General features: G+C 63.7%; 57 protein-coding genes (2 of these 57 only partly in view). 42 read left to right on the top strand and 15 right to left on the bottom strand.

Annotation, left to right across the window (positions count from 1 at the left end):
- Together AC5STI_RS07370 and AC5STI_RS07365 are read left to right on the top strand one after the other, a co-directional pair.
- Positions 1-576: the 3' portion of a DUF1236 domain-containing protein gene (locus tag AC5STI_RS07370; protein ID WP_495446206.1), read on the top strand. 78 nt of this gene lie to the left of the window's left edge; only the last 576 of its 654 coding nucleotides appear in the window; its start codon lies off the left edge, out of view; its stop codon occupies positions 574-576.
- Between the two features lie 156 nt (positions 577-732).
- A complete protein-coding gene (locus AC5STI_RS07365) occupies positions 733-1,893 on the top strand; it encodes an isovaleryl-CoA dehydrogenase (protein WP_495446205.1) in 1,161 nt (386 codons plus the stop codon).
- A 95-nt stretch (positions 1,894-1,988) separates the two neighbouring features.
- Here AC5STI_RS07365 and AC5STI_RS07360 read toward each other — a convergent pair whose 3' ends face one another.
- Positions 1,989-2,591, bottom strand: coding sequence for an OmpW/AlkL family protein (locus AC5STI_RS07360; protein ID WP_495446204.1), 603 nt, complete (start codon positions 2,589-2,591; stop codon positions 1,989-1,991).
- Positions 2,592-2,740: 149 nt separating this feature from the next.
- Between AC5STI_RS07360 and AC5STI_RS07355 the strand changes: the two genes are divergently transcribed.
- The 28 genes from AC5STI_RS07355 (at position 2,741) to AC5STI_RS07220 (ending at position 30,501) form a co-directional block, all read left to right on the top strand.
- Positions 2,741-4,267, top strand: coding sequence for an AMP-binding protein (locus AC5STI_RS07355; protein ID WP_495446203.1), 1,527 nt, complete (start codon positions 2,741-2,743; stop codon positions 4,265-4,267).
- Positions 4,268-4,343: 76 nt separating this feature from the next.
- Entirely contained in the window at positions 4,344-5,948 is a 1,605-nt protein-coding gene (locus AC5STI_RS07350) for a carboxyl transferase domain-containing protein (RefSeq protein ID WP_495446202.1), read from the top strand.
- Between the two features lie 88 nt (positions 5,949-6,036).
- A complete protein-coding gene (locus AC5STI_RS07345; RefSeq protein ID WP_495446201.1) occupies positions 6,037-7,974 on the top strand; it encodes an ATP-binding protein in 1,938 nt (645 codons plus the stop codon).
- A 79-nt stretch (positions 7,975-8,053) separates the two neighbouring features.
- Positions 8,054-8,911: a hydroxymethylglutaryl-CoA lyase gene (locus AC5STI_RS07340; protein WP_475052947.1), complete on the top strand. Its 858-nt coding sequence runs from the start codon at positions 8,054-8,056 to the stop codon at positions 8,909-8,911.
- Positions 8,912-8,931: 20 nt separating this feature from the next.
- A complete protein-coding gene (locus AC5STI_RS07335; protein ID WP_495446200.1) occupies positions 8,932-9,714 on the top strand; it encodes a crotonase/enoyl-CoA hydratase family protein in 783 nt (260 codons plus the stop codon).
- Between the two features lie 235 nt (positions 9,715-9,949).
- Positions 9,950-10,315: an NADH-quinone oxidoreductase subunit A gene (locus AC5STI_RS07330; protein WP_024090668.1), complete on the top strand. Its 366-nt coding sequence runs from the start codon at positions 9,950-9,952 to the stop codon at positions 10,313-10,315.
- On the top strand, positions 10,306-10,839 hold the full coding sequence (locus AC5STI_RS07325; RefSeq protein ID WP_421053476.1) for a NuoB/complex I 20 kDa subunit family protein: 534 nt from the start codon (positions 10,306-10,308) through the stop codon (positions 10,837-10,839). Before AC5STI_RS07330 ends, AC5STI_RS07325 begins: the two co-directional genes overlap by 10 nt.
- Before the next feature lie 17 nt (positions 10,840-10,856).
- The gene (locus AC5STI_RS07320) at positions 10,857-11,462 is read left to right on the top strand and encodes an NADH-quinone oxidoreductase subunit C (protein WP_495446199.1); all 606 of its coding nucleotides are present in this window, start codon (positions 10,857-10,859) and stop codon (positions 11,460-11,462) included.
- Entirely contained in the window at positions 11,462-12,697 is a 1,236-nt protein-coding gene (locus AC5STI_RS07315; RefSeq protein WP_490399308.1) for an NADH-quinone oxidoreductase subunit D, read from the top strand. The genes AC5STI_RS07320 and AC5STI_RS07315 overlap by 1 nt, the downstream gene beginning before the upstream one ends.
- Positions 12,697-13,866 carry an NADH-quinone oxidoreductase subunit E gene (locus tag AC5STI_RS07310; protein WP_495446198.1) on the top strand — a complete coding sequence of 390 codons (1,170 nt, stop codon included), beginning with the start codon at positions 12,697-12,699 and terminating at the stop codon, positions 13,864-13,866. The genes AC5STI_RS07315 and AC5STI_RS07310 overlap by 1 nt, the downstream gene beginning before the upstream one ends.
- Positions 13,867-13,911: 45 nt before the next feature.
- The gene (locus AC5STI_RS07305; protein ID WP_260027742.1) at positions 13,912-14,139 is read left to right on the top strand and encodes a DUF5337 domain-containing protein; all 228 of its coding nucleotides are present in this window, start codon (positions 13,912-13,914) and stop codon (positions 14,137-14,139) included.
- 6 nt (positions 14,140-14,145) lie between these two features.
- Complete coding sequence (nuoF, locus tag AC5STI_RS07300) at positions 14,146-15,444, top strand: NADH-quinone oxidoreductase subunit NuoF (protein WP_495446197.1); 1,299 nt, start codon at positions 14,146-14,148, stop codon at positions 15,442-15,444.
- A 6-nt stretch (positions 15,445-15,450) separates the two neighbouring features.
- Positions 15,451-15,867, top strand: coding sequence for an MAPEG family protein (locus AC5STI_RS07295; protein WP_495446196.1), 417 nt, complete (start codon positions 15,451-15,453; stop codon positions 15,865-15,867).
- A complete protein-coding gene (locus tag AC5STI_RS07290) occupies positions 15,864-16,226 on the top strand; it encodes a hypothetical protein (protein ID WP_495446195.1) in 363 nt (120 codons plus the stop codon). The genes AC5STI_RS07295 and AC5STI_RS07290 overlap by 4 nt, the downstream gene beginning before the upstream one ends.
- Positions 16,227-16,327: 101 nt before the next feature.
- Entirely contained in the window at positions 16,328-16,732 is a 405-nt protein-coding gene (locus tag AC5STI_RS07285; protein ID WP_495446194.1) for a DUF5333 domain-containing protein, read from the top strand.
- 3 nt (positions 16,733-16,735) lie between these two features.
- Complete coding sequence (gene nuoG, locus AC5STI_RS07280; RefSeq protein ID WP_495446193.1) at positions 16,736-18,754, top strand: NADH-quinone oxidoreductase subunit NuoG; 2,019 nt, start codon at positions 16,736-16,738, stop codon at positions 18,752-18,754.
- Positions 18,751-19,137 carry a YNQ4 family lipoprotein gene (locus AC5STI_RS07275; RefSeq protein ID WP_495446192.1) on the top strand — a complete coding sequence of 129 codons (387 nt, stop codon included), beginning with the start codon at positions 18,751-18,753 and terminating at the stop codon, positions 19,135-19,137. Before nuoG ends, AC5STI_RS07275 begins: the two co-directional genes overlap by 4 nt.
- A 6-nt stretch (positions 19,138-19,143) precedes the next feature.
- Positions 19,144-20,181 (top strand): NADH-quinone oxidoreductase subunit NuoH, encoded by a 1,038-nt coding sequence (nuoH, locus tag AC5STI_RS07270; protein WP_039145417.1) that lies wholly within the window; start codon positions 19,144-19,146, stop codon positions 20,179-20,181.
- A 3-nt stretch (positions 20,182-20,184) separates the two neighbouring features.
- Entirely contained in the window at positions 20,185-20,679 is a 495-nt protein-coding gene (gene nuoI, locus AC5STI_RS07265) for an NADH-quinone oxidoreductase subunit NuoI (protein ID WP_027237101.1), read from the top strand.
- 73 nt (positions 20,680-20,752) lie between these two features.
- The gene (locus AC5STI_RS07260) at positions 20,753-21,187 is read left to right on the top strand and encodes a carboxymuconolactone decarboxylase family protein (protein ID WP_475052928.1); all 435 of its coding nucleotides are present in this window, start codon (positions 20,753-20,755) and stop codon (positions 21,185-21,187) included.
- Positions 21,184-21,786, top strand: a complete 603-nt coding sequence (locus tag AC5STI_RS07255) for an NADH-quinone oxidoreductase subunit J (protein WP_421053488.1) — start codon at positions 21,184-21,186, stop codon at positions 21,784-21,786. The genes AC5STI_RS07260 and AC5STI_RS07255 overlap by 4 nt, the downstream gene beginning before the upstream one ends.
- 4 nt (positions 21,787-21,790) lie before the next feature.
- Positions 21,791-22,096 (top strand): NADH-quinone oxidoreductase subunit NuoK, encoded by a 306-nt coding sequence (gene nuoK, locus AC5STI_RS07250; RefSeq protein ID WP_222502136.1) that lies wholly within the window; start codon positions 21,791-21,793, stop codon positions 22,094-22,096.
- Positions 22,097-22,102: 6 nt separating this feature from the next.
- Complete coding sequence (nuoL, locus tag AC5STI_RS07245; protein ID WP_495446191.1) at positions 22,103-24,223, top strand: NADH-quinone oxidoreductase subunit L; 2,121 nt, start codon at positions 22,103-22,105, stop codon at positions 24,221-24,223.
- A complete protein-coding gene (locus tag AC5STI_RS07240) occupies positions 24,223-25,770 on the top strand; it encodes an NADH-quinone oxidoreductase subunit M (protein WP_490399261.1) in 1,548 nt (515 codons plus the stop codon). The genes nuoL and AC5STI_RS07240 overlap by 1 nt, the downstream gene beginning before the upstream one ends.
- Positions 25,771-25,785: 15 nt before the next feature.
- Positions 25,786-27,225 (top strand): NADH-quinone oxidoreductase subunit NuoN, encoded by a 1,440-nt coding sequence (gene nuoN / locus AC5STI_RS07235; protein ID WP_495446190.1) that lies wholly within the window; start codon positions 25,786-25,788, stop codon positions 27,223-27,225.
- Between the two features lie 70 nt (positions 27,226-27,295).
- Positions 27,296-28,042, top strand: a complete 747-nt coding sequence (locus AC5STI_RS07230; RefSeq protein ID WP_495446189.1) for a biotin--[acetyl-CoA-carboxylase] ligase — start codon at positions 27,296-27,298, stop codon at positions 28,040-28,042.
- Positions 28,043-28,054: 12 nt separating this feature from the next.
- Positions 28,055-28,837 (top strand): type III pantothenate kinase, encoded by a 783-nt coding sequence (locus AC5STI_RS07225; RefSeq protein ID WP_475052917.1) that lies wholly within the window; start codon positions 28,055-28,057, stop codon positions 28,835-28,837.
- Positions 28,834-30,501, top strand: coding sequence for a ribonuclease J (locus AC5STI_RS07220; protein WP_495446188.1), 1,668 nt, complete (start codon positions 28,834-28,836; stop codon positions 30,499-30,501). Before AC5STI_RS07225 ends, AC5STI_RS07220 begins: the two co-directional genes overlap by 4 nt.
- Positions 30,502-30,718: 217 nt before the next feature.
- Here AC5STI_RS07220 and AC5STI_RS07215 read toward each other — a convergent pair whose 3' ends face one another.
- The 3 genes from AC5STI_RS07215 to AC5STI_RS07205 all read right to left on the bottom strand — a co-directional run bounded on the left by AC5STI_RS07215 (position 30,719) and on the right by AC5STI_RS07205 (position 34,408).
- Positions 30,719-30,898, bottom strand: a complete 180-nt coding sequence (locus tag AC5STI_RS07215) for an RSP_7527 family protein (RefSeq protein WP_475052912.1) — start codon at positions 30,896-30,898, stop codon at positions 30,719-30,721.
- A gap of 214 nt (positions 30,899-31,112) precedes the next feature.
- Positions 31,113-32,501, bottom strand: a complete 1,389-nt coding sequence (locus tag AC5STI_RS07210) for a DEAD/DEAH box helicase (protein WP_495446187.1) — start codon at positions 32,499-32,501, stop codon at positions 31,113-31,115.
- Positions 32,502-32,800: 299 nt separating this feature from the next.
- A complete protein-coding gene (locus AC5STI_RS07205; protein WP_495446186.1) occupies positions 32,801-34,408 on the bottom strand; it encodes a peptide chain release factor 3 in 1,608 nt (535 codons plus the stop codon).
- Between the two features lie 183 nt (positions 34,409-34,591).
- On the opposite strand from AC5STI_RS07205, the gene AC5STI_RS07200 reads away from it, so the two are divergent.
- A complete protein-coding gene (locus AC5STI_RS07200; RefSeq protein ID WP_495446185.1) occupies positions 34,592-36,238 on the top strand; it encodes an ATP-binding protein in 1,647 nt (548 codons plus the stop codon).
- 58 nt (positions 36,239-36,296) lie between these two features.
- Here the strand turns inward: AC5STI_RS07200 and AC5STI_RS07195 are convergent, their stop codons facing one another.
- Entirely contained in the window at positions 36,297-37,322 is a 1,026-nt protein-coding gene (locus AC5STI_RS07195; RefSeq protein WP_495446184.1) for a Hint domain-containing protein, read from the bottom strand.
- Between the two features lie 205 nt (positions 37,323-37,527).
- Here AC5STI_RS07195 and AC5STI_RS07190 point away from each other — a divergent pair, with 205 nt between their 5' ends.
- The 5 genes from AC5STI_RS07190 to AC5STI_RS07170 all read left to right on the top strand — a co-directional run bounded on the left by AC5STI_RS07190 (position 37,528) and on the right by AC5STI_RS07170 (position 42,913).
- Entirely contained in the window at positions 37,528-38,307 is a 780-nt protein-coding gene (locus tag AC5STI_RS07190; RefSeq protein WP_495446183.1) for an SDR family oxidoreductase, read from the top strand.
- Between the two features lie 10 nt (positions 38,308-38,317).
- Positions 38,318-39,439, top strand: coding sequence for a YhaZ family DNA alkylation repair protein (locus tag AC5STI_RS07185; RefSeq protein ID WP_495446182.1), 1,122 nt, complete (start codon positions 38,318-38,320; stop codon positions 39,437-39,439).
- Positions 39,440-39,632: 193 nt separating this feature from the next.
- Positions 39,633-40,682 (top strand): methyltransferase domain-containing protein, encoded by a 1,050-nt coding sequence (locus AC5STI_RS07180; RefSeq protein ID WP_495446181.1) that lies wholly within the window; start codon positions 39,633-39,635, stop codon positions 40,680-40,682.
- Positions 40,683-40,912: 230 nt separating this feature from the next.
- Positions 40,913-42,019 (top strand): ABC transporter ATP-binding protein, encoded by a 1,107-nt coding sequence (locus AC5STI_RS07175; protein ID WP_495446180.1) that lies wholly within the window; start codon positions 40,913-40,915, stop codon positions 42,017-42,019.
- A gap of 42 nt (positions 42,020-42,061) precedes the next feature.
- Positions 42,062-42,913, top strand: coding sequence for a GNAT family N-acetyltransferase (locus AC5STI_RS07170; protein ID WP_495446179.1), 852 nt, complete (start codon positions 42,062-42,064; stop codon positions 42,911-42,913).
- Positions 42,914-43,063: 150 nt separating this feature from the next.
- Here the strand turns inward: AC5STI_RS07170 and AC5STI_RS07165 are convergent, their stop codons facing one another.
- From AC5STI_RS07165 to AC5STI_RS07155, 3 genes are all read right to left on the bottom strand, one after another.
- Positions 43,064-43,699, bottom strand: coding sequence for a DUF998 domain-containing protein (locus tag AC5STI_RS07165; protein WP_495446178.1), 636 nt, complete (start codon positions 43,697-43,699; stop codon positions 43,064-43,066).
- A 205-nt stretch (positions 43,700-43,904) separates the two neighbouring features.
- Positions 43,905-44,579: a helix-turn-helix transcriptional regulator gene (locus AC5STI_RS07160; protein ID WP_495446177.1), complete on the bottom strand. Its 675-nt coding sequence runs from the start codon at positions 44,577-44,579 to the stop codon at positions 43,905-43,907.
- Between the two features lie 80 nt (positions 44,580-44,659).
- Positions 44,660-44,968 carry a hypothetical protein gene (locus AC5STI_RS07155; RefSeq protein ID WP_421053507.1) on the bottom strand — a complete coding sequence of 103 codons (309 nt, stop codon included), beginning with the start codon at positions 44,966-44,968 and terminating at the stop codon, positions 44,660-44,662.
- Positions 44,969-45,193: 225 nt separating this feature from the next.
- Here AC5STI_RS07155 and AC5STI_RS07150 point away from each other — a divergent pair, with 225 nt between their 5' ends.
- From AC5STI_RS07150 to AC5STI_RS07125, 6 genes are all read left to right on the top strand, one after another.
- On the top strand, positions 45,194-45,409 hold the full coding sequence (locus AC5STI_RS07150; RefSeq protein ID WP_174144998.1) for a twin-arginine translocase TatA/TatE family subunit: 216 nt from the start codon (positions 45,194-45,196) through the stop codon (positions 45,407-45,409).
- Between the two features lie 6 nt (positions 45,410-45,415).
- Positions 45,416-45,880 carry a Sec-independent protein translocase protein TatB gene (gene tatB / locus AC5STI_RS07145; RefSeq protein WP_475052889.1) on the top strand — a complete coding sequence of 155 codons (465 nt, stop codon included), beginning with the start codon at positions 45,416-45,418 and terminating at the stop codon, positions 45,878-45,880.
- Positions 45,877-46,779, top strand: a complete 903-nt coding sequence (gene tatC, locus AC5STI_RS07140; RefSeq protein ID WP_495446176.1) for a twin-arginine translocase subunit TatC — start codon at positions 45,877-45,879, stop codon at positions 46,777-46,779. Before tatB ends, tatC begins: the two co-directional genes overlap by 4 nt.
- 195 nt (positions 46,780-46,974) lie before the next feature.
- Positions 46,975-48,096 carry an adenylate/guanylate cyclase domain-containing protein gene (locus AC5STI_RS07135; protein WP_495446175.1) on the top strand — a complete coding sequence of 374 codons (1,122 nt, stop codon included), beginning with the start codon at positions 46,975-46,977 and terminating at the stop codon, positions 48,094-48,096.
- A gap of 208 nt (positions 48,097-48,304) precedes the next feature.
- A complete protein-coding gene (locus AC5STI_RS07130) occupies positions 48,305-48,946 on the top strand; it encodes a hypothetical protein (protein WP_495446174.1) in 642 nt (213 codons plus the stop codon).
- 88 nt (positions 48,947-49,034) lie between these two features.
- Positions 49,035-49,877 (top strand): ATP-binding protein, encoded by an 843-nt coding sequence (locus tag AC5STI_RS07125; RefSeq protein WP_495446173.1) that lies wholly within the window; start codon positions 49,035-49,037, stop codon positions 49,875-49,877.
- A gap of 85 nt (positions 49,878-49,962) precedes the next feature.
- Here the strand turns inward: AC5STI_RS07125 and AC5STI_RS07120 are convergent, their stop codons facing one another.
- The 7 genes from AC5STI_RS07120 to purF form a co-directional block, all read right to left on the bottom strand.
- Positions 49,963-51,213 (bottom strand): peptidoglycan DD-metalloendopeptidase family protein, encoded by a 1,251-nt coding sequence (locus AC5STI_RS07120; RefSeq protein ID WP_495446172.1) that lies wholly within the window; start codon positions 51,211-51,213, stop codon positions 49,963-49,965.
- A 157-nt stretch (positions 51,214-51,370) separates the two neighbouring features.
- Positions 51,371-52,018, bottom strand: coding sequence for a protein-L-isoaspartate(D-aspartate) O-methyltransferase (locus AC5STI_RS07115; RefSeq protein ID WP_495446171.1), 648 nt, complete (start codon positions 52,016-52,018; stop codon positions 51,371-51,373).
- An 8-nt stretch (positions 52,019-52,026) separates the two neighbouring features.
- Positions 52,027-52,821, bottom strand: coding sequence for a 5'/3'-nucleotidase SurE (gene surE / locus AC5STI_RS07110; RefSeq protein ID WP_490399239.1), 795 nt, complete (start codon positions 52,819-52,821; stop codon positions 52,027-52,029).
- 226 nt (positions 52,822-53,047) lie between these two features.
- Positions 53,048-53,695: an SDR family NAD(P)-dependent oxidoreductase gene (locus tag AC5STI_RS07105; RefSeq protein WP_495446170.1), complete on the bottom strand. Its 648-nt coding sequence runs from the start codon at positions 53,693-53,695 to the stop codon at positions 53,048-53,050.
- 112 nt (positions 53,696-53,807) lie between these two features.
- Positions 53,808-54,083 carry a hypothetical protein gene (locus AC5STI_RS07100; RefSeq protein WP_495446169.1) on the bottom strand — a complete coding sequence of 92 codons (276 nt, stop codon included), beginning with the start codon at positions 54,081-54,083 and terminating at the stop codon, positions 53,808-53,810.
- A gap of 159 nt (positions 54,084-54,242) precedes the next feature.
- The gene (locus tag AC5STI_RS07095; protein WP_490399236.1) at positions 54,243-54,785 is read right to left on the bottom strand and encodes a DUF2199 domain-containing protein; all 543 of its coding nucleotides are present in this window, start codon (positions 54,783-54,785) and stop codon (positions 54,243-54,245) included.
- Between the two features lie 161 nt (positions 54,786-54,946).
- On the bottom strand, positions 54,947-55,736 hold the 3' portion of the coding sequence (gene purF, locus AC5STI_RS07090) for an amidophosphoribosyltransferase (RefSeq protein WP_475052871.1). Its footprint extends 731 nt past the window's final position; 790 of the gene's 1,521 nt are visible here — the last part of the coding sequence; the start codon falls outside the window, past its right edge; the stop codon is at positions 54,947-54,949.

The following is a 55,736-nucleotide window of genomic DNA, read 5'->3' as shown; positions in this document are numbered from 1 at the left end:
CAGGCCGTGACCGACCTGAACCTGCGCGCTGGTCCCGGGCCGCAGCATGAGATCATCGGTGTGATTTCCAAGGACGGTGCCGTCAAACTGGACGGCTGCCTGGAGCAAAGCAACTGGTGCAAAGTCGGTTATGACGGTTCCGAAGGCTGGGCATATGGCGAGTATCTGACCGCCACCGTCACCGAGAAATACATTCCGGTCGTCGCCAAGGACAGCCCTGTCGAAGTCACCACCGTGACTTATGAAAACACCGGTGAAGCCGATGCGCCGATGGGGGCGCTTGGCGGTGCTATCACCGGCGGTCTGATCGCTGGCCCTGCCGGTGTTGTGGCCGGGGCGATTGCGGGCGCAGCCGCTGGCGAAGCTGCGGTGCCGGATGAGAAGGTCGTGTCCTATGTGCGCAGCAATGCCACCGATCCGGTTTACGTGCAGGGTGAAGTGGTGACCGGCGTGATGATCCCGGAAGAAGTGCAGCTGACCGCGGTTCCGGATTCCGAATACCGCTATGTCTACCTGAACGGCCTGCCTGTGCTGGTTGAGGCCGATAACCGCACGGTGGTCTATGTGGTGCGCTGATCCAGTCTGATGCGGCTGAGTGCGGGCGGTCCCTGGCGGGCCGCCCGTTGCCGTTCGCGCCGTCGGCGAAGGAACATGATTGACCCGAATCGAGGCCTCCTCTATTGAATTGAACAACTGTTCATATAATCGGCTCTGCCCTGGAGGATCTGCGGGATGTTCAACGCAAGCATGACTTTCGATCTTGGTGAGGACGTGAACGCGCTGCGCGATGTGGTTCACCGCTGGGCGCAGGACCGCGTCAAGCCGATGGCGCAGGAGATCGACCAGAACAACGAATTCCCTGCCGATCTGTGGCAGGAGATGGGCGAGCTGGGCCTGCTAGGCATCACAGTGCCGGAAGAATTCGGCGGCGCGGGCATGTCCTATCTGGCCCACACAGTCGCGGTTGAGGAAATCGCCCGGGCCTCGGCCTCGGTGTCGCTGTCCTACGGCGCGCATTCCAACCTGTGCGTCAATCAGATCAAGCTGAACGGCAACGCCGAGCAGAAGCAGAAATACCTGCCCCGGCTGATCTCCGGCGAGCACGTTGGCGCGCTGGCGATGTCCGAGGCAGGGGCGGGCTCCGACGTGGTGTCCATGAGCTTGCGCGCCGAAAAGCGTAACGACCACTTCCGCCTCAACGGCAACAAGTACTGGATCACCAACGGCCCCGACGCCGATACGCTGGTGGTCTACGCCAAGACCGATCCTGAGGCTGGCTCCAAGGGCATCACCGCTTTCCTGATCGAAAAGGAGATGAAGGGCTTCTCCACCTCCAAGCATTTCGACAAGCTGGGGATGCGCGGCTCAAACACCGCAGAGCTGGTATTTGAAGATGTGGAAGTCCCGTTCGACAACATCTTGGGCGAAGAGGGCAAGGGCGTGCGCGTTCTGATGTCCGGCCTGGATTATGAACGCGTCGTGCTGGCAGGCATCGGCACCGGCATCATGGCGTCCTGCATGGACGAGATGATGCCCTACATGGCGGAGCGCAAGCAGTTCGGCCAGCCGATCGGGAACTTCCAGCTGATGCAGGCCAAGATCGCCGACATGTACACCGCGATGAACTCGGCGCGGGCTTATGTCTATGAGGTCGCCAAGTCCTGCGACAAGGGCACCGTGACGCGCCAGGATGCGGCGGCTTGCTGCCTCTATGCCTCCGAGGTGGCGATGACCCAGGCGCATCAGGCGGTGCAGGCCTTTGGCGGCGCGGGCTACCTGTCCGACAACCCGGTGGGCCGGATCTTCCGCGATGCCAAGCTGATGGAAATCGGCGCCGGCACCAGCGAAATCCGCCGGATGCTGATCGGCCGCGAGCTGATGGGCACCATGTAGAAACGAAAACCCCGCGTCTCCAAGGGAGGCGCGGGGTTTGAAACAAGCCTGGCGGCACGAGGCCAGCCGCCAGACCGGAACCAGACCACTAAGGATCAGAAGCGGTGCACGTAAGCGAGGTTCACGACAACCGGATCAATCTCTGCGGTGCCGATGCTGGCGCCGTTCAGGGTCGCGTCGGTGTCGATGTCCATCCAGCGGACGTTGAACCGCAGCGCGCCATTGTCGGAGATCTGGTAGTCGGCACCGGCGTTGACCGCCACACCAAAGCTGTCGTCAAGGTCGAGCGTGCCAAGCGCGGTCTCTTCTTCAAAGAAGGTGGTGTAGTTCAGGCCCAGACCCAGGAACGGCTTGACCTTGCCGGCGGTCGGGAAGTGATAGTTGACCGACAGGGTCGGCGGCAGCTGCTTGGCGGACGCGGCAAATGCGCCGTTCAGGCGGATGTCGTGTTCGAACGGCGAGGCTGCCAGCAGCTCCACGCCCCAGTTGTCGCGGAAGAAGTATTCAACGGTCAGCGACAGCGCGGTGCCGTCGTCGATATCCGCGGCAGCGCCGGCCAGGGTGCCGTTGCCGGATTTCGGGTTCACGTTGGCGATACCAACACCACCGGTCCAGTCGCCTTGCTGCTGAGCCAGCGCGGGGCCGGCCAGGGCGGCCAGGGCAGAAGTCAGTGCCAGAGCGGAAACCATGCGTTTCATCGGGTGCGTCCCTTTTCTTGTGTTTACCCCGCAGTGGTGCCCCAAAGGGAGGCCGGAAACTCTGATCTGGATCAAGGGGCCGATTGCTTTGCCATTGAAAAGCCAGTGAAAAATTGCATGCCTGTCATGCGTTTCGGGAATGTCTAAATATGCATGATGATTGTAACATTCCTGGGCTTCGCGCTGATGGCCGCTGGGACCTGCCGGACCGGCTGAATATGGCTGCGCAATGCCTGGCGCAACCGGCTGAGAAGACTGCTCTTGTCGACATGACCGGCGTGGCGCGGCGCGATATATCCTACGGCGAGCTCTCAGTTATGACCGACGGGCTGACCCGGTACCTGCAGGGGCGTATCCAGCCCGGCGACCGGGTCGGGGTGCTGCTCAGCCAGTCGCCCTGGTGCGCGGCGGCGCATCTGGCCATCTGGAAGGCGGGCGGCATCTCGGTGCCCCTGTTCAAACTGTTCAAGCACGACGCGCTGGCGTCCCGCGCGGGCGACGCGGGTGTGCGCTTTGTTTTCACCGACGCCGAGGGCGCCGGCCTTTTGGGAGACCTGGCTGAAGCGGTGATGGCAGCAGAGGCAGGCATTGACGGTGCGCCGGTGCCTTTTGCTGACACCACGCCCGAAACGCCTGCCGTTCTGATTTACACCTCCGGCACCACCGGCAGCCCCAAGGGAGCGCTGCACGGCCACCGGGTTTTGACAGGCCACCTGCCGGGGGTTGCCATCAGCCACGACCACCTCGGCCAGCCGGACGATGTCCTCTGGACCCCGGCCGACTGGGCCTGGATCGGCGGCCTGTTCGATGTGCTGATGCCGGGCCTTGCGCTGGGCGTGCCGGTGGTGGCTGCGAGGCTGGACAAATTCTCGCCCGAAGCCTGCGCCGATCTGATCGCCAGGGCCGGTGTGCGCAACATCTTCTTCCCGCCAACCGCGCTCCGCATGCTCAAGGCAGCGGGGCAGGGGCTCGACGGCCTCCGCTCGGTTGCCAGCGGCGGGGAGCCCCTGGGCGCAGAAATGCTCGCCTGGGGCCGGCGCCGGCTGGGCGTGACCATCAACGAATTCTACGGCCAGACCGAATGCAACATGGTGGCCTCCTCCTGCGCCGCCGGTTTCGAGCCGCGCCCGGGTTGTATCGGCAAGGCGGTGCCAGGGCATGAGCTGGCAGTGATCGACGAGGCGGGCAATCCTACAGAAGGCGAGGGCGACGTCGCCATACGCCGCGGCTCGGCCTCAATGCTGCTGGAGTACTGGAACCGGCCCGAAGAGACCGCCGCCAAGTTCCGCGGGGAGTGGCTGGTGACTGGCGATCGCGGCATCTGGGAGGGTGATTACCTGCGCTTTGTCGGCCGCGAGGATGACGTGATCACCTCCGGCGGCTACCGCATCGGCCCCGCGGAGATCGAGGATTGCCTGCTGACTCACCCCGCGGTGGCGACTGTGGGCGTGGTCGGCAAGCCGGATGAGCTGCGCACCGAGATCGTCAAGGCCTATGTGGTACTGAAAACGGGAGCCGCGGCCTCCGAGAAAGAACTGCAGGATTTCGTGAAGGACCGCCTCGCACATTATTCCTACCCGCGCGAGGTCGCGTTTCTGGACGCGCTGCCGATGACCGTGACCGGCAAGGTGATCCGCAAGGAGCTGAAGGCGCGGGCTGTGGGGGAAATTGAATGACTCAAGGTGTTGCATACCCGGCGCACGCCGCGCCAACCGGAATTGAAGATCTCAACCCTATAACGGGAGAGTGGACATGAAACTCACATCCAAGGCGGTGCCCTCTTCGGAAGGCTTCAAGCAGAACCGCGAGGCGCATCTCGAAGCCCTCGCGCAGATCAGCGAGGCGGCGGAGGCCGCGCGAATGGGCGGCGGCGAGAAGTCCCGCGCCCGGCACGAAAGCCGCGGCAAGATGCTGCCGCGCCGCCGGGTGGCGAACCTTTTGGATCCCGGCTCCCCGTTCCTGGAAATCGGGGCCACCGCCGCGCACGCCATGTATGACGGCGCTGCCCCTGCGGCGGGTGTAATCGCTGGCATCGGCCGGGTGCACGGGCAGGAGGTCATGGTGGTCTGCAACGACGCCACCGTGAAGGGCGGCACCTATTACCCGATGACGGTGAAGAAACACCTGCGCGCGCAGGAGATCGCCGAGGAAAACCGCCTGCCCTGCATCTACTTGGTGGACTCGGGCGGTGCCAACCTGCCCAACCAGGATGAGGTCTTCCCCGACCGCGACCACTTTGGCCGGATCTTCTACAACCAGGCCCGGATGTCGGCCAAGGGCATCCCGCAGATCGCCGTGGTCATGGGCTCCTGCACCGCGGGCGGCGCCTATGTGCCTGCGATGTCGGATGTCACCATCATCGTGAAGGAGCAGGGCACCATCTTCCTCGCAGGCCCGCCGCTAGTGAAGGCCGCAACGGGTGAGGTCGTCAGTGCCGAGGACCTGGGCGGCGGCGACGTGCATACGCGCCTGTCCGGCGTGGCCGACTATCTGGCCGAAGACGACGCCCACGCGCTTGCCCTGGCCCGGCGCGCGGTGCAATCGCTCAACATCACCAAGCCTCTGACGGTGAACTGGGCCAGCCCCGAGGAGCCCGCCTATGACCCGGAGGAAATCCTCGGCGTGGTGCCCGGCGACCTGCGCACGCCTTATGATATCCGCGAAGTGATCGCGCGTCTGGTGGACGGCTCCCGTTTCGACGAGTTCAAGCCGCGCTTCGGCGAAACGCTGGTCACGGGCTTTGCCCACCTCAAGGGCTGCCCGATCGGCATCATCGCCAACAACGGCGTGCTGTTCTCCGAAGCCGCCCAGAAAGGCGCGCATTTCGTGGAGCTGTGCAGCCAGCGCAAGATCCCGCTGGTGTTTCTGCAGAACATCACCGGCTTCATGGTCGGCCGGAAGTACGAGAACGAAGGCATCGCCCGCCACGGCGCCAAGATGGTGACGGCGGTGGCGACCACCAATGTGCCCAAGGTCACCATGCTGGTCGGCGGCTCCTTCGGCGCGGGCAACTACGGCATGTCGGGCCGCGCCTACCAGCCGCGCTTCCTTTGGACCTGGCCGAACTCCCGCATCTCGGTGATGGGCGGCGAGCAGGCGGCGGGCGTGCTGGCCACCGTCAAACGCGACGCCATCGAGCGCCAGGGCGGCAGCTGGAGCGCTGAGGAAGAGGCCGAATTCAAACGCCCCACCATCGAGATGTTCGAGGAGCAGAGCCACCCGCTCTATGCCTCGGCGCGCCTTTGGGACGACGGCATCATCGACCCGCGCAAGAGCCGCGACGTGCTGGCACTGTCGCTCAGCGCAGCGCTGAACGCGCCGATCGAAGACACGCGCTTCGGCGTCTTCCGGATGTAAGATCCGCTCTTCATCTGGCCAGAAGTATCCCCGGGGGTCCGGGGGCAGGCAGCCCCCGGTCCAGAGATCCAGACAAAGGACCAACCCCATGTTTGACAAGATCCTGATTGCCAACCGCGGCGAAATCGCCTGCCGCGTGATGGAAACCGCCCGCACCATGGGCGTGCGCACCGTGGCGGTTTATTCCGACGCCGACGCCGCCGCAAAACACGTGCAGATGGCGGACGAGGCCGTGCATATCGGCGGCCCGGCCCCGGCGGACAGCTACCTGAAGGGGGATGAGATCATCCGGGTGGCGCAGGAAACCGGTGCCCAGGCGATCCACCCGGGCTACGGCTTCCTGTCGGAGAACCCGAAATTCGTTGAGGCGGTGGAGGCCGCGGGGCTTGTGTTCATCGGGCCGTCTGCGGATGCGATCCGCAAGATGGGCCTCAAGGACGCCGCCAAGGCGCTGATGGAAGAGGCCGGCGTTCCGGTGGTGCCCGGCTACCATGGCAGCAACCAGGACCCGGAGTTCCTGGCCGCCGAGGCGGGAAAAATCGGCTACCCGGTGCTGATCAAGGCGGTTGCCGGCGGCGGCGGCAAGGGGATGCGGCTGGTTGAGAAACCGGAAGATTTTGCCGATGGCCTGAAAAGTGCGCAGGGCGAAGCAACCACCGCCTTTGGGAACCCCGACGTTCTGATCGAGAAATACATCCAGCAGCCCCGTCATATCGAGGTTCAGGTCTTTGGCGACGGGACCCAGGCGGTGCATCTGTTCGAGCGCGACTGCTCGCTGCAGCGGCGCCACCAGAAGGTGATCGAAGAGGCTCCGGCGCCCGGCATGACCCCGGAGATGCGCGAGGCGATGGGCCAGGCCGGTGTGCGCGCGGCTGAAGCGATCGGCTATAAGGGCGCAGGCACGGTTGAGTTCATCGTCGACGGCTCTGACGGGCTGCGCCCGGATGGCTTCTGGTTCATGGAAATGAACACCCGCCTGCAGGTGGAACACCCCGTGACCGAGCTGATCACTGGCGTCGATCTGGTGGAATGGCAGCTGCGTGTGGCCTCGGGCGAAAGCCTGCCTGCCAAGCAGGATGACCTCTCCATCACCGGCCACGCTTTTGAGGCACGGCTTTATGCTGAGGACGTGCCCAAGGGCTTCCTGCCCGCAACCGGCACGCTGACGCATCTGTCCTTCCCGGCAGAGGCCCGCGCCGACAGCGGTGTGCGGGCAGGGGACACCATCAGCCCCTGGTACGACCCGATGATCGCCAAGGTGATCGTGCACGGCTCCACCCGCAAGGTGGCGCTGTCGCGGCTGGCCCGCGCGCTGGAGGATACCGAGGTGGGCGGCACCGTGACCAACCTGGCCTTTCTCGGGGCGCTGGCGGCGCATGAAGGTTTTTCCAATGGCGACGTGGACACCGGCCTGATCGGCCGCGATCTGGAAACGCTGGTGGCGCCGCCCAGGGTGGAAACCCGCCACAAGGCTGCTGCCGCCATGGTGGCGCTGGATCTGGCGCAGGCTGCGCCGCACACCGGCTTCAGCCTGTGGGCGCCGCTGCACCGCGCCGTGACCCTGACCCATGCGGGCGAGGAATTCACAGCTGATGTTCAGGTGGACGGGCCGGACCGGCAGCTGTGGACCATTGAGGGCGAAACCGTCGTGGCTGAGCGCAGCCAAGGCCAGTGGCGTATCGGCGAGCGCCGGATGCCGACGGTTTCGCAGTCCGGCTCTCTGATCACTGTGCATGATGCCTATGGTCTGGAATTCACCGTGGTGGACCCGCTGGACCGCGCTGCCGCCGCGGGCGGCGACATGAATGTGGTCGAGGCGCCGATGCCGGGCCTGGTCAAGGCGGTGTTCGCCGAAGCGGGCCAGGCGGTGAAGGAAGGCGACCGTCTTGCGGTCCTGGAAGCCATGAAGATGGAGCACTCGCTGCTGGCCGCCCGCGATGGGATTGTGGCCGAAGTGCTGGCCTCTGCCGGTGATCAGGTCGAGGCCGGCGCCGCGCTGGTGCGGCTGGAAGAAGAAGACAGCTGATCCAAGCCCGGGGCGGCGCGTTTGCCGCCCCCGCTGCAGTTTGAGTATTTTTGGAAAGATGAAGCCGGGAGGGCGTTCCATGAGCGAGTTTGTCGAGATCTTCGAGGTCGGCCCGCGCGACGGGCTGCAGAACGAGAAGCGGGAGATCCCGGTTGCGGAGAAGGTGGCGCTGACCGACTGCCTCAGCCGCGCCGGATTCAAGCGCATTGAGGTGGCAAGCTTTGTGTCGCCCAAATGGGTGCCTCAGATGGCTGGTTCGGGTGAAGTGCTGGCGGGTATCTCCCGTGCCGAGGGAGTCCGCTATGCAGCGCTGACCCCCAACATGCGCGGGTTTGAGGATGCAGTGGCGGCCAAGGCGGATGAGATTGCGGTCTTCGCCTCGGCCTCCGAAGGGTTTTCCAAGGCGAATATCAACGCCACCATCGAGGAAAGCATCACCCGCTTTCTGCCTATTCTGGACGCGGCAAAGGATATCGGGCTGCCGGTGCGCGGCTATGTGTCCTGCGTGACGGACTGCCCTTTCGACGGGCCGACCCCGCCGCAGAAGGTGGCTGAGGTGGCCGGGCGATTGTTCGAGCTGGGCTGCTACGAGATTTCGTTAGGCGACACCATCGGGCAGGGCACACCAGAGACGATCTCGGCGATGCTGCAAGCGGTGGTTCAGCAGGTGCCGGCAGGGCGGCTTGCGGGTCACTATCACGACACTGCGGGCCGGGCGCTAGCCAATATCGAGGCCTCGCTGGACTTGGGCGTGCGGGTGTTCGATGCCGCGGTGGGCGGCCTTGGCGGCTGCCCCTATGCGCCGGGGGCTGCGGGCAATGTGGCCACCGAAGCGGTGCACAAGCGTCTGACGGAGCTGGGCTATGACACCGGGCTGGACGCGGATGTGCTGGCAGAGGCTGCCGCGATGGCCCGCGCCATGCGCGGCCTGCAGTAAGATTTCAGCGGAGAATCAAGATGTTTGAAACGATCACCCTGGACACCGACGACCGCGGCGTCTGCACTCTGACACTGAACCGCCCGGACAAGCACAACGCGATGTCGGGCCAGATGCTGCAGGAGCTGACGCTGGCGGCCAAGCGGCTGGCGACGGACGAAACTGTCCGCGTGGTGGTGCTGACCGGCGCGGGCAAGAGCTTTTGCGCGGGCGGCGACCTGGGATGGATGCGCCAGCAAATGGACGCGGATGCCGAAACCCGGGGCCGCGAGGCACGGGTGCTGGCGGAAATGCTAATGGCGCTCAACACCCTGCCCAAGCCGGTGATCGGGGCGCTGCAGGGAAATGCCTTTGGCGGCGGTGTCGGCATGGCCTCGGTCTGCGACGTGGCAATTGGCGCGGATCACTTGAAGATGGGCCTGACCGAGACCAAGCTGGGTCTGATTCCCGCCACCATCGGACCCTACGTGATTGCCCGGATGGGCGAGGCCAAGGCGCGCCGGGTGTTCATGTCGGCGCGGCTGTTTGGCGCGGATGAGGCTGTGGAGCTTGGCCTGCTGGCCAAAGCGGTTCCGGCGGACCAGCTGGCCGAGGCGGTTGAGGCGGAGGTTTCGCCCTATCTCAACTGTGCGCCGGGGGCCGTGGCCGCGGCCAAGCAGCTGGCCCGTGACCTGGGGCCGAGGCTGGATGACGCTGTGATCGACCACACAATTGAGGCGCTTGTCGAGCGCTGGGAAGGAGAGGAGGCGCGCGAAGGCATCAGCGCCTTTTTCGAGAAGCGCAAGCCCGGCTGGCAGGCCTGAGAAACCGGTATTCCCGACTCACTATTGAAGGGCGGCTGCAGCTTTCGTTGCGGCCGCTTTTCTTATGGAATCACTAAGAGATTACAGACATGTTGCGGCAGTGCTTTTTCGTGTCACAAACCCTCGTTGTTTAACCTTGCCTTAGTTGACGCTGTAGGGGCGGAGGGGTAGACACACTCCAAATCAACACGCCAATTGACGTCGCGCGGGAAACCGCCGGGGAAAGGAGCTGCTCTTGGAAGAGATGTTGAGGGAATACTTGCCGATCCTGGTCTTCCTGGCCGTCGCGGCAGGTTTGGGGATTGTCCTCATCCTGGCAGCCGTTGTGCTGGCGGTCCGCAATCCGGACCCGGAGAAGGTCAGCGCCTATGAATGCGGTTTCAACGCTTTCGACGACGCCCGAATGAAATTCGATGTCCGGTTTTACCTGGTGTCGATTCTCTTCATCATTTTTGACCTGGAAATCGCTTTCCTGTTTCCTTGGGCCGTCGGTTTCAAGGACATCAGCGACACCGGCTTCTGGTCTATGATGGTGTTCCTGGGCGTGCTGACCATCGGCTTTGCCTATGAATGGAAGAAAGGGGCCCTGGAATGGCAGTGATGACCGGACCCAACACCGCCGGTGTGGACAAGGAAGTTGTCACCCGGGCCCTGAATGCCGAGCTGCAGGACAAGGGCTTTCTGCTCACCTCGGCCGAGGACATCATCAACTGGGCGCGCACAGGTTCGCTGCACTGGATGACTTTCGGTCTGGCGTGTTGCGCGGTTGAGATGATGCACACCTCGATGCCGCGCTATGACGCCGAACGCTTCGGCATCGCGCCGCGCGCCTCCCCGCGCCAGTCGGACGTGATGATCGTTGCGGGCACCCTCACCAACAAGATGGCACCGGCCCTGCGCAAGGTTTACGACCAGATGCCCGAGCCACGGTATGTGATCTCGATGGGCTCCTGCGCCAATGGCGGCGGTTATTACCACTACAGCTATTCCGTGGTGCGCGGCTGCGACCGGGTTGTGCCGGTTGATGTCTACGTGCCGGGCTGTCCGCCGACCGCCGAGGCGCTGCTTTATGGCCTGATGCAGCTGCAGCGCAAGATCCGCCGCACCGGCACCCTGGTGCGCTAAGGAAAGGCGGAACAGATATGACTGAAGCACTGAAAGAGCTTGGCGCCCAGATCGAAGCCAAACGCCCCGATTGCGTGGTGGCCTGGGACGTGTCCTTTGGCGAGCTGAACATCGACGTTACGCCCTCGAACATCGCCGGTCTGGTGGAGTTCCTGAAATCGGACCCGAACTGCAAGTTTTCAACCCTGGTGGACATCACCGCGGTGGATTACCCGGAGCGCGGCAAACGGTTCGACGTGGTCTACCACTTCCTGTCGATGTACCGGAACCAGCGCATCCGCCTGCGCGCCGCCGTGCGCGAGGACGAAATGGTGCCCTCGATCGTGAAGGTGCACCCCTCGGCCAACTGGTTTGAGCGTGAAGTCTACGACATGTTCGGCATCCTGTTCTCGGGCCATCCGGACCTCCGCCGGCTGCTGACCGACTACGGCTTCCGCGGCTACCCGCTGCGCAAGGATTTCCCGACCACCGGCTATACCGAGGTCCGCTATGACGACGCGCAGAAGCGCGTGGTCTATGAGCCGGTGAAACTGGTGCAGGAATACCGCCAGTTTGATTTCATGTCCCCGTGGGAAGGTGCCGAATACATCCTGCCAGGAGACGAGAAGGAGGGGGCGCAATGATGGACGGCTCCAAATTTGACGCCAAGTATGACGATGGCAGCGTCGACGCGCTGAGCGGCGAGCAGAAGATCCGCAACTTCAACATTAACTTCGGCCCGCAGCACCCTGCGGCGCATGGGGTTTTGCGTCTGGTGCTGGAGCTGGACGGCGAGATTGTTGAGCGTTGCGATCCGCATATCGGCCTGCTGCACCGTGGCACCGAAAAGCTGATGGAAAGCCGCACCTACCTGCAGAACCTGCCGTATTTCGACCGCCTCGATTACGTGGCGCCGATGAACCAGGAGCATGCCTGGTGCCTGGCCATCGAAAAGCTGACCGGCACCGAAGTGCCGCGGCGCGGCCAGCTGATCCGGGTGCTCTACTCGGAAATCGGCCGGGTGCTGAACCACCTCTTGAACGTCACCACGCAGGCGATGGACGTCGGCGCGCTGACCCCGCCGCTGTGGGGCTTTGAAGAGCGCGAAAAGCTGATGATCTTCTACGAGCGGGCCTGCGGCGCGCGCCTGCACGCGGCCTACTTCCGCCCCGGCGGCGTGCATCAGGACCTGCCGGATGAGCTGCTGGATGATATCGACCTTTGGGCGATGGAATTCCCCAAGGTGCTGGACGATATCGACGGCCTGCTGACCGAAAACCGGATCTTTAAGCAGCGCAACTGCGACATCGGTGTGGTGACCGAGGAGGACATTCAGCAGTACGGGTTCTCCGGCGTCATGGTGCGCGGCTCCGGCCTCGCATGGGACCTGCGCCGCGCGCAGCCCTATGAATGCTATGACGAGTTCGAGTTCCAGGTGCCGATCGGCAAGAACGGCGATTGCTACGACCGCTACCTCTGCCGGATGGAAGAGATGCGCCAGTCGACCTCGATCATCCGCCAGGCGATTGCCAAGCTGCGCGAAGCCACCGGCGACGTGCTGGCCCGCGGCAAGCTGACACCGCCCAAGCGCACCGACATGAAGACCTCGATGGAAAGCCTGATCCACCATTTCAAGCTGTACACCGAAGGCTTCCACGTGCCCGCAGGCGAGGTCTACGCCGCCGTCGAGGCGCCCAAGGGCGAGTTCGGCGTCTACCTGGTGGCGGATGGGACCAACAAACCCTACCGCTCCAAGATCCGCGCGCCGGGCTTCCTGCACCTGCAGGCGATGGACCACGTTGCCAAGGGCCACCAGCTGGCCGACGTCGCCGCCATCATCGGCACCATGGACGTCGTATTTGGAGAGATTGACCGCTAATGCTTCGCCGTCTGCATTCCGAACAACCCGCGAGCTTTGCCTTTACCCCGGCCAACCAGGCCTGGGCCGAGGCGCAAATCACCAAATATCCTGAGGGCCGCCAGGCCTCGGCGGTCATTCCGCTTTTGTGGCGTGCGCAAGAGCAGGAAGGCTGGGTCTCCAAACCCGCGATCGAAGCTATCGCCGATATGCTCGGCATGGCTTACATCCGGGTGCTGGAGGTTGCCTCCTTCTACTTCATGTTCCAGCTGCAACCGACTGGTTCCGTTGCCCATGTTCAGATCTGCGGCACCACCTCCTGCATGATCTGCGGCGCAGAGGACCTGATCGCCGTCTGCCAGGAGAAGATCGCCAACAAGCCGTTCACCCTGTCGGCGGATGGCAAGTTCACATGGGAAGAGGTCGAGTGCCTGGGGGCCTGCACCAACGCCCCGATGGCGCAGATCGGCAAGGACTATTACGAGGATCTGACGGCAGAAGGCTTTGCCAAGCTGCTGGACGATCTGGCCGCTGGCACGCTGGTGGCGCCGGGTCCGCAGAACGGCCGTTATGCGGCTGAGCCGAAATCGGGCCTCACCTCGCTGACCGACTTCGACAGCGGCAAGACGCAGTACAATGCCTCGGTGCAGCTGGCGATGGACGTTAAGGACGGCATCAAACGCATCCAGGGCGATGAAGTGCCGCTGCTGACCCCGTGGATCGGCAAGGATGGTGTCGTCGCCGGCCGTGCGGCCGAAGGCCAGCCGCCGAAGGCTCCGGAAGCCCCGGTTCCCGCAGCCAAGAAAGCGGAAGCGATCAAGACGGCGCCGGTGAAGAAGTCCGATGCGGTGGAACCTGCCTCGCCCGAGGGCGCTGCGGCAAAAGCAACTGAGGAAAGCCAGCCGGAGCTTCTGAAGGAAGCCCGCGGCGGCCTGGCCGATGACCTCAAGCTGCTGAAAGGGGTTGGTCCCAAGCTGGAGGCCAAACTGAACGAACTCGGCTTCTTCCACTTCGACCAGATCGCAGACTGGACCGAGGAAGAGATCGCCTGGGTCGATTCCCGTCTTAAGTTCCGGGGCCGGATCTCCCGCGATGGCTGGGTCGAGCAGGCGAAACGGCTGCAAGTGGGTGATGAGACCGAGTTCGCCCGGCGTGCCAAAGAAGAGCACATCTACGACGACGACGAATAATCAGGCCGCGGCCCCCTGGGGCCGGGTTTGGGTGATAGGAAACAGATGACCAAGGAACAGGACCAGGCCATTGCAGCAAAGGGCCGGCACATCGCGCTTGTGATTGCCGGGACCATTTCGCTGTGGATCGTGCTGTCGCTGTTCATTGGCCCCATGCTGGGGCTGCCGGGGCGCTATGCGCTGCTGTTCGACTTCGCCGCGCTGGCGGGCATGATCTATGCCCTGGTCAACATATTTCAACTCTGGCGCATGCGCCGGGACAGCCAAAGGTAGGCACACATGCTGAAGGATCAGGACCGGATCTTTACCAACCTTTACGGGATGCACGAGCGCACGCTGGCGGGCGCCAAGGCACGCGGCCATTGGGATGGCACTGCGGGTCTGATCCAAAAGGGCCGCGACTGGATCATTCAGACCATGAAAGACAGCGGTCTGCGCGGCCGCGGCGGCGCGGGCTTCCCGACCGGTCTCAAGTGGTCCTTCATGCCTAAGGAGAGCGACGGCCGCCCGGCGTATCTGGTTGTAAACGCTGATGAATCCGAGCCCGGCACCTGCAAGGACCGCGAAATCATGCGCCACGATCCGCACACGCTGATCGAGGGCTGCCTGATCGCCTCCTTCGCGATGAACGCGCACACCTGCTACATCTACCTGCGCGGCGAATACATCCGCGAGCGCGAGGCGCTGCAGGCCGCGATCGACGAAGCCTACGACCAGGGCCTCCTGGGCAAGAACGCGGCCGGGTCCGGCTGGGATTTCGACATCTTCCTGCACCACGGGGCAGGGGCCTATATCTGCGGCGAGGAAACCGCCCTGATCGAAAGCCTCGAAGGCAAGAAGGGTATGCCCCGGATGAAGCCGCCGTTCCCGGCGGGCGCGGGTCTTTATGGCTGCCCGACCACCGTGAACAACGTGGAATCCATCGCCGTTGTGCCCACCATCCTGCGCCGCGGCGCCGACTGGTTCGCGGGCTTCGGCCGCCAGAACAATGCGGGTACCAAGCTGTTTGCGATCTCCGGCCACGTCAACAACCCCTGTGTGGTTGAAGAGGCGATGTCGATCTCCTTTGAGGAGCTGATCGAGAAGCACTGCGGCGGCATCCGCGGCGGCTGGGACAACCTGCTGGCGGTGATCCCCGGCGGCTCCTCCGTGCCGTGCGTGCGCGGCGAGAATATGCGTGATGCGATCATGGATTTCGACTACCTGCGCGGGGAGCTGGGCTCGGGCCTCGGCACCGCGGCGGTGATCGTGATGGACAAGCAGACCGACATCATCAAGGCGATCTGGCGTCTGTCCAAGTTCTACAAGCACGAAAGCTGCGGCCAGTGCACGCCCTGCCGTGAAGGCACCGGCTGGATGATGCGTGTGATGGACCGCCTGGTGAAGGGCGAGGCGGAGCTGGAAGAGATCGACATGCTGTGGGACGTGACAAAACAGGTCGAAGGCCACACCATCTGCGCCCTTGGCGACGCGGCGGCCTGGCCGATCCAGGGCCTGATCAAGAACTTCCGCGAGGAAATCGAGGACCGCATCAAGGCCCAGAAATCGGGCCGCATGGGCGCGATGGCGGCGGAGTAACCCTTGATGGAAGCTTTCGCCGCATATTCCCACGCCTTGGCCGCGCTGGTGATCTTTACCTTGATCATCCTGGCGCTCTCGCCGTTTTCGGCGCTGGCCAAGCAGAAGGCGGGCCTCGCTCCGGGCGCCACGCCGGATGAGGACTATGCGGTCAAAGCCTACCGTCTGAACCGGGCCTATCTGAACGGCTGCGAGACGCTGCCGGCCTTCCTGACCGTGACACTGGCGGCCATTCTGGCCGGTGCGGCGCCGTTCTGGGTGAACTTGCTGGCCTCATTGGCGCTGGTGGCCCGGGTGATCATGATCGTCATCCACCTGCGCGGGAGCGGCAAACCGCATGGCGGGCTGCGGTCGGTATTTTACGTGATTGGCTGGGCCTGCATGGGCGGCCTGGCACTTATGACATTGGCGGCAGTATTTTGAGCATTCTTAAGACATACCGGATGGCGGTGCCGACGGCCTGCCTTGCAGCGGCAGCGCTGCTGACGGCTTGCGGCACCACGGCCAGCAACAACCGCGTGCTGTATGACGGCGTGCCGTTCAAGGCCAAGGCCAAACCCGTCGACAAAAAGGCGGACCCGGCCGTGTTCTACGTCGAAATCAAGGGCGCGGACCGCTCCGTCAAGGGCGCGCGCGAAGCCGCACATCATGCCGGGACGAAATACTGCGTGGTCACCTATGGCTCGTCCAAGATCGCCTGGGCAATCGACCCGAGGGATGAGGCAGCACCGCTGACCCTGACTGATGGCCGCGCAACCTTTCAGGGAACCTGCACCCCGTGAGCGGATTTCCGGCATATCAGGGCCGAAAGGCCGGTCTGCTATTGCATAGCAGCGTCTCGCGTCTGCGCATGGGGGCTTCGAAACTGAAGGAGTCTCTTGCCATGCGTGCCTTGATTGCCGTTGTCCTGACCACTGCTGTTGCCCTGCCTGCCGCGGCGCTGGCCAAACCGTCGCTTCGCGACGTGCAGGAAATCGAAGACCCGCTGTTTGCCGTCGCTGTGGCCAAGGAGGTCTCGGACTATTGTGACGAAATCTCCCCCCGCTACCTGAAAGGGCTGGGCGAGTTGCGCCGGCTCAAAGCGCGGGCAAATGCGCTGGGGTACTCGGACGCGGAAATCCGCGACTACATCGAATCTGATGCCGAAAAGGACCGGATGCGTGCCAAGGGAGAACAACTCCTGGCGCAAAACGGCGTGGATTACGGCAAACCGGAAACCTTCTGCGCCTATGGCCGCGCGGAAATCGAAAAGAACAGCGCGATCGGCGTGTTACTGAGGGCGAAATAGACCATGTCTGACCTCCGCAAGATCAACATTGACGGAACCGAGATCGAGGTGGATGGGGCAATGACCCTGATCCAGGCCTGTGAGGAGGCCGGCGTCGAGATCCCGCGCTTCTGCTATCATGAGCGGCTGTCCATCGCGGGCAACTGCCGCATGTGCCTGGTTGAAGTTGTCGGCGGCCCGCCGAAGCCGGCGGCCTCCTGCGCGATGCAGGTGCGTGATCTGCGCCCCGGCCCCGAAGGCCAGGCGCCGCAGGTGAAAACCAACTCGCCGATGGTCAAGAAGGCCCGCGAAGGCGTGATGGAATTCATGCTGATCAACCACCCGCTGGACTGCCCGATCTGCGATCAGGGCGGCGAATGCGACCTGCAGGACCAGGCGATGGCCTATGGCGTCGACTTCTCCCGCTTCCGCGAGCCCAAGCGCGCGGTGGACGATCTGGATCTAGGGCCGCTGGTCGGCACCGCGATGACCCGCTGTATCTCCTGCACCCGCTGCGTGCGCTTCACAACTGAGGTCGCAGGCATCACCCAGATGGGCCAAACGGGGCGCGGCGAGGATGCGGAGATCACCTCCTATCTGAACGAAACCCTGCAATCGAACCTGCAGGGCAACATCATCGACCTCTGCCCGGTGGGCGCGCTGACGTCCAAGCCCTATGCGTTTACTGCCCGTCCGTGGGAGCTGACCAAGACCGAAACCATCGACGTGATGGATGCGCTTGGCTCGAACATCCGGGTTGATACCAAGGGCCGCGAAGTGATGCGCATCCTGCCGCGCAACCACGACGGCGTGAACGAGGAGTGGATCAGCGACAAGACCCGCTTTGTCTGGGACGGCCTGCGCCGCCAGCGCCTCGACCGTCCTTATGTGCGCGTCGACGGCAAGCTGAAGCCCGCCACCTGGCCGGAAGCCCTTTCCGCGGCGGCAAACGCCATGAAGGGCAAGAAGGTTGCGGGCCTGATCGGCGACCTGGTCCCGGTTGAGGCGGCTTTTGCGCTGAAACAGCTGGTCGAAGGCCTGGGCGGCAAGGTTGAATGCCGTACCGACAATGCCCGCCTGCCGGTCGGCAACCGTGCAGGCTATGCCGGCACCGCCACCATCGAGGACATCGACAGCGCCAAGTTTATCCAGCTGATCGGCACCAACCCGCGTGACGAGGCGCCGGTGCTGAACGCCCGCATCCGCAAGGCCTGGCTGAACGGCGCGCAAGTGGGCCTGGTTGGCCAGCCGGCAGACCTGACCTATGACTATGCCCACGTGGGCACTGACCGTGCCGCGCTGGAAAGCTTGCTGGACAAGGACTACGGCGCCGTCAAGGACGCGCCCTCCATCGTGATCGTGGGGCAGGGCGCCCTGCGCGAGGCTGATGGCCTGGCGGTTCTGGCCGCCGCGCAGAAGCTGGCTGCAGATACCAACTCCAAGCTGCTGGTGCTGCACACCGCCGCCTCCCGCGTTGGTGCGATGGATGTCGGTGCTGTGACCGAAGGCGGCATGGCAGCGGCTATCGACGGGGCAGAGGTGATCTACAACCTCGGCGCTGATGAGGTGGAAATCGACGCAGGTGCATTCGTGATCTACCAGGGCTCCCACGGCGACCGCGGCGCACACCGCGCCGACGTGATCCTGCCGGGCGCGGCCTATACCGAGGAAAACGGCCTGTTCGTGAACACCGAAGGCCGCCCGCAGCTGGCCATGCGCGCGAGCTTTGCGCCGGGCGAGGCCAAGGAAAACTGGGCGATCTTGCGTGCGCTCAGCGCCGAAGCCGGTGCTCAGCTGGGCTATGACTCGCTGGCGCAGCTGCGCCAGGCGTTGGTGGCTGAGGTTCCGCACCTGGCCCGGATCGACGAAGTGGCTGAGAAGGACGGCGAACTGCTGGAACAGGACAAGCTCGGTAACGCCGGTTTCCTGCCCGCGGTCAAGGATTTCTACCTGACCAACCCGATCGCCCGCGCGTCCCAGCTGATGGCGGAGCTCTCAGCAGGCGTGAAGGCCCGCGCAACCGGGAAAATGGCTGCCGAATGATCCGGTTCGCCCTCATAACCCCCTTTCTGCTGTCCGCTTGCGCCATGGCGCCCGGCAGCGGAGGAGTGCGGCCCGCCCCGGTATACGACGGGGTGGAGACCAGCCTGCTGGAGGGCGATCTGGTGCAATTTCACGTTTCCATGCGCGGTCCGCGCCTGGAGGGCGATCTCGATACCTATGCGGAATGCGCCGCCGCGCAATACGCGCTGATCCGGGGCTACGGGTTTGCGCGCCATGTGCGCACGACAACGAAACAGGCAGGGGGCAGCCGGACCGCTGATGCGGTCTACCTGATTTCGCCCTCTCTGCCGCGCGGGCTGCGCACCATCGACGCCGAAGTCGTGGTCGCGGATTGCGCGGCGAACGGAATACCCACGGTGTGAGGACCTATGGCTGATTTCTTTAACACTCCAGGCGGCATCGCTGTTCTGATCCTGGCGCAAGTGCTTGCAGTTGTTGCCTTTGTGATGATCTCGCTCCTGTTCCTCGTCTACGGGGACCGCAAGATCTGGGCCGCGGTCCAGATGCGCCGGGGCCCGAACGTGGTGGGCGTCTATGGCCTGCTGCAATCGGTGGCCGACGCGCTGAAATACGTGGTGAAAGAGGTGGTGATCCCGGCCGGCGCCGACCGCACCGTCTTCATCCTGGCGCCGATGACCTCCTTCGTGCTCGCGATGATCGCCTGGGCGGTGATCCCGTTCAACGACGGCTGGGTCCTCAGCGACATCAACGTCGCTATCCTCTATGTCTTCGCGGTGTCCTCGCTGGAAGTTTACGGCGTCATCATGGGCGGCTGGGCATCGAACTCTAAATACCCGTTCCTGGGCAGCTTACGCTCCGCGGCACAGATGATCTCCTACGAGGTTTCCATCGGCCTGATCATCATTGGCGTGATCATCTCCACCGGGTCGATGAACTTCGGCGACATCGTGCGCGCGCAGGACGGTGATCTGGGCCTGTTGAACTGGTACTGGATCCCGCATTTCCCGATGGTGTTCCTGTTCTTCATCTCGGCGCTGGCGGAAACCAACCGCCCGCCGTTCGACCTGCCGGAAGCGGAATCCGAACTGGTTGCGGGCTACCAGGTGGAATACTCCGCCACACCGTTCCTCTTGTTCATGGCCGGTGAATACATCGCCATCTTCCTGATGTGCGCGCTGACAACCCTGCTGTTCTTCGGCGGCTGGCTGTCCCCGATCCCGGGCCTGCCTGATGGCGTCCTGTGGATGGTCGCCAAGATGGCGTTCTTCTTCTTCCTCTTCGCAATGGTAAAGGCGATCACCCCGCGCTACCGCTACGATCAGCTGATGCGCCTGGGCTGGAAAGTGTTCCTGCCGTTCTCGCTGGCCTGGGTGGTCTTCGTGTCCTTTGCTGCAAAATTTGACTGGTTCTGGGGCATCTTTGCCCGCTGGACCGTGGGAGGCTGACCGATGGCGAACATCGACTACACCCGCGCCGCCAAATACTTCCTGCTGCAGGATTTTTGGGTCGGCTTCAAACTGGGGCTCAAGTATTTCTTCGCGCCCAAGGCCACTCTGAACTACCCGCACGAGAAGGGGCCGCTGTCGCCCCGCTTCCGCGGTGAGCACGCGCTGCGCCGCTACCCGAACGGCGAGGAGCGCTGCATTGCCTGCAAACTCTGCGAGGCGATCTGCCCGGCGCAGGCGATCACCATCGACGCGGAACCGCGCGAGGACGGCAGCCGCCGCACCACGCGCTATGACATCGACATGACCAAATGCATCTACTGCGGTTTCTGTCAGGAAGCCTGCCCGGTGGACGCGATTGTCGAAGGCCCGAACTTCGAGTTCGCGACCGAGACCCGCGAGGAGCTGTTCTACGACAAGGAGAAACTCCTGGCCAACGGTGAGCGCTGGGAAGCCGAGATTGCCCGCAACCTGGAAATCGACGCGCCCTACCGATGAGGCGCGGGCGCAAAAGTTTTCCAAAAACTTTTGCCAAGAATTTTGCTGAAAATTCTTGGCCGGAGGAGAGGACATGACCAAACAGCCGCCCAATCCGTTTGAGGCCATGATGGAACAGATGCAGGCCCAGGCCCAGCAGATGGCCAAGGCGTTCAACCCGGCGCTGGAGAACTTCTCGCCCTCCGAGGCCTTCAGGGAGTTCGAGGCACTGTGGCCCACCATGCCCAAAGAGGTCATGGAAATGATGTTCGGCAACACCGTCAACAAGGACGGGCTGGATGCCAAGACCCGGCTGCTGCTGACACTGGCCGGGCTGACAATGCAGGGCGCGCAGGCTGACAGTGCCGTGCGCCAGACCGTGCGCCACGCCCTCGCGGCCGGCGCCAAGAAACAAGAGATCGTGGAAACGATCGGACAGATGTCGGTGTTTGCCGGCATTCCGGCCATGAACCGGGCGCTGGATTTGGCGCAAACGGTCATGGACGACAAAAGGGACGATGAGACATGAGCGTTTTTGCCTTCTACCTCTTCGCCATCAGCGCCATTACCGGCGGGCTGTTCACCGTGATCAGCCGCCAGCCGGTCCATTCGGTGCTGTGGCTGATCCTGGCCTTCCTTTCCTCGGCCGGGCTGTTTGTGTTGCTGGGGGCGGAGTTCGTCGCCATGCTGCTGGTCATCGTCTACGTGGGCGCGGTCGCGGTGCTGTTCCTGTTTGTGGTGATGATGCTGGACGTGGACTTTGCCGAGCTGAAGGCGGAGATGGCGCGCTACATGCCGCTGGCGCTGCTGATCGGCCTTGTGATCCTGATGCAGTTCGTGATGGCCTTCGGGGTTTGGGAAACCGCCCACAAGGCGCCTGAACTGCTGGCCAATCCGGTGCCTGCGGACCGCCACAACACTGAGGCGCTCGGCCTCATCATCTATGATCAATATTTCCTTCTGTTCCAGCTGGCGGGCCTGATCCTGCTGGTGGCGATGATCGGCGCGATCGTGCTGACTCTGCGCCACCGCACCGACGTCAAGCGCCAGGACGTGGTTGCCCAGATGATGCGCGACCCGGCCAAAGCGATGGAGCTCAAGGACGTGAAACCGGGGCAGGGGCTGTGATCCAATGATTGGACTTGAACATTATCTGACCGTCGCGGCGACCATGTTCGTCATCGGCATTTTCGGGCTCTTCCTGAACCGCAAGAACGTGATCATCCTGCTGATGAGCATCGAACTGATGCTCCTGGCGGTGAACATCAACCTGGTCGCCTTCTCTTCCTTCCTGGGCGACCTGGTGGGGCAGGTTTTCACCCTGTTCGTGCTGACCGTGGCCGCCGCTGAGGCTGCCATCGGCCTTGCGATCCTGGTCTGCTTCTTCCGCAACCGCGGCACCATCGCCGTCGAAGACGTCAACGTGATGAAGGGCTAAAGAACCATGGAAACCATCCTCCTCTTTGCCCCTCTGGTGGGGGCCGTGATCTGCGGCTTCGGCCACAAGATGATCGGCGAGAAAGCCGCCACCGTGACCGCCACGGCACTGCTGTTCCTGTCGGCGCTGCTCAGCTGGATCACCTTCCTGGCGTTCGACGGGGTGACCCAGAACATCGAGATCTTCCGCTGGATCGAAAGCGGCTCGCTGTCGACCTCCTGGGCGATCCGCCTGGACCGTCTGACCGCGATCATGCTGATCGTGATCACCACGGTCTCGTCGCTCGTGCACCTCTATTCCTTCGGCTACATGGATCATGACCCGCAGTGGAAAGAGGGCGAAAGCTACAAGCCGCGCTTCTTTGCCTACTTATCGTTCTTCACCTTCGCGATGCTGATGCTGGTGACGTCGGACAACCTGGTGCAGATGTTCTTCGGCTGGGAAGGCGTGGGCGTTGCCTCCTACCTGCTGATCGGTTTCTACTACCGCAAGCCTAGCGCCAATGCGGCGGCGATGAAGGCCTTTATCGTCAACCGCGTCGGCGACTTCGGCTTTGCGCTGGGGATCTTCGGCCTGTTCTTCCTGACCGACAGCATCAACCTGGCGGACATCTTTGCAGCGGCTCCGACGCTGGCGGAAACCCAGGTTTCTTTCCTGTGGACCGAGTGGAACGCGGCGAACCTGCTGGCCTTCCTGCTGTTTGTCGGCGCGATGGGCAAATCGGCGCAGCTCCTGCTGCACACCTGGCTGCCGGACGCGATGGAAGGCCCGACCCCGGTGTCGGCGCTGATCCACGCTGCAACCATGGTGACCGCGGGCGTGTTCCTGGTCTGCCGCATGTCGCCGCTGATCGAGTTCGCGCCTGAGGCCGCGGCCTTCATCACCGTGCTGGGCGCAGCAACCGCCTTCTTTGCCGCGACCGTGGGTCTCGTGCAAAACGACATCAAGCGGGTGATCGCGTACTCGACCTGCTCGCAGCTGGGCTACATGTTCGTGGCGGCTGGCGTTGGCATGTACTCGGCGGCGATGTTCCACCTGTTCACCCACGCCTTCTTCAAGGCGATGCTGTTCCTTGGCGCCGGTTCGGTGATCCATGCGATGCACCACGAGCAGGACATGCGGAACTACGGCAACCTGCGCAAAAAGATCCCCTATACCTTCTGGGCGATGATGATCGGTACGCTGGCCATTACCGGCGTCGGTATTCCGCTCAGCGGCTGGGTTGGCTTTGCCGGCTTCGTCTCCAAGGACGCCATCATCGAAAGCGCCTATGCGGGCGACTCGATGTTCGGCTTCTGGGCGCTGGTGATCGCGGCCTTCATGACCTCCTTCTACTCGTGGCGCCTGATGTTCATGACCTTTTACGGCGAGGCGCGCGGGGACAAGCACACCCACGACCACGCGCATGAAAGCCCCTGGACTATGCTGGTGCCGCTCGGCGTGCTGGCGGTGGGCTCGATCACCGCAGGCATGATCTGGTACGGCAGCTTCTTCGGCCACGCTGATCAGGTCGGCAAGTTCTATGGCATCCCGGTGGCCGAAGCCTCCGCTGCGGATCATGGCGAAGAGGCCGCGCATGGCGAAACCGCTGCCCTTGGCGAGGAAGCTGCGCACGGCGAAGCGGCTGCTCACGGCGGTGAAGGTGAGCACCACTATGTGTTTGCCGGCCAGCCGGGCGAGGGCGCGCTGTATATTGCGCCGGACAACCACATCCTGGAGGATGCCCACGCGGCGCCGAAATGGGTGAAACTGTCCCCGTTCATGGCAATGCTGGGCGGCCTGGTGCTGGCGCTGTGGTTCTACATCTGGAACCCGTCGCTGCCCAACCGCCTGGCACAGCAGCAGCGTCCGCTGTACCTGTTCCTGCTTAACAAGTGGTACTTTGACGAAATCTACAATGTGATCTTCGTCAAACCGGCTCTGGCCCTGGGCCGCTTCTTCTGGAAGCGCGGCGACGGCGGAACCATCGACGGCTTCCTCAATGGCCTTGCCATGGGCGTTGTGCCCTTCTTCACCCGTCTCGCCGGACGCGCACAGTCCGGGTACATCTTCACTTATGCCTTCTGGATGGTGCTGGGTATTGCAGCCCTGGTCACCTGGATGTCGATCGGCGGAGGAGCGCACTGATGGACAATCTCCTTTCTATTGTCACCTTCATCCCGGCGCTTGCGGCGGCCATCCTGGCCCTGTTCCTGCGCGGGGAGGATAAGGCGGCGCAGCGCAACGCCAAGTTTGTTGCGCTCTTTGCCACCACGATCACCTTCCTGGTGAGCCTGGGCATCTACGCCCAGTTCGACCCGGCCAACACCGGCTTCCAGTTCCTGGAAGAGGCTGAGTGGATCTTTGGCCTCAAGTACAAGATGGGCGTCGACGGCATCTCGGTTCTGTTCGTGATGCTGACCACCTTCATCATGCCGCTGACCATCCTGGCCAGCTGGAACGTGACGACCCGCGTCAAGGAATACATGGTGGCCTTCCTGCTCCTGGAGACCCTGATGCTGGGTGTCTTCATGGCGCTGGACCTGGTGCTGTTCTACCTGTTCTTCGAGGCGGGTCTCATTCCGATGTTCCTGATCATCGGCATCTGGGGCGGCAAGGAGCGGATCTACGCCTCCTTCAAGTTCTTCCTCTACACCTTCTTCGGCTCAGTGCTGATGCTGGTGGCGATGGTGTTCATGTATGTGGATGCCGGCACCACCGACATTGAAACCCTGCTGACCCACAGCTTCTCGGCGGCGTCCTTTGACGTGCTGGGTGTTCACATCGTGGGCGGTGCGCAGACGCTGATGTTCCTGGCCTTTTTCGCCTCCTTCGCGGTGAAGATGCCGATGTGGCCGGTGCACACCTGGCTGCCGGACGCGCACGTGCAGGCGCCGACTGCGGGCTCCGTGGTGCTGGCAGCGATCCTGCTGAAGATGGGCGGCTACGGCTTCCTGCGCTTCTCTCTGCCGATGTTCCCGGTGGGCGCGGACGTGATGACCGATGTGGTCCTGTGGATGTCCGCGATTGCGGTTGTCTATACCTCGCTGGTGGCGATGGTGCAGGAGGACATGAAGAAGCTGATTGCGTACTCCTCGGTTGCGCACATGGGCTTTGTCACCATGGGCATCTTTGCGGCCAACCAGCAGGGCATCGACGGCGCCATCTTCCAGATGCTGTCACACGGCTTCATCTCCGCCGCGCTCTTCCTTTGCGTTGGCGTGATTTATGACCGGATGCACACCCGCGACATCGACGCCTATGGCGGTCTGGTGATCCGGATGCCTGCCTACGCGCTGGTCTTCATGTTCTTCACCATGGGCAACGTCGGCCTGCCGGGCACCTCGGGTTTTGTCGGTGAATTCCTGACCCTGATGGGTGCCTTCCAGAAAAACACCTGGGTGACCGCGGTGGCGGCGACCGGCGTGATTTTCTCGGCAGGCTATGCGCTGTGGCTCTACCGCCGCGTGGTCTTTGGCGACCTGATCAAGGGCAGCCTGATGGGCATCCGCGACATGTCCGCGCGCGAGCGGTTCGTCTTTGCACCGCTGGTCGCCATGACCCTGCTGCTGGGTGTCTACCCGTCTCTGGTCACCGACATCATCGCGCCCTCGACCGAGGCGCTGATCGCAAACTTCAACCAGTCTCTGGCGGCGGCCGACACCTCGGCAGCCACCCAGATTGCTTCGCATTAAGGGAGCATCAGGCAGATGATCCAAGCTGATCTTACTGTAATCCTGCCAGAGATCATTCTGGCGCTCTATGCCATGGCTGCGCTGATCGGCGCGGTCTACACCACCAGGGACAAGCTGGCGGCCCCGCTGGTCTGGAGCACTGCAGCGCTTATGGCGGTGCTGGCGTTCTGGATTGCCAGCAGCCCGGCCGGCACCCAGACCGCCTTTGGCGGCATGTTCATCGACGACGGCTTCTCGCGCTTTGCCAAGGTGGCGCTGCTTCTGGGCGCCTCGGCGGTGCTGCTGGTCGGCCAGGACTACATGGCGCGCCGCGGCATGCTGAAGTTCGAATACCCGATCCTGATCGCGCTGGCTGCCGTCGGCATGATGATGATGGTCTCCGCGGGCAACCTGATGTCGCTCTACATGGGGCTGGAGCTGCAGTCGCTGTCGCTCTACGTCGTGGCCGCCATGCGCCGCGACAGCGTCAAGTCGACCGAGGCGGGCCTCAAGTACTTTGTGCTGGGCGCGCTGTCCTCCGGCCTGCTGCTGTACGGTGCTTCGCTGGTCTACGGCTTTGCAGGCACCACCCAGTTCGCGGGCATCATCCAGGTGGCAGAGCAGGGCCATATGTCCATCGGCATGCTGTTCGGCCTGGTGTTCATGATCTCGGGTCTTGCGTTCAAGGTCTCGGCAGTGCCCTTCCACATGTGGACCCCGGACGTCTACGAAGGCTCGCCGACCCCGGTCACCGCCTTCTTTGCCACCGCGCCCAAGGTAGCGGCGATGGGCCTGTTCGCGCGTGTGCTGCATGACGCATTCGGCGGCGCTATTGCCGACTGGCAGCAGATCATCGTGGTGCTGTCGGTGCTGTCGATGTTCCTGGGCGCCATCGCGGCGATCGGCCAGCGCGACATCAAGCGGCTGATGGCCTTCTCCTCGATCGCCCACATGGGCTATGCGATGATCGGCCTGGCCGCAGGCAGCGAAGCGGGCATCACCGCGATGCTGGTCTACCTGGCGATCTATGTCACCATGAACATCGGCACCTTCTCCTTCATCCTGATGCTGGAAAAGGACGGTAAGCCGGTCACCGATATCCTGGCCCTGAACCAGTTTGCCGCGCGCGAGCCGGGCAAGGCGCTGGCGGTGCTGATCCTGATGTTCTCGCTGGCCGGTGTGCCGCCGATGCTGGGTTTCTTTGCCAAGCTGGGCGTGTGGAAGGCCGGTGTCGACGCGGGGCTGATGGGGCTGGTTGTGGCCTCTGCCATCGCCTCGGTCATCGGTGCATTCTATTACATCCGGATTGTCTTCTACATGTACTTCGGCACTGGCGAAGACGATGTCGAGGCGAAGGGCTCTCCGGTTCTGACCGTTGCGCTGATGGCCTCTGCCGCGATGATGCTGGTCGGGCTGGTTTACCAGTTCGGTGTGGACACTGCGGCGGCTGCCGCCGCAGCAACCCTTGTAAATTGATCTGCTTTTCAGGCAGGCTGAGAAGGCCCGGTCACGCGACCGGGCCTTTTCGCACTTTCGAGGAGCGCAGATGAGCTGGCCAGCAGGATATGGGAAACGGGTGCTTGACGAGCTGGACAGCACCCTGAATGAGGCCGCCCGCATCGCCGGAGAACTGGCGGGCCCGGAGTGGATCCTGGCGCTGCGCCAGACCCAGGGGCGCGGCCGCCGCGGGCGCGACTGGAAAGACCCCAAGGGCAACTTTGCCGCCACCCTGGTGATGCGCCCGGAAGGCGCGCCGGACCAAGCGGCGCTGCGCAGCTTTGTTGCCGCGCTGGCGGTCTATGATGCCTGCGTCGCTGTGACAGGGCGCAGCGAGGGGCTGTCGCTGAAATGGCCCAATGACGTGCTGCTGAAGGGCGGCAAGCTGGCGGGCATCCTGCTGGAAAGCGCTGGCAACGGGGCGGGGGTCAATCATCTCTTTGTCGGTATCGGCGTCAATCTGGTGGAAACCCCGATGAAAGAGTGGCTGGAGCCCGGCGCGGTTTACCCGGTGTCGCTCCTGTCGGAGACCGGCGTGCAGGTCTCGCCTGAAGAGTTCCTGGAGGCCGTCGCCGGTGCCTTTGCCCGCTATGAGCAGCAGTTCTCGACCTACGGGTTCGAGCCGATCCGCACCGAGTGGCTTGCACGCGCAGCCAAGCTGGGCGAGGTGATCACTGCCAAGACTGCGTCGTCTGAAACCGAAGGCACCTTTGAAACGGTGGACGGCAGCGGCAACCTTGTCCTAAACACCGCCAAGGGCCGCGTCAGCATTCCCGCGGCCGACATCTATTTCTAGGAAGGAGCAGCAATGCTTCTGGCAGTTGATTGCGGCAACACCAATACCGTCTTCTCGATCTATGACGGCGAGAAGTTCATCGGCATGTGGCGCACCGCCACCGAATGGCAGCGCACGGCGGACCAGTATTACGTCTGGCTCAACACGCTGATGCGGCTGCAGGGTATCGAGGCGGATATCACCGACATGATCATCTCCTCGACTGTCCCGCGGGTCGTGTTCAATCTTCGCGTTCTGGCTGACCGCTATTTCAACACACGGCCGCTGGTGGTGGGCAAGCCCGGCTGCCTGCTGCCAGTTGCGGTGCGGGTGGACGAAGGCACTCAGGTCGGCCCCGACCGCCTGGTCAACACGGTTTCCGGTTTCGACGCTCACGGCGGCAATCTGATTGTGGTGGATTTTGGCACTGCCACCACCTTTGACGTGGTGGCCGAGGACGGCGCCTATGTCGGCGGAGTGATCGCGCCCGGTGTGAACCTCAGCCTGGAGGCGCTGCACCAGGCCGCTGCTGCGCTGCCCCATGTGGATATCTCCAAACCTGAAAATGTAATCGGCACCAACACAGTCGCCTGCATGCAGTCCGGCGTGTTTTGGGGCTATGTCGGCCTCGTCCGCGAAATCTGCACCCGGATCAAGGCAGAGCGCGGCGTCGCCATGAAAGTCATCTCAACAGGCGGGCTGGCGCCTTTGTTCCAGCAATCCGCAGATCTGTTCGACGCATTCGAGGACGACCTCACGATGCACGGGCTTCAGATCATCCATAAATACAATAAGGAAAACGGTACTGACGCATGAGCAGTGAAAGACTGATCTACCTGCCTCTCGGCGGGGCAGGCGAAATTGGCATGAACGCCTATGTCTACGGCTATGGCCCCCAGAACAAAGAGCGCCTGGTCCTGGTCGATCTTGGTGTGACCTTCCCCGATATGGACACCTCGCCGGGTGTCGACCTGATCATGCCCGACATGACCTGGCTCAAGGAGCGCGCCGACCGGCTGGAGGGGATTTTCATCACCCACGGCCACGAGGACCACATCGGCGCCATCGCCCATATGTACGCGCATCTGAACGTCCGCATCTACGCCCGCGCTTTCACCGCCAACCTGGCGCGCCGCAAGATGGAGGAGGCAGGCCACGACCCGGCCAATGTGCACACTGTGCAGGCCTGGCCGGAAACAACCAAACTCGGCCCCTTCACAATCGGCGTAGCCCCGATGAGCCACTCGATCCCCGAAAGCGGCGGGCTGGTGATCGACAGCCCGGCAGGGCGGGTGGTGCATACCGGCGACTTCAAGCTGGACCCCAATCCGCTGGTGGGTGAGCCCTTTGACCCCGAAATGTGGGCAGAGATTGCGGGCGGCGGCATCCAGGCGCTGGTTTGCGATTCCACCAATGTGTTCTCGCAGCACCCGGGCCGCTCGGAAGCGGAGCTGCCGGAGGAAATCACCAGGCTGTTCTCCGAGGCAAAGGGGCTGGTGGCTGCCACGACCTTCGCCTCTAACGTGGCGCGGGTGAAAACCCTGGCGGAAGCGGGTGTCAAGGCGGGCCGTTCTGTTGTCCTGCTGGGCCGCGCCATGCGCCGGATGATCGAGGCGGCGGTGGAAACCGGCGTGCTGACCGATTTCCCGAAAACGATCAGCCCCGAGGACGCCGCCAACGTGCCGCGCGATAACCTGATGCTGATCACCACCGGCAGTCAGGGCGAGCGCCGCGCCGCCACCGCGCAGCTGGCGCGCGGCAAGTACCGCGGGCTGGAGCTGAAGGAGGGCGACCTGTTCCTGTTCTCCTCCAAGACCATTCCGGGCAACGAAAAGGGCGTCATCCGCATCATCAACCAGTTCTCGGAAATGGGCGTGGATGTGGTTGATGACAGCTCGGGTCTCTACCACGTGTCGGGCCACGCAAACCGCCCGGACCTTGAGGAAATCCACAAGCTCCTGAAGCCCAAGATGCTGATCCCGATGCACGGCGAGCACCGCCATCTGCGCCAGCACGCCCGCCTGGGCGAGGAGAAGGGCATCGCGAGCGCAGTCGTTGTGAACGGCATGATGATGGACCTGACCGGCGATGCGCCGAAAGTGACCGAGTGGATCGAAACCGGCCGCACCTATCTGGACGGCACCGTCAAATACGGCGCGATGGACGGCATCGTGCGCGACCGCATCCGGATGGCGCTGAACGGCCATGTGGTGGTGACGGTGATCCTGGACGAGGACGACGAGCCGCTGGGCGAACCCTGGTGCGACGTCAAGGGCCTGCCGGAAACCGGCAGCTCCAAGGCCGCGCTGGTGGAGGTGATGGAGGAAGACCTGAACCAGTTCCTGATGCGTGCCGGTGCCAAGACCCTGCGCGACGACGACAAGCTGGAGCAGGAACTGCGCCGCATCGCCCGCCAGAGCGCCCACAGCGAGATCGGAAAGAAGCCCGAGGTCACGGTTGTGGTCAGCCGTATGCGCTGATCCTTCGGTACAGCGCATGGCAGGGCAGGGCGGTGCTCCCGCCCGGCCCAAGCCGCATCCAAAGATGCAGCAGGCCCCGTTGGGCCAAGCGCCGCGTGCCCTGACAGGCCCGCGGCGCTGTTGCGTCTGGCGGCCTCCGTACAACGAGAAACGCCGCGGCCCCATGGGGCGCGCGGCGTTTTCATGTCCATGCTGCTGCCGGAGCCCGGCAGGAGCTTCAGCCGTGCAGCGGGCGGGCGCAGCTGGGGCAGGAGATGACCTTGCGCGGGGCGCGGAACAGGGCGCGGAACAGGCTGCGCATCATGCTGGCAAAAGCCTCTGCGCGCAGCTCGTGGGCGCGGGCCTCGATTGCCTGGAATTGGGAAATGGTCAGGGTTTGGGTGTCTTTGGTGTTCATGCTCAGCCCATCATCAATGGCGCGTTTCTATGTTGCGAAAGCTATACGCCCGTTGCCGCAGGCTGACACCGGCCAAGTTCGAAGACCCGGTATGCTGCAACTGCAAAGGTCACCATGCTGCGGCTGCATGGCCGCTGAGGGCCGCGCCGCAGGACCCATCAACGAAAAAGGCCGCCCCGGAAAGGAGCGGCCCTGAAACGTTCTGCTGCGCCGGTCAGCTGGCGCGGCGCTCCGCAAAGCTGAGCGCGATGAAGCTTGGCAGGTGGTCGCCCATGCCAACCACGACCTTGTCGTCGCGCTTGCCGTATTTCCCGCGCGAAGACGAACGTTCGTGTTTCTGCGCAGGTTTATCTTCCTTGCGGGGCGTGCGGGTCTCGGTGTCGGCCTTGGCGGTATCCGGCTTGCCAGAGTCGTCCTTCGCGGCGCGGGCAGGCTTCTCGCGTTTGGGCTCCGGCTTCACCGGGTTTTCCAGGCGGGTGATATCTTTCTGGATCAGCTTCTCCACCGCATCCAGCGCCTTTTCGTCGCGCTGGGTGCAGATGGTGATTGCCTTGCCCTCACGTCCGGCACGGCCGGTGCGGCCGATGCGGTGGACATAGTCCTCGGCGTGGCCCGGCACGTCGAAGTTGAACACATGGCTGACGCTGGGCACGTCAAGGCCGCGGGCGGCCACATCCGAGGCCACCAGAATTCGCAACGAGCCTTCGCGGAAGGCATCCAGTGTTTTTGTCCGCTGGCTCTGATCCAGGTCGCCATGGATGGCGGCGGCGTCATAGCCGTATTTCTTGAGCGATTTCGCGCAGATATCCACATCCGTCTTGCGGTTGCAGAAGATGATGCCATTGGTGAGCTTGTCGCCTTCGGCGTCGATCAGGGCGCGCAGAACCTTGCGCTTTTCGCTGCCCTCACGGTCGCGGCGCGAGGCCTTGAACTGGACCACGGCCTGTTCGATGGTTTCCGACGCGGTGGCCTGACGGGCCACTTCGATGCGGGCCGGACCCGACAGAAAGGTGTTGGTGATCCGCTCGATCTCAGGCGCCATGGTGGCCGAGAAGAACAGCGTCTGACGGGTGAACGGCGTCAGCGAGAAGATGCGCTCGATATCCGGAATAAAGCCCATGTCGAGCATCCGGTCAGCCTCGTCCACCACCATGATCTGCACGCCGGTGAGCAGCAGCTTACCGCGTTCGAAATGGTCCAGCAGGCGGCCAGGGGTGGCGATCAGCACGTCGACGCCCTTGTCGATCAGCGCGTCCTGCTCCTTGAAGGAAACACCGCCGATCAGCAGTGCCTTGGTGAGCTTCACGTGCTTGGCATAGGTGTCGAAGTTTTCCGCCACCTGGGCGGCCAGCTCGCGGGTGGGGCACAGCACCAGGCTGCGCGGCATCCGGGCCCGGGCGCGGCCGCGGGCCAGAAGGGTGATCATCGGCAGCGTGAAGGACGCGGTCTTGCCGGTGCCGGTCTGGGCGATTCCCAGCACATCACGCCCTTCCAGCGCGGGCGGAATCGCACCGGCCTGGATCGGCGTGGGGGTTTCATAACCAGCTTCCTCAATAGCTTTGAGGACCTTGGGATTCAGGTTCAGATCGGTAAATTTTGTCATCTGTGTCCGTCATTGCGGACACTGACCTGGCCCGCGCGTGTGTGTTCCAGCCGGATCCGCAAATGGTCATGCGGGATGGCAGCTTCCAGCTCGATGCGGGGCATATCAAAATCCCGCGCGATCGTCAATTAATGCCGGATTTTACAGTATTTTCGCCTCTGGACTATGCAGAAAGGAAACAAATCCGCCGGAAACCGGGCAGTGTGCAGGGCAATCGTGGTGCTGCGGCCGGGCCGGCGAATCTGCTGCCGGCCGCAGGAGGGGGCAAATTGAAACGCCCGGAAGGCCGGGCGTTTCCGTCAGATCATCATTTCCTTGGTCGCGGTCAGGTTCAGATCGGGATAGTCGCGCACCACCCGGTCGATGTCCCACTGCAGCCGCGTCAGATAGACGATGTCGCCGTCGTGGTCATGGGCGATGTGCTGCTTGTTGGCGTTGATGAACTTGTCCACTGCCGCCTTGCCGCCGCTGACCCAGCGGGCCGAGGTGAACTGGCTCGCCTCGAACCGCACGGGCAGGCCGTATTCCATCTCGATCCGGCTGGCCAGCACTTCGAACTGCAGCTGGCCCACCACGCCGACGATGAAGCCGGAGCCGATCGAGGGTTTGAACACCTTGGCCGCACCTTCCTCGGCAAACTGCATCAGCGCCTTTTCCAGGTGCTTGGCCTTCATCGGGTCGCCTGCGCGCACGGTTTGCAGCAGTTCCGGGGCAAACGACGGGATGCCGGTCACCCGGATCGCCTCGCCCTCGGTCAGCGTGTCGCCGATGCGCAGCTGGCCGTGGTTCGGGATGCCGATGATGTCGCCAGCCCAGGCTTCCTCAGCCAGTTCCCGGTCGGAGGCCAGGAACAGCACCGGGTTGGACACCGCCATCGGCTTCTTGGTGCGCACATGCGTGAGCTTCATGCCGCGCTTGAAATGGCCGCTCGCCATCCGCACGAAAGCCACCCGGTCGCGGTGCTTGGGGTCCATATTGGCCTGAACTTTAAAGACAAATCCGGCCACCTTCTTTTCGTCCGGGCTCACCTGACGGGGCTCAGCGGATTGGGGCTGCGGCTCGGGGCCGTATTTGCCGATGCCGTCCATCAGCTCCTTGACGCCAAAGGAGTTGATGGCGGAGCCGAACCAGATCGGCGTCATGTGGCCTTCAAGCACCGACTGCGGGTCCAGCGCGGGCAGCAGCTCGCGCGCCATTTCGACCTCTTCCAAGAGCTTCTCCAGCAGGTGCTCCGGCACGTGCTCGGCCAGCTTGGGATCGTCCAAGCCGTTGATTTCAATGCTTTCCGCCACCTTGTTGCGGTCGGCGCGGTCCATCAGCTCCAGCCGGTCGCGCAGCATGTCGTAGCAGCCGATGAAATCGCGGCCCACCCCGATGGGCCAGCTGGCGGGGGTCACGTCAATCGCCAGCATCTCTTGGATTTCGTCAATGATTTCAAAGGTGTCCCGGCTTTCGCGGTCCATCTTGTTACAGAAGGTCAGGATCGGCAGGTCGCGCAGGCGGCAGACCTCGAACAGCTTCTGGGTCTGGCTTTCCACACCTTTGGCGCCGTCAATCACCATCACCGCCGCATCCACCGCCGTCAGGGTGCGGTAGGTGTCCTCGGAGAAGTCCGAGTGGCCCGGCGTGTCCACCAAGTTGAAGCGGAAGCCGCTGAAATCAAAGGACATTGCCGAGGCGGAGACAGAGATCCCGCGGTCCTTTTCCATCTGCATGAAGTCCGAGCGCGTGCGCCGCGCCTCACCCTTGGCGCGCACCTGGCCGGCCATCTGAATCGCGCCGCCGTAAAGGAGGAACTTTTCGGTCAGCGTGGTCTTGCCGGCGTCCGGGTGCGAGATGATCGCAAAGGTCCGGCGGCGGGCAATTTCGGGCGGCAGTTCGGGGCGGTTTGTGACGGAATCCAGCATGAGCGCGCGTATAGCAGGAATGCCGCGCGAGGCAAGAAAAACAGGGGCTGCGATAGCGGACAGCCAGAGTCCTCCGGGTTAACTTCAGTTTAGTCTATGAATTTGATAATGAGTTTTCTGTGCCACTTCTGAAGGGGCGTTGACTGGCAGGCTTCAAGAGCAGCTCCAAAGTGAGAAAATCAGGTGCAGCAAGACGAATTTTCTGACCATTTCGAGGTTTTGGATGCGGTTGAACTTGCTGTTATCGTTTTGAAGGTCGGGGCGGATGGCATGCCGCGCTACGCAGCGATGAACCAGAAAGCGCGCGAGTTCACTGAGTTCGAATACAGCGATTTTGCAGGAAAGACTGCTCTTGAACTTTACGGAGGGGCAACCGGGCGCCGCGCCTTAAACCTGCACCTCAAGGTAATAGAAACCAGAAAAGAAGCAACCTATGATATTGTGCTGCCGACGGAACATAAACCTAAAAACCTTCGCACAACGCTAAGACCGGTTTTCAACGATCAGGGTTCGGTAGTTTATTTGGTCGGCTCTTCTGCGGATGTAACGTCTGAAAAGGAGCGTGACGAAGCGTTGGAGCTGACGAAAATGGCGCTGGAAAAGGCGGAGGAAGCTAGCCAGGCAAAGGAACGCTTCCTCGCCAATATGAGCCACGAAATCCGAACGCCTATGAACGGCATTTTGGGAATGTGCGAGCTCCTGAAAGAGACAGAATTGGATGAGCAGCAGGCTCTGTTTGCGAACACCATCTTTAATTCCGCGAACGCTTTGCTGATCGTGATTAACGACATTCTGGATTTTTCCAAGATCAAATCTGACAAGATTTCTCTGCATGACGCCCCGTTTTCCTTGCTGGATCTGGTGCAGGATGTGGGTACGCTTCTTTGGGCAAAAGCTGCGTACAAAGGGATAGACCTGCGTACTGAATATTCCGATGCCATCCCGCGTGAATATGTCGGTGATGCGAGCAAGATCCGCCAGATCCTGATGAATTTGCTGGGTAACGCGATCAAATTTACGGAACAGGGTAACGTCACCGTCCGCGTTTCGTTAGAGGAAGATGAGGCAAAACGTCCGCTGCGCATTCAGGTGTCCGATACGGGAATAGGGATAAAAGAGGATCAACTCAGCTGGATCTTTTCCGCGTTCGAACAAGTTGATCGTCAAGTTACGCGAGTGGTGGAGGGAACCGGCCTGGGCTTGGCGATCACCAAGGCGTTGGTAGAGCGGATGGGCGGGAAAATTTCCGTTTCTTCTATCCCTGGCGAAGGAACGGTTTTTTCGGTCAGTCTGGATTTGAAGCAGCCGGATCACGAGGCTTCTATCGGACCGGATGCCATTCAGCCGATCCTTGACGAAAGTAAAGCACTGCATGCCAGTGGCGGTGCCAGCCGGCTTGAACTGAAATCGGACGCGTTAGCTGGTTTTCGGGTTCTCATTGCCGAGGACAATAAAACCAATCAACTGCTTTTGCGCAAAATGCTGAAGTCTTCGGGAGCAGATCTACAATTTGCGGGTAACGGTCAAATCGCTTTGGATCTCTACAAGTCTGATCCCAATGACCTGATTCTTATGGATCTGTCCATGCCGGTTTTGGGCGGTTTGGAGACAACGCGCCTGATCCGCGCGTATGAAAAGGCAACGGGTCTGGCCGAATGCCCTATTGTAGCTCTTACAGCCAACGCCCAGCCCAGCGACGTAGAGGCCTGCCTGGCTGCTGGTATGAATGACTTCCTTGCGAAACCCTTCCGCAAGAATGCGTTATTGGCCCGGATGCTGCGCTATATCAATGCGGGCACTTCCGGTCTGAATGGAAAAGCTCCCGGTTAGGTTGTCAAAGAATTGGCGCAGCGGCATTCAGCAGCTTGCGACTTACTTAAATAAAAAATTAGCGAAGCGACGCCCGTTTCAATACACCCACCGCATCCGGCCGGTCCAGCAATGACCGGCTCACGTCCAGGCCGTGGGCGCCGCTCTTGTGGGCGGCGGGCAGGGCGCCGGGCTCGTTTCCAGCGCGGGCGGCGAAAACATCCTCCGGCAGCGCGGGGCGGGTGACGGGGTCGAGGAAGGTGCTCTCGGCGGCGATGCCCTCGGCATAGATAATGTGGTGGCGGTCGAACAGGATCTGGAAGTAATCGGCAAAGCCGCCGTCCAGCACCACCACGCTGTCGCCGTTCACCAGATCGCGGGCGCGGACCAGGATCTCGGGCGCGCCGGCGCCGATCTCGTCGCTGCGCTGGTAGACCATCAGCCGGTGGGCGGGGCTGACGATCAGGTCGTTGGCGTTGTTGAGCGCCCCCTTGCGGATCAGGATCGGGGCCAGATCGCCGACCGCGCGCAGAGTGGACTGGCCGACCCAGCGGACTTGCTGGATGCCGTCGTCGCGGGTGAGGACGCGGTCGCCGGGGCGCATCTGCTCGATCGGGCGCTGTTCGCCGGTCGAGAGCGTGATGCGGGTGCCGCGGGTGAAGGAGACGCAGGCCGATTGCGCCAGCTTGCGCCGGGCGGGCCCGCGCTCGGCCTTGACCAGGGTATAGGGCATCTGCGGCCGCAGGGGGGCGAGCGGCACCAGGCAGATGGCGGCGATATAGCCCTCGGTATCGGCCTCGACCAGCACCAGGATTTCGGTGTTGGGGCCGCGGTCGGGCATCAGGGTGAGCAGGCAATCGAGGTGCAGCGCGGCGCCGGGGGTGCCTAGCGCGGAGTTGTCCGCGACGGAGAGGCTGCCGTCGTGATGGGCGGCGATGCCAAGCCGCTGCGGGGCGGAGGCGGCGTCCAGCATGTAGATGTCATCCAGCACCAGATCCTCAAGCACGCTCAGCGGGTCGCCCATGTTGGCGCCGTACTCAACGCGGAAATGCTCGGCCCGGTGGGCCTGAACGGAAGTGAGGCTGGCGGTCAAGGTCTGTCCCATAAGCGGCTGGTGTCTGAGTGCATAATTGTGCGCGCGCGGGGCGCCGTCCAGTAGGATTGCCGCGGGAATGTGGCGGAAAGGGGTCCGGAAGGGGCTGATTTTCCGGCGGTTTGACGATTGGCTGCCGGGGCACCGGGGCTGGCCTTCGGGGGGCGGGCGGTGCAAGCTCTGCGCCAGCAGAGAAGATTCCCGAGGGAGGACAACAATGGATCTGGGTATTTCGGGCAAACGCGCGCTGGTCTGTGCCAGCAGCAAGGGACTGGGGCTGGGCTGTGCAGAGGCGCTGGCGGAGGCCGGTGTGAATCTGGTGATGAACGCCCGCGGGGCGGAGGCGCTGGAGGCGTCGGCGCAGGCGATCCGCGATGCCTATGGCGTGGATGTGGTGACGGTGGCCGCCGATGTGACCTCGCCGGAGGGCCAGCAGAAGGTGCTGGAGGCGGCTGAGGGCGTGGATATTCTGGTCACCAATGCGGGCGGGCCGCCGCCGGGCATGTGGACCGACTGGGACCGCGAGGATTTCATCAAGGCGCTGGATGCCAACATGCTGACCCCGATTGCGCTGATCAAGGCGCTGGTGCCGGGGATGATGGAGCGCGGCTGGGGGCGGGTGGTCAATATCACCTCGGTCTCGGTCAAGTCGCCGATCCCGGTGCTGGGGCTGTCGAACGCGGCGCGGGCGGGCTTGACCGGCTATGTGGCGGGCACCGCGCGGCAGGTGGCAGGCAAGGGCGTCATCATCAACAACCTGCAGCCGGGCATTCACGCCACCGACCGGGCGGAGGCGCTGGACGGCGGCGCGGCCAAGGCGCAGGGCATTTCGGTGGAGGACGCCAAGGCGCAGCGCTGTGCCACCATTCCGGCGGGCCGCTATGGCACCCGTCAGGAATTCGGCGCGACCTGTGCCTACATGTGCTCGCAGCACGCGGGCTTCATGGTCGGGCAGAACATCCTGCTGGACGGCGGCGCCACCAACACCACGATGTGAGGAGAGCCGGATGGCCAGCGGGTTTTCCCTGAAGGACCAGCTGTTCAACCGCGACAAGGTCCGCTATCTGGCGGGCCTTTTTTCCGCGGCTGAGGCTGGGTTTGATGCTGAGGCTTTCGAGGCTGAGGTGATGGCAAAGATGCCGGCGCTGGAGCTGAAGCAGCGGATCACGCTGATTGCAGAGGTGCTGGCGGGGCATCTGCCCGAAGCCTTGCCCGAGGCCGCGCCCATCGTGCTGAAGGCGCTGCCGCCGCCGCTGGACCCGGACAAGACGGATGACGATTTCGGCGATTTCATCTTTGCCCCCTTGGGGGAGTATGCCGCCGCGCGGGGCCTGGAGGCGCACCGGGATCTGTCGCTGGATATGCTGGAGGAGATTACCCAGCGGTTTTCGATGGAGTGGGCCATCCGCCCCTTCCTGAACCGCTGGCCTGCTGAGGTGCTGGAACGGATGGACGGCTGGGCCGGGCACAGCAGCTACCACGTGCGGCGGCTGGTGAGCGAAGGCACCCGCCCGCGGCTGCCCTGGGGGGAGGCGGTCGGGCTGCAGCTGGGGGGTCCGCTGCCGCTGTTGGACCGGCTGCACGGGGACGGCACGCGCTATGTCACCCGCTCGGTAGCCAACCATTTGAATGACATTGCCAAGAAGGATCCGGACCTGGTGATGGACCGGCTGGAGGGCTGGCGCGCGGCTGGACAGCAGGACCGCAAGGAGCTGGACTGGATGACCTCCCACGCCCTGCGCGGGCTGGTGAAGGCGGGCCATCCGCGGGCGATGGCGATGCTGGGGTATGATCCGGATCTGGCCTTGGACGCGGTTGTCACTGTTCCGGCAGCCGTGCGCATCGGCGAAGCTTTGGACCTTTCGTGCCGGTTGGAGGGGGCTGCGGGTGCGCCGGTGCTGGTGGATTATATACTTCATTTTCAGCGCCCTGGCGGTAAGGCTTCGGCCAAGGTGTTCAAGCTGAAGCAGGCCAGGATCACCGGCGGCACGCTGGAACTGGGCAAGAAACACAAGCTGAAGGGGGATGCGACGACCTTCAAGCTGGTGCCCGGGCCGCACCGGGTCGAGCTGATGGTGAACGGCAAGGTGCGCGCCGAGGCCGCGTTTGAGCTGCTGCCGGAAGGTTGAGATAACGCAACCACTACTCTTTCGCCCGGCGGCACGCCGGGCAGCACCCGTCCGCCCCCATGGGCGGGCGCCGCCCTCAGGCCTTGTATCGCACGCTCCTTCACAGTTGCGTCAGACCTCCCGCCGGCCCGATTGCCCGGGTGCCCCGGTGCCGCTATCCCGATGGTTCGCAACCATCAGGAGAGGCGCTCCCATGAAACATGAAAATGTGCAGACTTATTACGGCGAGGTGCTGCAGGGCAGTGATGACCTCCAGACCAACGCCTGCTGCACGCCGGACGGCATGCCGGACTATGTGAAGGCAGTTTTGTCCAAGATCCATGACGAGGTGCTGACCCGCTACTATGGCTGCGGGCTGATTGCGCCGGAGGCGCTGGAAGGCGCGCGCATCCTTGATCTTGGCTGCGGTGCGGGCCGCGACGTCTATGCGCTGTCGGCGCTGGTGGGGGAGCATGGCAAAGTGGTGGGCGTCGATATGACGCCCGCGCAGCTGGAGGTGGCGCAGCGCCATCAGGACTACCACGCCGAGGCCTTTGGCTATGCCAAGCCGAATGTAGAGTTCCGCCACGGCTATATCGAGACGCTGGAGGAATTGGACCTGGAGCCGGAGTCGTTTGACATCATCGTCTCCAACTGCGTGATCAACCTGGCCACCGACAAGGGCGCGGTGCTGCGCGGCGCGCATCATCTGCTGAAGGAGGGCGGGGAGATGTATTTCTCCGACGTCTACGCCGACCGCCGGGTGCCCAAGGCGATGGCGGAGGATGAGGTGCTGTACGGTGAGTGCCTGTCCGGGGCGCTGTATTGGAATGACTTCCTTTCGATTGCCAAGGAGTCCGGGTTCAAGGACCCGCGGATAGTGACTTCGAGGCTTTTGACGATCGAGAACCCGGTGCTGGAAAAGCGGGTGCAGCCGCTGAAATTCCTGTCTGCCACTTACCGGCTGTTCAAGCTGCCAGCGCTGGAACCCGCGTGCGAGGATTACGGGCAAGCGGTGATCTACAAGGGCACCATCGAGCACGCACCGCATCGTTTCATGCTGGACGATCATCACGTGATTGAGGCGGGCAAGGTGTTCCCGGTCTGCGGCAACACCTGGATGATGCTGCAGAACACCCGCCTGGCGCCGCATTTCGAGTTCATCGGCTCATTTGAGACCCATTACGGGATTTTCGAGGGTTGCGGCGGCAATTCGCCCTTTAACGGGCTGGAGCAGGACGGCGCTGCACCGGGGTGCTGCTGAATTGATTTGAATGAACCGCCCGGCCGAAGGCCGGGCAGCGCCGGTCCCGCCCCCCGTCATGCCGGAGGCGTGCTTCCAGCACGACGCGGGCGCTTCGCTTCCTGCCCCGCCGGGACCGGCGCTGCCCTCATCTGCATGTCTTGTGCGGGCAGACCGCTTGCGGCGGCTGAGCAGGGTTGCTATCCCGGCGTGAACCCAAGCGTTTTCATCGGAAACAGCCCTGAGGCCTCATGAACAAAGCCCCCGCCGAGATGCACAGCACCATGGCCCCGCCGCGGCTGGAGATCCGCAACATCCGGCGCTTTTTCGAAGGCCGCGCGGTGGTCGACGATGTCTCGCTGCAGATCCAGGCGGGGCAGGTGACCTGCCTGCTGGGCCCGTCGGGCTGCGGCAAGTCCACCACGCTTCGGATGATCGCCGGGGTGGAGATGCAGGACAGCGGCGAGATTTATGTCGATGGCAAGCTGATCTGCGACACCGTGTTCAGGGTGCCGCCGGAGCGGCGCGAGATCGGGCTGATGTTTCAGGACTTCGCCCTGTTCCCGCACTTGAGCGTTGCGGACAACGTCGGCTTTGGCCTTAAGGGCAGCAAGGACGAGAAGCGCGCGCGGGTCGAGGAACTGCTGAACCGGGTGTCGCTCAAGCGCTTTATCGACGGCTACCCGCACCAGCTGTCGGGCGGCGAGCAGCAGCGGGTGGCATTGGCCCGCGCGATTGCGCCCAGGCCGCGGATCATGCTGATGGATGAGCCGTTCTCGGGCCTTGATAACCGCCTGCGCGACGGCATCCGGGATGAGACGCTGAGCCTTCTGAAGGAAGAGGACGCGGCCGTCCTGCTGGTCACGCATGAGCCGGAAGAGGCGATGCGGATGGCCGATGAGATCGCGCTGATGCGCGGCGGCAGGATCGTGCAGCAGGGCGCGCCCTACAACGTCTATACGCATCCGGTGGATAAGGCGGCGGTGGCGTTTTTCAGCGATGTGAACGTACTGAAGGCGGAAGTGAACGGCGCCCTGGCGCGCACCGCGTTTGGCGAGTTCCTGGCGCCGGGGGTGGCGGATGGCACCAAGGTGGAGATCGTGTTCCGGCCGCAGCATCTGCGCATCGACTTCGACCGCGGCGGCCAGGGGCCGCTGCCGACCCCCAGCGACGGCGTTGCCGCGCGGGCAGTGGTGGAGCGCGCCCGGTTTCTGGGCAGCGAGAGCCTGGTCGAGTTCCGCATGGACTTTGACGGCTCGATCCTCAAGGCGACGGTGCCGAATGTCTTCCTGCCGGAAAAGGGCCGGGTGATGTGGCTGACGGTGCGCCGTAACCGCTGTTTTGTCTTTCCCGCTTGAGGCTTAAGGGGCATTCTGCACCCGGTGACACAGGAGGCGCAGATGCAGGGCAGCTATCAGATCCGGGTGTTGACGCCTGCGGAAATCGAGACCGCAGTGGACTGGGCCGCGCGCGAAGGCTGGAACCCCGGCCGCAGCGATGCCGCGTGTTTTGCCAGCGTTGACCCTGAGGGGTTCTGGGGCGGCTTTCTGGACGGGCAGATGATCGCCTGCATCTCGGTGGTGAATTACGGGCAGGAGTTTTCCTTCCTCGGCTTTTACATCGTGGCGCCGGAACACCGCGGGCAGGGCTATGGGTATGCGCTGTGGCAAAAGGCGCTGGAACATGCCGGGAGCCGGGTTGTCGGTCTCGACGGGGTGGTGGATCAGCAAGGCAATTACCGCCGCTCGGGCTTTGAGCTGGCATACCGAAACATCCGGTTTGGCGGAGTGCCTGCCGGGGCGCCGGAGGCGTCTGCGGATTTTGACCTGTCGCCGCTGAGCGCCGCAACGGCGGAGCTGGAGGCGCTGGACGCCCGCGTCTTTCCGGCACCGCGCCGGGCGTTCTGGCAGCAGTGGCTGGGGGCGGAGGGGCATCACTCCTTTGCCGCGTTGCGGAACGGCAGCCTTGCGGGCTTCGGCACCCTGCGGCCCTGCGGCAGCGGCTGCAAGATCGGGCCGCTGGTGGCTGAGACGCGCGGCGCGGCGGAGGCGGTGCTGGCGCGGCTGCTGCAAGAGCTGCCCGCGGGGCAGGAGGTGTTTCTGGATGTGCCAGAGCCGCATTTGGCGGCGATGGATCTGGCACGCGGCCTGGGGCTGGCGCCGGTGTTTGAGACCGCCCGGATGTACCGGGGCACTGCACCGCAGCTGGAGACGGATCTGATTTTCGGCGTGACCAGTTTCGAACTCGGGTAGGGGGCGCTGCCCCCGCCGTCTTTGGATAGGGGCTCCGCCCCGTTCAGCCCTGAAACCGTCCACCGGACGGTTCCCGGGACGGGCTTCACCCCCCCCGGAGTTTTTTTGGAAAGATGAAGGCTGGAACCGCGGACAGGGTGCCGGCAGCGGTCAGCGCAGCGCGCGTGCGTACCGCAGCAGCAAGTGCGCCAGCGTGCAGACGGCAAGAATTGCCAGAAGGCCGAGGCCGCGTTCGTAAACGCCGTCGATGCCGGTGGGCAGGAAGAAGAACACCGGCGCCGTCAGGACCCACAGCACTGCAATAGCCCTGAGCAGCCACGTGTAGCCCTGGCCCATTTGGCCTGCGGCGCGCGCCATCGCCCAGGGCGCGACCGCCATCAGCACGCCTAGCGCGTAGACCAGGTAAATGTGGATCACCACGCCCTCGTTGTCGCTGTCGCCGTATTCATTGCGCGCGCCGACCAGGAAGACGATCAGCCCCATCAGGGCAAAGGCGACGATTCCGAAACTCCAGCCGCGTCCGCCCAGGTGCACATGGGCGGCGGCCACGGCGATGGCCACCAGCGCGGCGGAAAAGGCGTAAAGCCCCGAATCGACGATGAATTCATAGCGGCCGGCGCCAAGATCGCTGATCGTGTCCGCCACCCAGTCATGGCCCGGCACGATGACATCGGCGGCAACCACCGAAGCCGCCAGCAGGACGCAGCCGAGGACGGCGTAACAGGCGAGCAGAGTGATCAGGGTGGGGGCGATGTACGGGGAGGGAGGGAGCGGTGTGTGGGACATCGGCGCTGGATCCTGTTGCTGTCAGCATCTCAACGCGACGGGGAGGCCAAGTGTTCCGCGCCTGCGGGGCAACCTGCGGAGGCGGCATTGGGTGCTCTCTGGAATACGGTCGAGGCAGCGCCCGCGGAAATGCAGGTTGGGAGCGCTGCCCCCGCCGCCGGTGGCGGCTCCCCCGGGATATTTTCAGCCAGATGAATAAAGGATCTCAGGCGCCGTAAGGGTCGTAGTCCTGCAGGCGCTTGCCAGGCTCGTCCACGAACAGCTCTGGCAGAGCCTGCGCGTCCTCGATCAGGTCGACCCGGAACACCCGGAAATCCTCCCGCGTTTCGCACCAGGCGGTCAGCGTCCAGACCCGGCCCCAGTATTCCATGTGCAGCGGGCGGATCTTGCGTTCGGTCAGGGTGCCGTCGATCCGGCGGTAGGTCAGTTGCAGCTTCTGGCGGGCTTTGATCGCGGCCCGCAGCGTGGGCATATGGGCAAAACCGCGGGCGGCATCGGCAAAGGGGTAGACTGCGAATTTCCAGGCATCGGCCTCGGCGATGGTCTGTTCGGGCAGCACCGCATCCACCTTGGCCGCCAGCGACAGGGCGGCGGCCTTGAGGTCCGGGTCGGCGGCCTCTGCCACAATCGCCATGCCGAGGTTCAGCGCCTCCAGCTCTTCCGGTGTCAGGGTGAGGGGCGGCAGGCTGATCTGTTCGCGCACCATGTAGCCGACGCCGCGCTCTCCCTCCACCGGCACACCGGAGGCGACGAGCGTGTCCATGTCCCGATAGATGGTGCGGGTGGAGACTTCCAGCCGGTCGGCAATGTCCTGGGCACGGTGCAGTTTCCCGTCGCGCAGGATCTGGATGATTTCGAAAAGGCGGTCGGTGCGGCGCATGGGCCTAGCCTTTGCGCAGGGGAGGGAGGAGGTCAAGGGCTGCGCCCGGCCCGGGGACCTGCGGGCGCAGCCCCGGGGTGTTACGGCGCCATCTGCCACAGCACCTCTTCATGGCGCATGGCTGCGCTGTCCGGTGCAAGCGCCGCCACCACCTCGGGTGCGAAATCCTGCTGCATGAAGGTCTGCGCCACCTTTTTCGCCGTCGCCATGTCCTTCCACACCACGTAGTCGGTCCATTTGCCGTCCTCGCCCTGGCTCAGCTGACGGGTGACAAAGCCGTCCTGGGCCCGCACGAACCCTTCGGTGCGCTGCATCAGGGCGGTGAAATCCGCCGCACTCACGCCATCGGCCAGTTTGAAGGTCACGATTTCGGCGACATGTTTGCTCATCACGTTTCTCCTTGAATGCTGTGATGGGGTGGATTTACCGCCTTGCAACTGACATAAACCTGTCAGTTGAATGCTGGCGGGCGGCAAAAACTGCGGAATCCGGCTTTGCGGGGCTCTTCTGCCCGGCTTGTTGCTTTCGCTCAAAGCGGCCCGCGCGCTAAACCCGTAGCGAACAATTCCACCGGCGCCGCAAATCCGCGCCGGATCACGTAAGGAGAGACTCTCATGCTCAACAACATCGGCCTGCCTGGCCTGCTGCTCATCGCCGTTGTGGTTCTGGTCCTGTTCGGCCGCGGCAAGATTTCCTCGCTGATGGGCGAAGTCGGCAAGGGCATCACCTCGTTCAAGAAGGGTATCAACGAAGGCTCCAAGGAGCTGGAGCAGGACGCCGCGGACGTGGCCAAGGACGTCACCCCCGAGACCGAAAAAGACAAGGCCTAAGCGGCCATGTTCGATCTTGGGTGGACTGAACTGCTGGTCATCGGCGTTGTCGCGCTGATCGTCGTCGGCCCCAAGGACCTGCCGGTGCTGTTCCGCAACGTGGGGCGGTTTATCGGCAAGGCCAAGGGGATGGCGCGCGAGTTCAGCCGGGCGATGCATGACGCGGCGGATGAGGCCGGCGTCAATGAGGTCGCCAAGGGCCTGAAAGCCGCTTCGAACCCCGTGGGCACAGCCATGGACGGGGTCAAGCAGGCGGCGCAGGAGATGGCCTCGTCGATCGACCCGACCAAATTCGACCCCGGCAGCGAGACCGGAAAGCTGGCAGCGCAGCGGGCCGAGGATGCCAAGAAAATCCAGGCCTCCACTGCGCGCGCTGCAGCGGAGCGCAAGGCGCGCGAAGCAGAAGAGGCGCTGGCCAAGGCGGAAGCCGCTGAGGCAGCGCTGAAGACGGATGAAGAGGCCAAATCATGAGCAAGACGGATGAGATCGACGACTCAACCGCACCGCTGATCGAGCATCTGGCCGAGCTGCGCACGCGGCTTATCCATTCGGTGCTGGCCTTTATCGTTGGCATGGTGATCTGCTTCACCGTGGCAACGCCGGTGTTCAACTTCCTCACCGCGCCCCTGTGCGAGGTGCTGGCCGAAAGCGGTCAGGACTGCGCGCTGATCTTCATCAGCCCGCAGGAGGGTTTCTTTGTCGCGATCAAGATCTCCTTCCTGGGCGGCTTTATGCTGGCGTTTCCCTTTATCGGGTTCCAGCTGTGGCGGTTTGTGGCGCCGGGGCTTTACAAGTCCGAGAAGGGGGCGTTTCTGCCGTTCCTGGTGGCCTCGCCCTTCATGTTCCTGCTGGGCGCGAGCTTTGCGTTCTACGTCGTTACCCCGCTGGCCTATGACTTCTTCCTGGGCTTCCAGCAGTTCGGCGCCTCTGGCGAGGCGATCACCGGCGAGGAGGTCAATCAGGGCCTCAGTGTGGTGTTCCAGGGCTCCGCGCAGGAGTATCTGAACCTGACGATCAAGTTCATCGTGGCCTTTGGCCTGTGCTTCCAGCTGCCGGTTCTGCTGACGCTGATGGGCAAGGCCGGGCTGGTGAGCGCCGAAGGTTTGGGATCCGTCCGCAAATATGCGGTGGTGGCGATCCTGGTGCTGGCCGCACTGGTGACGCCGCCGGATGTAATCACCCAGATCATCCTGTTTGTGGTGGTTTACGGGCTCTATGAGATCTCGATTTTCCTGGTTCGCAGGGTTGAGACCAAGCGCGAAGCGCAGCTGCGCGCCGACGGCTACTATGACGACGAGGACGAGATGGATGCGCATCCCGACGATCCTCTGATGGCTGAGTTCGAGGCCGAGAACGGCAAGGACAAGTAAGCCGCTGACGGTTCAAGACAGAAAGGCGCGCCAGCGATGGCGCGCCTTTTTCTTGTTGGCCGGCCGAAAAAGGGACCGGTTCACGCAGCACCCGTTGCCTCCGAAAACAGGGTTTCCCCGGATCAACCCGGCGCGGGCCGTAATCTGCTACAGTGGGCGTGCTGGTTTTGTTAAATAAGTTCATCAGGGGGCCGGGTGGCGGGCAAATCTCCGATATCGAGCGGCAATTCTCTCCGATCCGAGTACGAAGAAGCCCTGTCGCTGTGCGGGCTCGTGGATGATGTGCAGGCGCCGCATCTGCTGGAGGCCCGCCCGTACCGGTTTGCAGAAGGCGAATTCATCTGCCGCCCGGGCGATCCGGCCCATTGCCTCTGGATCATCGTGAACGGGTCCGTTGCCGTGAAACTCGGCGAGCAAACCCTTTTTGTCCGGCGGCGCAACGAGGTGATTGGCGAACAGCATCTGGCCGGCAACGGCTATCAGCGCGTCTATGGTCTTGTTGCGAATGAAAGCACCGTGGAAGTCCTGATCATCGAAAAGGACAAGATCGCCGCGCATCCGGAGGCCGGGACAATCTGGCGCAATATCGCAAAGATCATCTCGATCAAGCTGCGGGACGCCAGCCGCAAGACCGCATCGCTTGGCCGCCAGTTGGCCGATGATACGCGCATTCTGCACGCCTATACGAACCCCTATGCCCTGACCCGGCGGCTGCAGTCCGGGGGGGAGCATCAGGCGGAATACCTGGTGGAGCGCGCGGTGATCTGGTTTTCCGACGTGGTGAATTTCAGCAGGTATACGCTCAAGACCGCACCGGAGCGGGTGGCAGATATCGTGCAGCGGTTCTTCAATGCGCAGACGGAGCCGATCCTGGAACACGGCGGCCATATCGACAAATTCATCGGCGACGGGCTGATGGCGTTCTGGGTCCTGCCGCGCAGTGATCAGGACGCGGGCCAGGCCTGCATGGACGCCGTGCAGGCCGCTGAGCAGTCCACCGCAAACGTCGCAGACATCAAGATCGGTGCCGAACCCTTGTCGCTGCGAGTCGGACTGCACATCGGGCTGGTGGTGAGCGGCGATTTCGGATCGGCCACCCGGCACCAGTTCACCCTGATCGGGCCGGAGGTCAACAAGGCCGCCCGGCTGGAACAGGTCCAGGCCGCGGACATAATCGAAGGCGAGGGGCGCTTGGGCGCGGTCCGGATGAGCCGGGAGTTCTGGAGCGAACTGAGCGGCGCAAAGCAGCGGGTTTTCCGGAACCGGTTTCTGGTGCAGGCGAAGAACATCGGGGAAACCGAGATCCTCACCAACTGAGTTTGCCAGCGCGGGGCGCGGGCACGGCAAGGGCAAACGGCCAGGAGATGAATTGAGATGGACAAGCGCACACGGGGCGGTGCGCCTTTTTCCTTTGCCGGGCCAGTCCCGGCCAGCCAACACGCTTTCGTGAACCTCCCGCATCCAGGTATCTTTACCCCTGGCCATGCACCATGTTTGGGCAGTGTTTGAGTGTTGGGAGGTTTCCATGAGTAAGTTTCTGACTGCATTGTCCTGCGCAGCTGCCTGTTCGATTGCATCCGTGGCTGTTGCCGAAGATCCGCCGATGGGGTTTTTCGTCACCTCCGTTGGCCTTGGTGACGGCGGTAACCTTGGCGGGCTGGACGGCGCGGACGCCCATTGCGCCAGCCTGGCAGAGGCGGCGGGCTCTACCGGTCGCACCTGGCGCGCGTATCTGAGCACTCAGGAGGAGGGCCAGCGCGGCATCTCGGCCCGCTCGCGCATCGGCACCGGCCCCTGGTACAATGCCAATGGCGAGCTGATCGCGGTGGATCTGGACCAGCTGCATATCATGCCCAACCTGTACTTGCGCACAGCCGTCGATGAAAACGGTAACCGCATCAAGGGCCGCGGCGAGGATCCCAATGAGCATGACATCCTGACCGGCACCCAGGCAGACGGCACCGCCTATTTCCCCTGGCAGGAGGGCGATATGACCTGTTCGAACTGGACCTCCAACGGCGAGGGCTCGGCCACGGTTGGCCATCATGACCGCCACGGCGGCGGCAATACGTCCTGGAATGCAGCGCACAACTCCCGCGGCTGCAGCGCCGAAAACCTGCGCTCCACCGGCGGTAACGGGTATTTCTACTGCTTTGCAGCGGATTGAGATACCGGCCCGGGTTGTGTCCAGCCCCTCTTGCCGCCCCTCCCGGAACATGCTTTGAAATCCGGCAACTGACGGAGGGAGGCACCCCATGGACCAGATTGCACTGACCCGCATTGCTGAGGCGCTGGAGCGGATGTCGCCCGCGCCTTTGGAAACACCTGATTTCAACGTGGCCAGCGCCTTTGTCTGGCATGTAGGGCCGGAACGGCTGGAACCTGTGGCTGAGATCAACCGGGTGGATCTGGACCTGCTGGTGGGCATCAACCGCTCGCGTGATACGCTGCTGGAGAACACCCGCCGCTTTGCGCAAGGATATGCCGCCAACAATGCGCTGCTGTGGGGCGCGCGCGGCATGGGGAAGTCGAGCCTGGTGAAGGCGGTGCATGGGGCGCTGGCTGGGGATCATCCCGATCTGAAGCTGGTGGAGCTGCAGCGCGAGGATCTGCCCTCGGTGGCGCGGCTGCTGAACCACCTGCGCGGCTCGGAACACCGGTTCATCCTGTTCTGCGATGACCTGTCGTTCAGCCATGACGACCAGCACTACAAGAGCCTCAAGGCGGTGCTGGACGGCGGTATCGAGGGGCGGCCGGAGAACGTGGTATTTTTTGCAACCTCCAACCGCCGCCACCTGATGCCGCGGGACATGATCGAGAATGAGCGCTCCACCGCCATCAACCCGTCGGAAGCGGTCGAGGAGAAGGTGTCACTCAGTGACCGGTTTGGTCTGTGGCTGGGATTCCATCCCTGTGACCAGGACGAGTACCTGGCGATGATCGAGGGCTATTGCGCGGCATACGGTGTCGAGGCGGACGCGGACACCCTGCGGGCCGAGGCGGTCGAATGGCAGGCCACCCGCGGCGCGCGCTCGGGCCGGGTCGCGTGGCAGTTCTTTACCGATCTGGCCGGGCGGCATGGGGTGGCTTTGCGCTAGGGCACATGCGGCGTGAAAGTCTCCGAAATGAAAAAAGCCCGGCCAAGCGGCCGGGCTTTTGTGAGTTAACAGGGCTTTGCCGCCGTCAATTCAGGTAGTTCAGCGGGTCGATGCTCTCGAACCCGTCGCGCACTTCGAAATGCACATAGGCGTCATCGCCGCCGCGCAGCGAGGCGATGCGCTGGCCGCGGGCGACCGACTCGCCCTTTTTGACGGTGATGTTGCCGACGTTCTGATAGACCGTCAGCAGCTTCTGGCTGTGGCGGATCACCACGATCGGCACGTTGTTGGAATCCTTGGTGATCGCGGCCACGGTGCCCGCTTCGGCGGCATTCACGGGCGCGCCGGGCGCAGCGGCGATGTCGATGCCGTCATTGCGGCCTTTGGAGTAGGTCTTGATGATCTTGCCCTGCACCGGATAGGCCATCGCCGCGCTGCTGGCGCGGGTGGGTTTAGGCAGCTCCGGCTTGGGCAGGGTTTCAGCCGCGGGTTTGACTGCGGCGGGCTCGACCTTTTCCTCCGGCAGCGGCTGAGTGGCGCTGGGCGGCACCGGCGTTTGGGTGCCTGCGCCGGGTTCGGTCACTGCAACGGGGGCTGCGGCAGGGGTCAGCTCAGCTGCCGGCTGCTCTTTCAGCGGGATCAGCAGGAACTGGCCCTCGCGCACGGCAAAGTCGCTGCCCAGGCCGTTCCATTCCGCCAGCGATTTCACCGGTACCTGGTAGAGCCTCGAGATGGTATAGGCGGTCTCACCGCGTTTCACCTTGTGGCGCACCGGCTCCGGGCCGCGCTGCACCTTGGCGGGCTGCGGCTTGGGGGTGGGCTGGATCGTGGTGGTGGTCACCGAACCCGGGTTGGGGGAGGTGAGCGGCGCGGTCTCGATTGCCTGGCCGGCCAGGGTGGCGATATCCACCGATCCCGGGGTGGCGCTGCCGCCTGAGGGCAGGCTGGCGGGGGCCCGGCGCGGCAGGGCCAGCACTTCGCCCTGGCGCATCTTGTCGCCGGTCTCCATGCCGTTGTAGCGGGCAACTTCCTCCGGCGGCAGTCCGATGCGCGCGGCCACGTCCGAGACGGTGTCGCCGCGTTGCGCCACCGCCACCTGGTAGGAGGGGTAGGTGATCAGCCCGCGGGCATCAGGCGAGGGGCGGCTGGAGGTGGCCGACTGGGCGGCAGTTGCGGTGTTAAAGGCGCCAAGCTGGCCGCGCAGGTCATAATCCAGCGGGCTTTGGCAGGCCGCCAGCGCCCCGGCCAGCGGCAGCAGGGCCAGCAGCCGTGCGCGGGGCCGCACGAAACGGGGCAGCCCGCGGGATGCGGTCCGGGTGGAGGTGGTCCGGGTCATCTTGCTCTCCTCAAAACACGCTTCCCCTTTTTCGCGGGGGTTCTCTCGCGTCAATCACTATAGCCGATGCGATCCAGCCGGCGGCCGAATTCCGCCGCCAGTTTACGGGGGCGGCGCAGGAATATCAAACGCAGCTTGCGGAAATGCGGCAGCAGCCCTAGCTGTCCTTGCCCAGCCCTTCGAGCAGCGGCACGAAACGCACCGGGCGCAGCTCGTCATATTCCAGCCCGTCCCCGGTTTTGCGCACCCGGATCAGGGTCTGAACATGGTCCGACTGGCCCACCGGCAGCACCATGATGCCGCCGGTCTTGAGCTGCGCCAGCAGCGGGCCGGGCGGGTCCTCGGCGGCGGCAGTCACGATGATGCGGTCGAACGGCGCCTGGTCCGGCAGCCCGTGGCTGCCATCCCCCACCAGCGAGGTCACGTTGGAGAGCCGCAGCTTATCGAACACGGACCGCGCCTCGCCCACCAGCCGGGCGTGGCGGTCGATGGTGTAGACCCGGCGCGCCAGCTTGGACAGGATCGCGGCCTGGTAGCCGGAGCCTGTGCCCACTTCAAGCACGGTATCGCGCGGCGAGATCTGCAGCGCCTGGGTCATCATGCCGACGACAGAAGGCTGCGAGATGGTCTGGCCGCAGGCAATCGGCAGCGGCACGTCCTCATAAGCGCGATCTGAGAAGATGCCGCGCACGAACAATCCGCGGTCGATCTCCTCGATCGCCTCCAGCACCTGCTGGTCGGTCACCCCGCGCGAGCGCACGGAGTACAGGAACTGCATCTTGGTTTCCGGATCGGGTCCGCTCATTGCTGCGCTCACTCGTCCGTCCATTCGACCGCCTTCAGCGCTTGCAGGGCATCGTGCGCGGTCAGGTCGGCGCGCATCGGGGTGACGGAGATGTAACCGTCCAGGTTGACCGCAGCGTCGGAGCCGGGGGTGGCCTCGACGTGCTGGTTGCCGCCGCGGATCCACAGGTAGCGGCGTCCGGTGGGCGACAGCTGCTCCTCGGCCGAAAAATGGCAGCCGTGGCGGTAGCCCTGCGGCACGACGCAGGAGCCCTTGACGTCCGCCGCCGGGACCGGCGGAAAGTTGATGTTGTAAAACAGCCGGTAGTCCTGCGCATCCTGCGGCTGGGCGGCCAGGATTCTCTTGATCAGGGCGGCGCCGTGCACCGCGGAGGCCTCAAATGGATTGTCCGTCTCGCGGTTGGCCGGGCCGTAATACTGCGACAGCGCCATCGCCGGGATGCCCTGCAAAGCGGCCTCCATCGCGCCGCCCAGTGTGCCGGAGTAAAGCGCGTTTTCCGCCGAGTTGTTGCCGCGGTTCACGCCGGACAGCACCAGGTCGGGCCTTTGGCCGTGCATGACAACGTGCAGCCCCGCCAGCACGCAGTCGGCAGGCGAGCCTTCGGCGGCAAAGCGGCGTTCGCTCAGCTGGCTGAGCATGGTGGGGCGGGTGTAGCTGATGCAATGGGCGACGCCGGACTGCTCAAAGGCCGGTGCCACGGTCCAGACCTCGCCATCGGGGCCTGCGACTTCATGGGCGATGGATTCGAGGATGGTGAGCCCTTCGGCGCTGATGCCGTCGTCATTGGTGATCAGAATGCGCATGGGGTGTCTGCCTGCCGTCTTCAACCGGGTTTTCGATTGAATAGGACCTGTGCCGGAACGGGGCAAGGTTTTCGCGGGGGGAAGCGGCATCCGCCGAAAAGCGGGGCAGGGAGGCAACAGGCGACGCGGCCGGGCGCGCTCCCGCCGCCTGGACCCGCATCAAAGATGCCGGTTCAGGCGTTGGCCCGGGCGCCGCGCGTTGCGCGGCGCGGGCAAGCTGCGGGTGTTAGTCTGCCAGGATCTGCGGCAGCAGGCGCGCGGCCTCGTCCTGGATCGGGGTCAGCGCTTCGCGGTCCTCGCCCGGGTGGAAGCGGGCGCGCAGGGCGGTGGCCATCGGCTTCGGCTCCAGAATGCGCACCTGCGGGCCGGTGCGTTCGGTCTCCGCCTGCCAGCTGCGGGCCAGCGCCATCTGGGCAGCCTTGGTGGCGCCGTAGGTGCCATAGAACTTTTCGCCCGCCTTGGGGTCGTCAAAGAACACCGCACGCCCTGTCTGGCCCAGCAAGGGCGCGACGTAAGGGATCAGCACCGAGGTAGCGGTGGCGTTGATGGCCATGGCCTTGGTCCAGTCCTTGGCCGCCACCGACGGCACCGGGCACAGGGCGGTGGCGTGGATCGCGGTGTGCAGCCACAGGTCCAGCTTGCCCCAGCGGTCGTGGATACCGCGGCACAGCGTTGCCATTGCCTCCGGCACGGTGATGTCCATCGGCGCCAGGGTGGCGCTGCCGCCCGCCGCCTTGATACGGTCGTCGAGCTCTTCCAGCGCACCGGTGGTGCGGGCAACGGCGACGATGTGATGAGTGGGCGCAAGGGCCTCGGCCAGGGCGTTGCCGAGGCCGCGGGATGCGCCGGTGATGAGAGCGAGCTTTTCTGTCATGGGCGCCTTCTTGGGCCGCGGGCGAAGGCAGGTCAAGAGGCAGCGGCCCGGGGCAGGAATTTTCAAAAATTCCTGGCAAATTTCTTCGAAGAAATTTGCGCAGCTCCCGCAGTCAGCTGCCGGGCATCGGCAGGCGCTTGGTTTCGCCGTTGGCGCTGAGGACCAGGCCGTGGGCGTCGATTGCCACCACCCGGCCCAGCGAGGACAGGCGGGTGCCGCGCGACACGGTTTTGGTGCGGCCGCTGGGCAGGCGCACCAGCGCGGTCAGGCTGTCCTCGGGGCCGTAGACACCCAGGAGGTTAAGCCGGTTGCGGTTCACTGCGTTGTCCTGCGTGGCCAGCCCGGCCACCTTGGCGGAGGTGCCGCCCGCCTTTTCTGCGTTTGCCATGTCGTCCATCCCCAATCTGTCCGGGCGTATCTGGACAATCTGCCGGTTCTCTTCAACCAGACTCTGCAGAACTCGGCGGGAAGCCGCGGAGCGGCCCGGGCACGATGAGTGGAAGCCCGCCGCCGCGCCCGCAGTGGTACCGGCACAGGTGCTTGAAAATCAGGCGTCAAACACCAGCGAGGGCAGATCGTGGCCATAGGCATAGAGCAGCTCCAAAAGCTCCTCCAGCGCGGCGCCGTCCTTTTGCAGCGGGTAGAGCGGGTGGTTCTGCTCAGTGACCTTCAGTTCCGGGTACTGGCCTTCTGGGCGCATCTCCAGCACGCAGCCCGCGGGCATCGGCATGTCCGGCGGGATCGCATTGGCCAGCCAGGCCGGGCGGTCGCCCAGCTTTTCCGTCTCGCGCATCTCAAAGAGGTCGAGATAGGCGTCGAAGTCATCGCGGCTGAGGCTGGCCCAGGTGCCCAGGAGAAACTCCTCGCCGCGGCTGCCGGACAGCGGGATCGCCAGCACCGCACGGACAAAGCGCAGATCGCCCAGGCGGCAGAAATCCTCGGTCAGGATATCGCCTCGGGTGGCGAGAACGGCGGAGTTGTCTTCCACCTCCATATCCTCTGAGCAGATGTCGGGCCGGTCGCAGCTGAGGCTCAGCAATTGCGCAAAGGTGGCGCCGCAGCAGCGGCACTGGCGCGGAGAGGTCAGCATGCGGGCAAGATGCGCGTCCAAGGGGCGGCCTTTCGTCTGGAAGCATAAAAAGGCGCGGGCCGTCACGGCCAGCGCCTTGTCTATGCAGTGTTCGCGGCCCTCATACGCGGATGCGGCCGGAAGTTCAAACCCCCCTCTTTTCACAAGAGGGCGGGGCGGGCTCAGCCGGAGGCCAGGTTGGAGGCGTTCCAGGAGGCGCCGGGCACCGGCATGTCCTTGATCTTGGCACTCACGCGGCTGCTGCCTTCCAGCGCCGCCAGATACTCCTCGGTGACACCGGTGATGTAGTTTCCGTCAAAGCAGGAGCAGTCAAATCCCTGGATGTCCGGGTTGCCTTCCTGCGCCGCCCAGATCAGGTCTTCAAGCTTCTGATAGAACAGCGCGTCGGCGCCCAGCTCGTCGCGGATTTCCTCGATGCTGAGGCCGTTTGCGATCAGCTCATGCTTGGTCGGCATGTCGATGCCATAGACGTTCGGGTATTTCACCGGCGGCGAGGCGGAGGCGATATAGACCTTCTTGGCGCCGGCTTCGCGGCACATCTGCACGATCTTCTTGATGGTGTTGCCGCGCACGATGGAATCGTCGATCAGCAGCACGTTACGGTCCTTGAACTCCAGCGGGATCGCATTGAGCTTGCGGCGCACCGATTTCTGCCGCTCCGCCTGGCCCGGCATGATGAAGGTACGGCCGACGTAGCGGTTCTTCACCAGCCCCTCGCGGTAGCGGATGCCGGTGGAGTTGGCGACTTCCAGCGCCACGGGGCGGGCCGAATCGGGCACCGGGATGATGCTGTCGATTTCCAGCCCCGACTCCTGGATCTGCTTGGCCAGCGCCTGGCCCATGCGCAGCTGGGTCTTGTAGACGGAGACGCCGTCCATCATCGAGTCGGGACGTGCCAGGTAGACGTACTCAAAGATACAGGGGGTCAGCTTGCCCTCGACCGCCTGGAAG

The sequence above is a fragment of the Leisingera sp. CC-HEC096 genome, from assembly GCF_059429235.1.
The sequence above is the reverse complement of the archived record's forward strand: the minus strand, read 5'-3'. Positions and strand labels throughout refer to the sequence as shown.

Coding starts and splice junctions, on each gene's coding strand:
- AC5STI_RS07365 (WP_495446205.1), top strand. CDS start 733: ATGTTCAACGCAAGCATGACTTTCGATCTTGGTGAGGACGTGAACGCG.
- AC5STI_RS07360 (WP_495446204.1), bottom strand. CDS start 2,591: ATGAAACGCATGGTTTCCGCTCTGGCACTGACTTCTGCCCTGGCCGCC.
- AC5STI_RS07355 (WP_495446203.1), top strand. CDS start 2,741: ATGCATGATGATTGTAACATTCCTGGGCTTCGCGCTGATGGCCGCTGG.
- AC5STI_RS07350 (WP_495446202.1), top strand. CDS start 4,344: ATGAAACTCACATCCAAGGCGGTGCCCTCTTCGGAAGGCTTCAAGCAG.
- AC5STI_RS07345 (WP_495446201.1), top strand. CDS start 6,037: ATGTTTGACAAGATCCTGATTGCCAACCGCGGCGAAATCGCCTGCCGC.
- AC5STI_RS07340 (WP_475052947.1), top strand. CDS start 8,054: ATGAGCGAGTTTGTCGAGATCTTCGAGGTCGGCCCGCGCGACGGGCTG.
- AC5STI_RS07335 (WP_495446200.1), top strand. CDS start 8,932: ATGTTTGAAACGATCACCCTGGACACCGACGACCGCGGCGTCTGCACT.
- AC5STI_RS07325 (WP_421053476.1), top strand. CDS start 10,306: ATGGCAGTGATGACCGGACCCAACACCGCCGGTGTGGACAAGGAAGTT.
- AC5STI_RS07320 (WP_495446199.1), top strand. CDS start 10,857: ATGACTGAAGCACTGAAAGAGCTTGGCGCCCAGATCGAAGCCAAACGC.
- AC5STI_RS07315 (WP_490399308.1), top strand. CDS start 11,462: ATGGACGGCTCCAAATTTGACGCCAAGTATGACGATGGCAGCGTCGAC.
- AC5STI_RS07310 (WP_495446198.1), top strand. CDS start 12,697: ATGCTTCGCCGTCTGCATTCCGAACAACCCGCGAGCTTTGCCTTTACC.
- AC5STI_RS07305 (WP_260027742.1), top strand. CDS start 13,912: ATGACCAAGGAACAGGACCAGGCCATTGCAGCAAAGGGCCGGCACATC.
- nuoF (WP_495446197.1), top strand. CDS start 14,146: ATGCTGAAGGATCAGGACCGGATCTTTACCAACCTTTACGGGATGCAC.
- AC5STI_RS07295 (WP_495446196.1), top strand. CDS start 15,451: ATGGAAGCTTTCGCCGCATATTCCCACGCCTTGGCCGCGCTGGTGATC.
- AC5STI_RS07285 (WP_495446194.1), top strand. CDS start 16,328: ATGCGTGCCTTGATTGCCGTTGTCCTGACCACTGCTGTTGCCCTGCCT.
- nuoG (WP_495446193.1), top strand. CDS start 16,736: ATGTCTGACCTCCGCAAGATCAACATTGACGGAACCGAGATCGAGGTG.
- AC5STI_RS07275 (WP_495446192.1), top strand. CDS start 18,751: ATGATCCGGTTCGCCCTCATAACCCCCTTTCTGCTGTCCGCTTGCGCC.
- nuoH (WP_039145417.1), top strand. CDS start 19,144: ATGGCTGATTTCTTTAACACTCCAGGCGGCATCGCTGTTCTGATCCTG.
- nuoI (WP_027237101.1), top strand. CDS start 20,185: ATGGCGAACATCGACTACACCCGCGCCGCCAAATACTTCCTGCTGCAG.
- AC5STI_RS07260 (WP_475052928.1), top strand. CDS start 20,753: ATGACCAAACAGCCGCCCAATCCGTTTGAGGCCATGATGGAACAGATG.
- AC5STI_RS07255 (WP_421053488.1), top strand. CDS start 21,184: ATGAGCGTTTTTGCCTTCTACCTCTTCGCCATCAGCGCCATTACCGGC.
- nuoK (WP_222502136.1), top strand. CDS start 21,791: ATGATTGGACTTGAACATTATCTGACCGTCGCGGCGACCATGTTCGTC.
- nuoL (WP_495446191.1), top strand. CDS start 22,103: ATGGAAACCATCCTCCTCTTTGCCCCTCTGGTGGGGGCCGTGATCTGC.
- AC5STI_RS07240 (WP_490399261.1), top strand. CDS start 24,223: ATGGACAATCTCCTTTCTATTGTCACCTTCATCCCGGCGCTTGCGGCG.
- nuoN (WP_495446190.1), top strand. CDS start 25,786: ATGATCCAAGCTGATCTTACTGTAATCCTGCCAGAGATCATTCTGGCG.
- AC5STI_RS07230 (WP_495446189.1), top strand. CDS start 27,296: ATGAGCTGGCCAGCAGGATATGGGAAACGGGTGCTTGACGAGCTGGAC.
- AC5STI_RS07225 (WP_475052917.1), top strand. CDS start 28,055: ATGCTTCTGGCAGTTGATTGCGGCAACACCAATACCGTCTTCTCGATC.
- AC5STI_RS07220 (WP_495446188.1), top strand. CDS start 28,834: ATGAGCAGTGAAAGACTGATCTACCTGCCTCTCGGCGGGGCAGGCGAA.
- AC5STI_RS07215 (WP_475052912.1), bottom strand. CDS start 30,898: ATGAACACCAAAGACACCCAAACCCTGACCATTTCCCAATTCCAGGCA.
- AC5STI_RS07210 (WP_495446187.1), bottom strand. CDS start 32,501: ATGACAAAATTTACCGATCTGAACCTGAATCCCAAGGTCCTCAAAGCT.
- AC5STI_RS07205 (WP_495446186.1), bottom strand. CDS start 34,408: ATGCTGGATTCCGTCACAAACCGCCCCGAACTGCCGCCCGAAATTGCC.
- AC5STI_RS07195 (WP_495446184.1), bottom strand. CDS start 37,322: ATGGGACAGACCTTGACCGCCAGCCTCACTTCCGTTCAGGCCCACCGG.
- AC5STI_RS07190 (WP_495446183.1), top strand. CDS start 37,528: ATGGATCTGGGTATTTCGGGCAAACGCGCGCTGGTCTGTGCCAGCAGC.
- AC5STI_RS07185 (WP_495446182.1), top strand. CDS start 38,318: ATGGCCAGCGGGTTTTCCCTGAAGGACCAGCTGTTCAACCGCGACAAG.
- AC5STI_RS07180 (WP_495446181.1), top strand. CDS start 39,633: ATGAAACATGAAAATGTGCAGACTTATTACGGCGAGGTGCTGCAGGGC.
- AC5STI_RS07175 (WP_495446180.1), top strand. CDS start 40,913: ATGAACAAAGCCCCCGCCGAGATGCACAGCACCATGGCCCCGCCGCGG.
- AC5STI_RS07170 (WP_495446179.1), top strand. CDS start 42,062: ATGCAGGGCAGCTATCAGATCCGGGTGTTGACGCCTGCGGAAATCGAG.
- AC5STI_RS07165 (WP_495446178.1), bottom strand. CDS start 43,699: ATGTCCCACACACCGCTCCCTCCCTCCCCGTACATCGCCCCCACCCTG.
- AC5STI_RS07160 (WP_495446177.1), bottom strand. CDS start 44,579: ATGCGCCGCACCGACCGCCTTTTCGAAATCATCCAGATCCTGCGCGAC.
- AC5STI_RS07155 (WP_421053507.1), bottom strand. CDS start 44,968: ATGAGCAAACATGTCGCCGAAATCGTGACCTTCAAACTGGCCGATGGC.
- AC5STI_RS07150 (WP_174144998.1), top strand. CDS start 45,194: ATGCTCAACAACATCGGCCTGCCTGGCCTGCTGCTCATCGCCGTTGTG.
- tatB (WP_475052889.1), top strand. CDS start 45,416: ATGTTCGATCTTGGGTGGACTGAACTGCTGGTCATCGGCGTTGTCGCG.
- tatC (WP_495446176.1), top strand. CDS start 45,877: ATGAGCAAGACGGATGAGATCGACGACTCAACCGCACCGCTGATCGAG.
- AC5STI_RS07130 (WP_495446174.1), top strand. CDS start 48,305: ATGAGTAAGTTTCTGACTGCATTGTCCTGCGCAGCTGCCTGTTCGATT.
- AC5STI_RS07125 (WP_495446173.1), top strand. CDS start 49,035: ATGGACCAGATTGCACTGACCCGCATTGCTGAGGCGCTGGAGCGGATG.
- AC5STI_RS07120 (WP_495446172.1), bottom strand. CDS start 51,213: ATGACCCGGACCACCTCCACCCGGACCGCATCCCGCGGGCTGCCCCGT.
- AC5STI_RS07115 (WP_495446171.1), bottom strand. CDS start 52,018: ATGAGCGGACCCGATCCGGAAACCAAGATGCAGTTCCTGTACTCCGTG.
- surE (WP_490399239.1), bottom strand. CDS start 52,821: ATGCGCATTCTGATCACCAATGACGACGGCATCAGCGCCGAAGGGCTC.
- AC5STI_RS07105 (WP_495446170.1), bottom strand. CDS start 53,695: ATGACAGAAAAGCTCGCTCTCATCACCGGCGCATCCCGCGGCCTCGGC.
- AC5STI_RS07100 (WP_495446169.1), bottom strand. CDS start 54,083: ATGGCAAACGCAGAAAAGGCGGGCGGCACCTCCGCCAAGGTGGCCGGG.
- AC5STI_RS07095 (WP_490399236.1), bottom strand. CDS start 54,785: ATGCTGACCTCTCCGCGCCAGTGCCGCTGCTGCGGCGCCACCTTTGCG.